This window comes from Pontibacillus marinus BH030004 = DSM 16465 (genome assembly GCF_000425225.1).
In the GTDB taxonomy this organism is placed as follows: Bacteria; Bacillota; Bacilli; order Bacillales; family BH030062; genus Pontibacillus; species Pontibacillus marinus.
Genome location: NZ_AULJ01000045.1, coordinates 1 through 43,171, shown reverse-complemented (window position 1 = coordinate 43,171; position 43,171 = coordinate 1). Strand labels below are relative to the sequence as shown.

51 protein-coding genes and 1 pseudogene are annotated in these 43,171 nt (G+C 36.2%); 38 read left to right on the top strand and 14 right to left on the bottom strand.

The genetic code is table 11. The features are described from left to right. Positions 1–248 precede the first annotated feature (248 nt). Positions 249–1,100 (top strand): DUF72 domain-containing protein, encoded by an 852-nt coding sequence (locus tag H514_RS0111045; RefSeq protein ID WP_027447029.1) that lies wholly within the window; start codon positions 249–251, stop codon positions 1,098–1,100. Positions 1,101–1,202: 102 nt separating this feature from the next. Next, positions 1,203–1,739: an HD domain-containing protein gene (locus H514_RS0111040; RefSeq protein ID WP_154657370.1), complete on the top strand. Its 537-nt coding sequence runs from the start codon at positions 1,203–1,205 to the stop codon at positions 1,737–1,739. 40 nt (positions 1,740–1,779) lie between these two features. Here the strand turns inward: H514_RS0111040 and H514_RS0111035 are convergent, their stop codons facing one another. Further along, the gene (locus H514_RS0111035; protein WP_027447027.1) at positions 1,780–2,805 is read right to left on the bottom strand and encodes a C40 family peptidase; all 1,026 of its coding nucleotides are present in this window, start codon (positions 2,803–2,805) and stop codon (positions 1,780–1,782) included. A 173-nt stretch (positions 2,806–2,978) separates the two neighbouring features. On the opposite strand from H514_RS0111035, the gene H514_RS22910 reads away from it, so the two are divergent. From H514_RS22910 to H514_RS0110995, 8 genes are all read left to right on the top strand, one after another. Next, entirely contained in the window at positions 2,979–3,695 is a 717-nt protein-coding gene (locus H514_RS22910) for an anthrax toxin lethal factor-related metalloendopeptidase (RefSeq protein WP_051255117.1), read from the top strand. A gap of 100 nt (positions 3,696–3,795) precedes the next feature. Beyond that, positions 3,796–4,761, top strand: a complete 966-nt coding sequence (locus H514_RS0111025; protein WP_027447026.1) for a thymidylate synthase — start codon at positions 3,796–3,798, stop codon at positions 4,759–4,761. A 55-nt stretch (positions 4,762–4,816) separates the two neighbouring features. Next, the gene (locus H514_RS0111020; RefSeq protein ID WP_027447025.1) at positions 4,817–5,314 is read left to right on the top strand and encodes a dihydrofolate reductase; all 498 of its coding nucleotides are present in this window, start codon (positions 4,817–4,819) and stop codon (positions 5,312–5,314) included. 60 nt (positions 5,315–5,374) lie between these two features. Beyond that, positions 5,375–5,950 carry a molybdenum cofactor guanylyltransferase gene (gene mobA, locus H514_RS0111015; RefSeq protein ID WP_036843749.1) on the top strand — a complete coding sequence of 192 codons (576 nt, stop codon included), beginning with the start codon at positions 5,375–5,377 and terminating at the stop codon, positions 5,948–5,950. A 199-nt stretch (positions 5,951–6,149) separates the two neighbouring features. After that, positions 6,150–6,350, top strand: coding sequence for a twin-arginine translocase TatA/TatE family subunit (gene tatA, locus H514_RS0111010; protein ID WP_027447023.1), 201 nt, complete (start codon positions 6,150–6,152; stop codon positions 6,348–6,350). Between the two features lie 42 nt (positions 6,351–6,392). After that, positions 6,393–6,590 carry a twin-arginine translocase TatA/TatE family subunit gene (gene tatA / locus H514_RS0111005; RefSeq protein ID WP_027447022.1) on the top strand — a complete coding sequence of 66 codons (198 nt, stop codon included), beginning with the start codon at positions 6,393–6,395 and terminating at the stop codon, positions 6,588–6,590. A 124-nt stretch (positions 6,591–6,714) separates the two neighbouring features. Next, positions 6,715–7,515 (top strand): twin-arginine translocase subunit TatC, encoded by an 801-nt coding sequence (gene tatC / locus H514_RS22905; protein ID WP_051255116.1) that lies wholly within the window; start codon positions 6,715–6,717, stop codon positions 7,513–7,515. 84 nt (positions 7,516–7,599) lie between these two features. Further along, positions 7,600–7,818: a YozE family protein gene (locus tag H514_RS0110995; RefSeq protein WP_027447021.1), complete on the top strand. Its 219-nt coding sequence runs from the start codon at positions 7,600–7,602 to the stop codon at positions 7,816–7,818. Positions 7,819–8,674: 856 nt separating this feature from the next. On the opposite strand, the pseudogene H514_RS24340 reads toward H514_RS0110995, so the two are convergent. After that, positions 8,675–8,764, bottom strand: a pseudogene (locus H514_RS24340) (YjcZ family sporulation protein); the annotation flags it as partial. 118 nt (positions 8,765–8,882) lie between these two features. After that, positions 8,883–9,212: a YolD-like family protein gene (locus tag H514_RS22900; protein ID WP_051255115.1), complete on the bottom strand. Its 330-nt coding sequence runs from the start codon at positions 9,210–9,212 to the stop codon at positions 8,883–8,885. A 99-nt stretch (positions 9,213–9,311) separates the two neighbouring features. Between H514_RS22900 and H514_RS0110980 the strand changes: the two genes are divergently transcribed. From H514_RS0110980 to H514_RS0110905, 15 genes are all read left to right on the top strand, one after another. Then, positions 9,312–9,515, top strand: a complete 204-nt coding sequence (locus H514_RS0110980) for a hypothetical protein (RefSeq protein WP_027447020.1) — start codon at positions 9,312–9,314, stop codon at positions 9,513–9,515. A 109-nt stretch (positions 9,516–9,624) separates the two neighbouring features. Beyond that, positions 9,625–10,008 (top strand): PilZ domain-containing protein, encoded by a 384-nt coding sequence (locus H514_RS0110975; protein WP_027447019.1) that lies wholly within the window; start codon positions 9,625–9,627, stop codon positions 10,006–10,008. 135 nt (positions 10,009–10,143) lie between these two features. Continuing rightward, positions 10,144–11,295, top strand: coding sequence for an exonuclease SbcCD subunit D (locus H514_RS0110970; RefSeq protein WP_027447018.1), 1,152 nt, complete (start codon positions 10,144–10,146; stop codon positions 11,293–11,295). 2 nt (positions 11,296–11,297) lie between these two features. Then, positions 11,298–14,414, top strand: coding sequence for an SbcC/MukB-like Walker B domain-containing protein (locus H514_RS0110965; RefSeq protein ID WP_027447017.1), 3,117 nt, complete (start codon positions 11,298–11,300; stop codon positions 14,412–14,414). Positions 14,415–14,619: 205 nt separating this feature from the next. Next, the gene (locus tag H514_RS0110960) at positions 14,620–15,009 is read left to right on the top strand and encodes a DUF5365 family protein (RefSeq protein ID WP_027447016.1); all 390 of its coding nucleotides are present in this window, start codon (positions 14,620–14,622) and stop codon (positions 15,007–15,009) included. Between the two features lie 69 nt (positions 15,010–15,078). Then, positions 15,079–15,327, top strand: a complete 249-nt coding sequence (locus H514_RS0110955; protein WP_027447015.1) for a DUF2584 family protein — start codon at positions 15,079–15,081, stop codon at positions 15,325–15,327. Positions 15,328–15,715: 388 nt separating this feature from the next. Continuing rightward, positions 15,716–16,405: a uracil-DNA glycosylase gene (locus H514_RS0110945; RefSeq protein ID WP_027447014.1), complete on the top strand. Its 690-nt coding sequence runs from the start codon at positions 15,716–15,718 to the stop codon at positions 16,403–16,405. 86 nt (positions 16,406–16,491) lie between these two features. Then, a complete protein-coding gene (gene vrrA, locus H514_RS23985; protein WP_051255114.1) occupies positions 16,492–17,118 on the top strand; it encodes a VrrA/YqfQ family protein in 627 nt (208 codons plus the stop codon). Positions 17,119–17,203: 85 nt separating this feature from the next. Continuing rightward, entirely contained in the window at positions 17,204–18,166 is a 963-nt protein-coding gene (gene msrB, locus H514_RS0110935; protein ID WP_036842684.1) for a peptide-methionine (R)-S-oxide reductase MsrB, read from the top strand. A 103-nt stretch (positions 18,167–18,269) separates the two neighbouring features. Continuing rightward, positions 18,270–19,076: a TerC family protein gene (locus H514_RS0110930; RefSeq protein ID WP_027447012.1), complete on the top strand. Its 807-nt coding sequence runs from the start codon at positions 18,270–18,272 to the stop codon at positions 19,074–19,076. Between the two features lie 53 nt (positions 19,077–19,129). Beyond that, complete coding sequence (locus tag H514_RS0110925) at positions 19,130–20,188, top strand: AbrB family transcriptional regulator (protein ID WP_027447011.1); 1,059 nt, start codon at positions 19,130–19,132, stop codon at positions 20,186–20,188. A 106-nt stretch (positions 20,189–20,294) separates the two neighbouring features. Continuing rightward, complete coding sequence (locus H514_RS0110920) at positions 20,295–20,900, top strand: alpha/beta hydrolase (protein WP_027447010.1); 606 nt, start codon at positions 20,295–20,297, stop codon at positions 20,898–20,900. A gap of 83 nt (positions 20,901–20,983) precedes the next feature. After that, a complete protein-coding gene (locus tag H514_RS0110915; protein WP_027447009.1) occupies positions 20,984–21,358 on the top strand; it encodes a VOC family protein in 375 nt (124 codons plus the stop codon). A 132-nt stretch (positions 21,359–21,490) separates the two neighbouring features. Then, on the top strand, positions 21,491–22,441 hold the full coding sequence (gene manA / locus H514_RS0110910; RefSeq protein WP_027447008.1) for a mannose-6-phosphate isomerase, class I: 951 nt from the start codon (positions 21,491–21,493) through the stop codon (positions 22,439–22,441). 17 nt (positions 22,442–22,458) lie between these two features. Continuing rightward, positions 22,459–22,665, top strand: a complete 207-nt coding sequence (locus tag H514_RS0110905) for a DUF6501 family protein (RefSeq protein ID WP_027447007.1) — start codon at positions 22,459–22,461, stop codon at positions 22,663–22,665. A 35-nt stretch (positions 22,666–22,700) separates the two neighbouring features. Here H514_RS0110905 and H514_RS0110900 read toward each other — a convergent pair whose 3' ends face one another. From H514_RS0110900 to H514_RS22890, 6 genes are all read right to left on the bottom strand, one after another. Then, positions 22,701–23,807 carry a GerAB/ArcD/ProY family transporter gene (locus H514_RS0110900; RefSeq protein WP_027447006.1) on the bottom strand — a complete coding sequence of 369 codons (1,107 nt, stop codon included), beginning with the start codon at positions 23,805–23,807 and terminating at the stop codon, positions 22,701–22,703. Positions 23,808–23,812: 5 nt separating this feature from the next. Further along, complete coding sequence (locus tag H514_RS0110895; RefSeq protein ID WP_027447005.1) at positions 23,813–24,922, bottom strand: GerAB/ArcD/ProY family transporter; 1,110 nt, start codon at positions 24,920–24,922, stop codon at positions 23,813–23,815. Positions 24,923–24,935: 13 nt separating this feature from the next. Continuing rightward, a complete protein-coding gene (locus tag H514_RS0110890) occupies positions 24,936–25,166 on the bottom strand; it encodes a hypothetical protein (protein WP_027447004.1) in 231 nt (76 codons plus the stop codon). 16 nt (positions 25,167–25,182) lie between these two features. Continuing rightward, complete coding sequence (locus tag H514_RS0110885) at positions 25,183–26,373, bottom strand: Ger(x)C family spore germination protein (RefSeq protein ID WP_027447003.1); 1,191 nt, start codon at positions 26,371–26,373, stop codon at positions 25,183–25,185. Between the two features lie 5 nt (positions 26,374–26,378). After that, positions 26,379–27,971, bottom strand: a complete 1,593-nt coding sequence (locus tag H514_RS0110880) for a spore germination protein (protein ID WP_027447002.1) — start codon at positions 27,969–27,971, stop codon at positions 26,379–26,381. A 62-nt stretch (positions 27,972–28,033) separates the two neighbouring features. Further along, on the bottom strand, positions 28,034–28,597 hold the full coding sequence (locus tag H514_RS22890) for a CBO0543 family protein (RefSeq protein WP_051255113.1): 564 nt from the start codon (positions 28,595–28,597) through the stop codon (positions 28,034–28,036). 162 nt (positions 28,598–28,759) lie between these two features. On the opposite strand from H514_RS22890, the gene H514_RS0110870 reads away from it, so the two are divergent. Further along, positions 28,760–30,382, top strand: coding sequence for an amidohydrolase (locus tag H514_RS0110870; RefSeq protein ID WP_231566616.1), 1,623 nt, complete (start codon positions 28,760–28,762; stop codon positions 30,380–30,382). A gap of 87 nt (positions 30,383–30,469) precedes the next feature. Continuing rightward, the gene (locus H514_RS0110865) at positions 30,470–31,021 is read left to right on the top strand and encodes a histidine phosphatase family protein (RefSeq protein ID WP_027447000.1); all 552 of its coding nucleotides are present in this window, start codon (positions 30,470–30,472) and stop codon (positions 31,019–31,021) included. A 41-nt stretch (positions 31,022–31,062) separates the two neighbouring features. On the opposite strand, the gene H514_RS0110860 is transcribed toward H514_RS0110865, so the two are convergent. After that, complete coding sequence (locus H514_RS0110860; protein ID WP_027446999.1) at positions 31,063–32,253, bottom strand: M14 family metallopeptidase; 1,191 nt, start codon at positions 32,251–32,253, stop codon at positions 31,063–31,065. 93 nt (positions 32,254–32,346) lie between these two features. Here H514_RS0110860 and H514_RS0110855 point away from each other — a divergent pair, with 93 nt between their 5' ends. Next, positions 32,347–33,303, top strand: coding sequence for a TIGR03571 family LLM class oxidoreductase (locus H514_RS0110855; RefSeq protein ID WP_027446998.1), 957 nt, complete (start codon positions 32,347–32,349; stop codon positions 33,301–33,303). Positions 33,304–33,342: 39 nt separating this feature from the next. On the opposite strand, the gene yfkAB is transcribed toward H514_RS0110855, so the two are convergent. Then, entirely contained in the window at positions 33,343–34,449 is a 1,107-nt protein-coding gene (yfkAB, locus tag H514_RS0110850; RefSeq protein ID WP_036842693.1) for a radical SAM/CxCxxxxC motif protein YfkAB, read from the bottom strand. Positions 34,450–34,633: 184 nt separating this feature from the next. Between yfkAB and H514_RS0110845 the strand changes: the two genes are divergently transcribed. Then, positions 34,634–35,386 (top strand): SDR family oxidoreductase, encoded by a 753-nt coding sequence (locus H514_RS0110845; RefSeq protein WP_027446996.1) that lies wholly within the window; start codon positions 34,634–34,636, stop codon positions 35,384–35,386. Positions 35,387–35,439: 53 nt separating this feature from the next. Here the strand turns inward: H514_RS0110845 and H514_RS0110840 are convergent, their stop codons facing one another. Together H514_RS0110840 and H514_RS0110835 are read right to left on the bottom strand one after the other, a co-directional pair. Then, positions 35,440–35,712: an acylphosphatase gene (locus H514_RS0110840; RefSeq protein ID WP_027446995.1), complete on the bottom strand. Its 273-nt coding sequence runs from the start codon at positions 35,710–35,712 to the stop codon at positions 35,440–35,442. 86 nt (positions 35,713–35,798) lie between these two features. Continuing rightward, positions 35,799–36,056, bottom strand: coding sequence for a transcriptional regulator SplA domain-containing protein (locus H514_RS0110835; RefSeq protein WP_081672995.1), 258 nt, complete (start codon positions 36,054–36,056; stop codon positions 35,799–35,801). 120 nt (positions 36,057–36,176) lie between these two features. On the opposite strand from H514_RS0110835, the gene H514_RS0110830 reads away from it, so the two are divergent. Then, complete coding sequence (locus H514_RS0110830) at positions 36,177–37,997, top strand: dihydroorotate dehydrogenase (protein ID WP_027446993.1); 1,821 nt, start codon at positions 36,177–36,179, stop codon at positions 37,995–37,997. 331 nt (positions 37,998–38,328) lie between these two features. Here H514_RS0110830 and H514_RS0110825 read toward each other — a convergent pair whose 3' ends face one another. Further along, positions 38,329–38,727, bottom strand: a complete 399-nt coding sequence (locus H514_RS0110825) for a hypothetical protein (protein WP_027446992.1) — start codon at positions 38,725–38,727, stop codon at positions 38,329–38,331. 149 nt (positions 38,728–38,876) lie between these two features. On the opposite strand from H514_RS0110825, the gene H514_RS0110820 reads away from it, so the two are divergent. The 8 genes from H514_RS0110820 (at position 38,877) to H514_RS0110785 (ending at position 43,109) form a co-directional block, all read left to right on the top strand. Next, positions 38,877–39,365: an NUDIX hydrolase gene (locus H514_RS0110820; protein ID WP_027446991.1), complete on the top strand. Its 489-nt coding sequence runs from the start codon at positions 38,877–38,879 to the stop codon at positions 39,363–39,365. Positions 39,366–39,388: 23 nt separating this feature from the next. Next, positions 39,389–39,661, top strand: coding sequence for a hypothetical protein (locus tag H514_RS0110815; protein ID WP_027446990.1), 273 nt, complete (start codon positions 39,389–39,391; stop codon positions 39,659–39,661). A gap of 333 nt (positions 39,662–39,994) precedes the next feature. After that, positions 39,995–40,390 carry a hypothetical protein gene (locus H514_RS0110810; RefSeq protein ID WP_154657368.1) on the top strand — a complete coding sequence of 132 codons (396 nt, stop codon included), beginning with the start codon at positions 39,995–39,997 and terminating at the stop codon, positions 40,388–40,390. Between the two features lie 66 nt (positions 40,391–40,456). Further along, positions 40,457–40,615: a hypothetical protein gene (locus H514_RS24675; RefSeq protein ID WP_154657367.1), complete on the top strand. Its 159-nt coding sequence runs from the start codon at positions 40,457–40,459 to the stop codon at positions 40,613–40,615. A 233-nt stretch (positions 40,616–40,848) separates the two neighbouring features. Then, positions 40,849–41,331 (top strand): hypothetical protein, encoded by a 483-nt coding sequence (locus H514_RS0110800; protein ID WP_027446988.1) that lies wholly within the window; start codon positions 40,849–40,851, stop codon positions 41,329–41,331. Between the two features lie 141 nt (positions 41,332–41,472). After that, positions 41,473–41,952: a DinB family protein gene (locus H514_RS0110795; RefSeq protein WP_027446987.1), complete on the top strand. Its 480-nt coding sequence runs from the start codon at positions 41,473–41,475 to the stop codon at positions 41,950–41,952. Between the two features lie 183 nt (positions 41,953–42,135). Next, positions 42,136–42,402 carry a hypothetical protein gene (locus H514_RS0110790; protein ID WP_027446217.1) on the top strand — a complete coding sequence of 89 codons (267 nt, stop codon included), beginning with the start codon at positions 42,136–42,138 and terminating at the stop codon, positions 42,400–42,402. A gap of 20 nt (positions 42,403–42,422) precedes the next feature. Beyond that, a complete protein-coding gene (locus tag H514_RS0110785; protein ID WP_027446218.1) occupies positions 42,423–43,109 on the top strand; it encodes a hypothetical protein in 687 nt (228 codons plus the stop codon). Positions 43,110–43,171 lie beyond the last annotated feature (62 nt).

Genomic DNA, 43,171 nt, shown 5'->3' with positions numbered 1-43,171 from the left:
ACAAAGGGAAGACGAGACCCCGCAGGCACGAGGAGGCTCGGCTTTTCTTCCACAACAGGCTTGCCGTTTCACTGACCGCAACAAATTACTCAACAGCAACGGACTCCTCACATTATTATCTCGAAACCAAGTCTTCCACATAAGGGGGCTTATCTTAAATAACTTATTGTTTAGTTCCTTATTCTTTACAAGCTTTTTAATACTTCTATAAGATAGAAAGGAATACATATCAAGGAGTCATCTGTACTATGAGTATTTCCATTGGATTAACAGGATGGGGGGATCATGCAAAGCTTTATGATGCTTCTGTATCCCCGCAGGATAAATTGTCTGTCTATGCTTCCCATTTCCCTGTAGTAGAAGTTGATAGTGCATTTTATGCCATACAACCTCAGAGAAATTATGAAAAGTGGGTTCGTGAAACGCCAGATTCTTTCTCTTTCGTAATTAAAGCCTATAATAAAATGACCGGACATCATCGAGAAAAATTGACATCTGATGAAGTAAAAGAAATGTTTCAGGCCTATAAGGATTCTATACAACCAGTTATAGAAGCTGGGAAGTTAAAGTGCGTCCTATTTCAGTTTCCTCCATGGTTTAATGTATCAAAAGAAAACGTACAAAAACTACGTGTGATCCGAAAGTTAATGGGAGACTTACCTTTAGCCTTAGAATTTCGAAATCGCACATGGTTCTTACCAGAATACAAAGAACAAACACTTAAATTTATGAGAGAAGAAAATTGGATTCATTCTATATGTGATGAGCCTCAAGCAGGAGAAGGTTCAGTACCTCGAATATTGGAGCCGACACACCCAGAAAAGACACTTGTTCGATTTCATGGAAGAAATACACACGGGTGGAATAAAAACGGGCGAGAAGATTGGAGAGAAGTTCGTTTCTTATACAACTATAATGAGGAAGAGTTACGTGAATGGAAAGAACGCGTTCTTGAACTACAACAAATCACGCCTGATATTACGATTTTATTTAATAACAATTCCGGTGGAGATGCTGCACCAAATGCAAAGACCTTTATCGATATGTTAGGCATATCTTATTGTGATTTAAACCCGAGACAAATGGATCTATTCGATTAAAGGGAGGTTGATCATATTACTCAAGAAAATGTTTTAAAAGAAATTCAATCATTTATTTATGATCGATTTCGAGGTGAGCCGACAGGGCATGATTATTGGCATATGGAAAGAGTCGCAAATATAGCAAAAGGTCTTGCTATAAAAGAAGGCGGAGATCCGTTTGTCGCTGAAGTTGCAGGATGGTTACATGATGTAGCGGATGCAAAACTGGTTGATGACCAAGCAAAGGCAATGGAAGAGCAGAAAAGGTTATTGGAATCTTTACTAGAGTCTAAAGGTTTGATTTTTTCTATTGAAACAGCCATGAAAGATATTTCCTTTCGAGGGAAGCATAAAACTCCAGAAACGCTAGAAGGTAAGATTGTTCAAGATGCCGATCGGCTTGATGCCATTGGGGCAATAGGAATCGCAAGGACATTTGCATATGGGGGGAAAGCAGGACAACTCATTTACACAACACCAACTGAGGATAATGCTATAAGTGAAAACAATACCACCATTCAACATTTTTATGATAAGTTACTGCTTTTAAAAGATTTAATGAATACAGAAACTGCACAGAAAATGGCTCAGGAGCGTCATGAATTTATGGAAAGGTTTCTCGAGGAGTTTTACTCTGATTGGGGATTATCTAACTAAACAGACCGTTATGTACCAAAACATAACGGTCTGTTCTTTTTTATTGCTTTGTAATTCGTTTAGCTCCAAGGTAACGTTGTTTCCAATAAGTATTATTCATTTTACTAATGGTTACCCCGTCATCCCCAGCATGGATAAATTGACCATTCCCTAGATAAATCCCCATATGAGATGGTCCAGGTTGATACGTTTCATAAAAGACAAAATCCCCAACACTAAGCTTTTTAACTGAAGTTGTCACATTCCAGATCTCATGAACAGTACGAGGCAATATGATATCTTGTTTTTGGTAAACGTATTGAATATAACCACTACAATCAAATCCTCTAGGGGATTCTCCACCCCAAACATAAGGCACGCCAAGATAATTTTTGGCTTCTTTAATAATGGACGCCACATTTCCTACTGCTTTTACTTCAACCTTTTTCGGATCTTTTTTTATAGTTTGGGTTTTATGTGTGATTTTAGGCTTTTCGTTTTTCATTTTCTTTGACAAGGATTGAATGAACGACTTTTCAATATTTTCATCAATCTCTAATTTATGATCTAACTGATATTGTTCTATTGCATTTGAAGTTAGTGGCCCATAAATCCCATCAACATTTCCGGTATAGTAACCATAAAACGATAAGGCCTTTTGCAGTTTTTTTACATCCTGACTTGTTTCACCGGGAGAAATGGTATGTGCGATTTTTTCAATTGGTTCAATCATTCGTTTCTTCTCTTCCAAATCAATAGATATTAAGGTTAGCTTATCAGCCCTACCGGTAGGAAGGAGCTCATGAGAAAGTTGAAATGATTTTACTGCATGTTCAGTTAAGACACCATAGTGGCTATCGTGTTCTCCAAAGTAGAACGATAAGGAGTGAAGCTTTTCTTGTAAGGTGCGTACAGATGTAGAGTGGTGACCATACATGAGTGTTCTAGCGCTTGTTAGTGATTTTTTTTCCTGAGTTTGCATGTTTGAAAAAGACTCAGAGTAGTAGGCAAAGGGTTGACTTATCATAAAACTATACGTCATGGAATGAAGCACAGTCATTTGAGCAGTCCTTGATGATAAGTTCACATAGAGGACCCCTTTCCATGAAAATTTTGGATCAATGTACGTATATGATGGTAAACATTCACTTATGTCAAAGTAATGTAAAATCCATAAAGTGGACAGTTTATTCTCTTAATATATGTTATGATAAGGTTAGAATATTCAGATTTTTTAACTAACATCAAAGGATGACAGGTATGCTTCGGTTTTTTGTTATTGTACTTATCATTACATTGTGTATGGTTGTGCCGTCAATTGAAATCACGAAACCTTTTACAGGAATCACTTTAAATAAAGCAATTAGTAGTGAAGAACCTTCAGAGCTTTCTTCACTTCAAAATAAAGATATTCTTAAGTCTATGATCTACGTTCCTTATAAAGTGGAAGAAGAACAAGCATTGGAAAATATGCTGAAAACGATTGATGGGATTGATCGGCCTTTACTTCAATTCTTACAAGCTAACGGAGTAATGATACGTTTGTTTAATGGAAACCTAACTGATGAACCTTTATTATTTCCACTAAAATGGAAGCGACCACGAGGTTGGGAACAGGATGTTACTTGGAGTGAAGTACCAGGTTCAGGTGGTGGTTGGTTAATTTCTGCGAAAATCGGTTCCTCATCTCCTGGTAATGGCCATAGTTCTATAAACTTAGAACTTCATGAAATCGGGCACACCGTTTTTAATCATTTATCTGATTCGCAAAAAGCCCAATTTAAAGAAGCGTGGCAGGAAGAAGTAAATATGATGTTTCCTAAAAGAGAATATTTTTCTTCCTACATATCAGAGTATTTTTCTGAATCATTTGCCTTCTATTACTATAATGCTAATACATCAAATCACCTGAAATGGAATGCACCGTTAACGTATAAATTTATGGAAGTCTTCAAGAAAAAGAATGCAGGATTTTAACACGTTTATCTGTAATTTTCTATCCTTAATCTTTTGTTTTGCTGTGATATAATTGCTCACAGTGAACATTTTGGATTAGCTTTAGAATGGAGTGGAATAAATGAAATATGGTGAATCTGCTTACTTAGATTTATGTCGTCATGTTTTAAATAATGGTGCATCAAAAGGTGATCGTACAGGTACTGGGACGTTATCTACCTTTGGTTATCAAATGCGTTTTGATTTAGGACAAGGGTTTCCCTTACTGACTACGAAGCGTGTCCCTTTTCGCTTAATTACAAGTGAACTACTTTGGTTTTTAAAAGGAGATACCAATATTCAATATCTTCTTCAACATAACAATAATATTTGGAATGAATGGGCCTTTAAAAATTGGGTTGAGAGTGAAGAATATAATGGCCCAGATATGACTGATTTTGGATTGAGAAGTCAAGAAGACCCTGAATTTAAAAAGCTTTATGATCACGAAATGGAAACATTTAAGACCCGTATTTTGGAAGATAATGAATTTGCAAAAATGTACGGAGATTTAGGGAATGTCTATGGTAAACAATGGAGGGCATGGGAATCATCACGTGGAGAAGTAATTGATCAGGTGAAAGATGTCATTCATATGATCAAAAACAATCCAGAATCACGCCGATTAATTGTATCAGCTTGGAATCCTGAGGATATTAATCCAGAACGTGCTGCTTTACCACCATGCCACGTTTTATTTCAGTTTTATGTAGCTGATGGAAAACTAAGCTGTCAACTTTACCAAAGAAGTGGTGACATTTTCTTAGGAGTACCTTTTAATATTGCGAGTTATGCTTTACTAACACATCTAATTGCACATGAATGTGGCTTACAGGTTGGCGAATTCATTCATACATTAGGTGACGCCCACATTTATTCAAACCATGTTGAACAGGTTAAAACACAATTGGATCGTGATCTTAAGGATATGCCATCACTTAAGATCCAATCAAATGAGAAAGAAAGTATTTTCGATCTTGATGTAGAAGATATTATTCTTGAAGGATATGATCCACATCCTTCAATCAAAGCTCCGATAGCAGTTTAAATCATAAACCATTTCGGGAAATAAAACTCTGACTCATACTTAAGGAGTGAAATGAATGATATCTTTACTTGTCGCTATGGACAAAAATCGCTTGATTGGTAAGGATAATGACCTTCCATGGCGTTTACCAAATGATTTGAAGTTTTTTAAGTCAGTTTCAACTGGTCACACCATCATTATGGGGCGTAAAACGTATGAATCCATGAATGCTCCACTGCCGAATCGTCAAAATGTAGTGGTGACTCGTAATTCCGATTTTGAAGCAGAAGGATGCGAGGTCATTCATAGCCTTGACCCTGTAATAGAGTGGGATAAGGAAAATCCTGACACAGAATATATTGTCATCGGTGGGAGCTATATTTTTGAGAGCATCTTAGATCAAGCTGATCGGATGTATATTACATGGATCGATGAAGCATTTGATGGGGATACGTATTTCCCTGAATTTAATGAAGATAATTGGATATTGACGAAAAAAGAAAAAGGGACAAAAGATGAAAAAAACCCTTATGATTATTATTTCTGTCAGTATGATCGGAAATCGGAACAGTAATGTGAATGACCTGTAAGAAGGGAAGCCTTCTTACAGGTTTTTGATTAGGGAGGCATCGTGATGCAATGTGTTGTATTGGCAGGAGGACAATCTAGAAGAATGGGGAGCAATAAAGCTTTACTTCCAGTAAAAGGTGAACCTATGATTCAACGTGTGATCCATACTTGCCAAAGGTTATCTAACAAAATTGTTGTAGTTTCGAATGATCCAAATACATATCCTTTCATAAAACAAAAAATCATACCTGACCGATACCCTAATAAAGGTCCATTAGCTGGCCTTGAGTCAGCTATGTACCATTCTGACGATGATTGGTTTATCCTAGCTCCATGTGATTCACCATCTTTATCACATAAGGTTTTTAAGCAACTAATATCTAAAAACTCTGGGAGTGATATAGTGATCCCGGTATTTAATGGAAAGGAACAGCCTCTGCATGGGCTTTACCACAGAAATTGCTATGAAACCATCAAGAGTCAACTCGAAAATGATTTATTACGGATGCGGGATCTTTTTGATAAGCATAATACTACGTTTATTAATCAATTTGATCCATCTATACCAAATCAAGTATTAGAGAATCACTTTACAAACCTCAATCATCCTGAAGAATATGAGAATTGGGTGAATCGGTAGAGATTTCGATGTTCTCATGGACAAATCAACGTAAAAGGCTTACAATCGAGACAATAAGATCTATAGATCCTGTAAATGTGAAAAGTTTATGTCAATTTTGATTAAAATCTAACGAAACGTGTCAAACTCGTTATATAATAGTAATAAATGGGACAGACATGAACATTTCTCTATAGAAATGTTTGAGGAAGGTGATGAAATGTTAAGTACCATTGGCATACCAGGTTTAATACTTATTCTCGTCATTACATTAATTATTTTTGGTCCGAAAAAGCTTCCGGAAATCGGAAAGGCTACGGGACAGACTTTAAAAGAATTTAAACATTCAGCTCGTGAATTAACCAATGAAGAAGCTGATGATGTGAAAAAAGTTGAATCGAATGATCAAAGCGTAAAATAATAAAGATATTCGGTTATAAAATGATCATTTGGAGTGATAAATATGTTATCCAGTATCGGAATTCCGGGGTTAATCCTAATTCTTGTTATTGCTTTAATTGTTTTTGGGCCTTCGAAGTTGCCAGAAATCGGTAAAGCTGTAGGAAGTTCTTTAAGAGAGTTTAAAAAAGCAACAAACGATATTGTAAACGATTCAGACGATTCTAAGAAGCTGGATCAAGAGCAAAACAAAAACTCATAATGAAATTATAGAGAGGAAGATGTAAGAGTATGAAACCTTACATCTTCCTCTCTTCATGAAAAAGCCTACTCTAAAGGGGATTGCATGTGAAGTTGTAGCGGGTGTTGGGCAGGAGGTAAGAAGAATGCAAGATGATCAGTTTCAAAACGATCAAGAAATGAATGTTACAGAACATTTAGGTGAATTACGTAAACGACTTATTTGGACGTTTGTCATATTTGTAGCTTTTTTTATTGGCGGTTTTGTCTTTATTGATGAAATTTATGCTTTTTTTGAAAGAGGCTTGGATGAAGAGTTAACGATATTAGGCCCTTTTGATATTTTATGGGTTTATGTCATGCTTGCTAGTCTTATTGCAATTGCTGGTACTCTACCATTTTTCTGTTTGCAAGTTTGGTTTTTTGTAAGACCAGCGTTAACACCGAAAGAACAAAAGGTATCATTATCTTATATTCCAGCTGTTTTCCTTCTCTTTATTGGAGGACTAGCTTTTGGGTATTTTCTCATACAACCACTAATATTCGATTTTCTTCTATCCTTAGGTGAGGGGAAATTTAATGTTAGTTTTACAGTAGATAAGTATTTTAAATTTTTAATGAGAATTACACTTCCATTTGCTGTGTTTTTTGAAATTCCGATTATCGTCATGTTCTTAACGAGCATGGGAATTGTAAGCCCAGCTTTTCTACGTAGAGTTAGGAAATATGCTTACTTTATTTTAATTATTGTAGGCACAATGATTTCTCCACCAGACTTTATATTGCAACTCGTAGTAGCATTCCCACTTATAGTGCTTTATGAAGTTTCGATTTTCCTTTCTAGTGTTGTAGAACGCCGTAGAAGAAGAAAAATAGATGAGTATGATGAAAATGACGATGACGACGATGATCAAGATGATGAAGAGGATAGTCTTTATTCGGAGTAATGAATAAAAACTTATACTGCAGATTGCTTTTTTGAGGAGATCGTGTTAAAAATAAAAAACATGATCTTGCAGGAGGGGAGTACGTTGCGTACGTTTTATCATTTTATGATGACTTATAGAGGGAAAGTAAAACCGGATGATGAGAGTAAATTAGCAGATTGGATGTATAAAGACCATAGCTTTCCTAAACAATCACGTTCCTATGAAGAAATTAGTCGGTATTTAGAATGGAATACACCATTTTCATCAGCACTTCAAGTGTTCGATCGACTGTGGGAAAAATATGAGGCTGAATACGAGTAAGTTTGACGCGATATAATTACAAATAATTATAGAAAGTAGTTCATTTTTGGAGAATGATAATTTAAATTCCACTCCAGAATTGGACTACTTTTTATTTTGAATTTTAAACTTTAACTAAAACCAATGTTCTGAAGAGTGGGTGTTATTCAACAATCTGGCAGTAATGTTGAATAATCTGGTGTAGGGTGGTTCCGTTGCTTTTGTGTAGTGCGGCGGGCTGTGGAACGGGTTGCTTTCCTGCGGACGAAGCGCCGAGCCTCCTCATTCGCAAGCTCTCTGCGGGGTCTCGTCACTCCGTTCTTCCGCTGGAGTCAACCCGTTCCACAGCCCACCTTGGCCGAATGGGGAATAACGAAACCGCAGCTATCGTACGGTTTTCTGACTTTGAATTTGTGGTTATATCATTTTGCATTCAAGTGATCTAAAGCTTTATATGTAGAGGGTTTTAGGATCTGAAATACAGTTTCCTTAAGATTGAAATCAAACGATCTCAGCTATGGGTCCGTTAATCTACATACCAGCAAAGGGGTGAGGGAAACGGCAAACTCCCGCGGTAGAAAGGGCAGATGAGACCCCGCAAGGAGCGTAGCGTATGAGGAGGCTCAGCTGGTCTTCCGCAGGAGTATTGCCGTTTCACCGATCCCCTTACTCTCGCAAAAGCAACGGACCTCCACCACAATATATCTCGAGTTCAAGTCTTCAAGATGAGGGGGCTTTTGTGGAATAAAAAGAGCGTTGAATTGTGTATTATTTCAACGCTCAATTTACTTATACATATTAAATATCTATACCTCGAACTTACCTCGTCAGCTTAGAATACCCACCATTTTTGTATATTATGGTAGCTAAACTTAAATTAGCAAGCAAAAGCTGCTCCTACAATGATAAGTAGGATAAATAAAACCACAATCAATACAAAGTTGTTATATCCAGATCCGCAATGGTACATAACCAATCCCCCTTTGTCTTAACAAGTGATAGTAGTCTATGTGAAGAGTTAAGAAAGTGTATGGGCGAATGCGAATGCGGATATTTAAATATTAAAATGGATGTTAAATCTGAAGCTATAAGGTATCTACCTGTACAATGTTATGAATGGGAATAGATATTGAAGTACCATTAATACGCGTGAATTTCAGTGATTGTTCTTGAGGAAGTAACTTAGTGATTGTTCCTTTTTCATCATGGAAAGTACCATTCTTAAATTGTGTAACTCTCACGAGTGCTTCTTCCTCATAAGCTTGATTACAACGTTCATTTAATTCTTCCAAAGCTTGTTCATCTAGCTGAGGAGCAGTTGCTTTTTGATCATCTTTCCACATATCTTTTAGTATTTGTACGTGCTCAGGAAGCATTAAAGAGTTCCATTTGATTGTTCCTCGATCGCGTAGCATATCATCACCTCTATTTACAGTATAACCGAACAAATGTTTGTGAAACAATAGAAAAAGAACAAATGTTCGTGTATAATGATCATAAAAGGAGGAGATCTTGTGGAACAGCCCATTCTAAATCATGCTAATGAAAAACTTGAGATTGTTTATATGTCCAATAGTGGTACTTTTACTCAGCGAACAGTGAAAGTTGTATCATCTGATGATGATCAAGTATTAGCATATTGTTACTTAAGGAATGAAATTAGACGTTTTTCCAAAGAGAATATCTTAGCTGCTTTCCCAAAAACTCTTCAACATTAATTGATAACATTCAGCAAAAAATGACAAAAAAGGTCCTTTTTCCTCATGCGATTTGACCTAGAAACATTCATAGTAATAAGAAAATATCACGTTTCTAGGAGTCGATTATATGAACGAGCAAAGACCAGTTTATGGAACTTCATCCTCTTCTACAACCGATCGGCGTGCACATAATCGTTATAACATTCACCAAGAGCTTTTTAGTTCGATCGAGTCTTTTTCTTTAATGAAGGGACGTCATCTTTATGATCTTCATGGACATATCGATAATATCAGCCAAGGGGGATTAAAGTTTACTACCAAACAAGACATACCTTTTGTTACAGAAGACATTGTAAACATAAACCTTTCTTGGCGGCACCAGGAATATGTCTTTACTGGGAAAGTGGTTTGGAAAGCATTAGATTCAGGGTTTTATAATATCGGTATCGCTTTTGGTCGTGAAACAAAAAAATCTGAAGCTCTACTCACCATTTTAGAAGATCTAAAATAGGCACTAATCACATATATACGTATATTCAAAACAGCAGCGATATTTTCTGCTGTTTTTCTTTTTATAATAAACAAAAACTACCTCACCAAAATCCCCCCATAATTTGATAGCATAGATATGTAGGAGGCATGACTGATGAAAATTTTACATACTGCTGATTGGCACCTTGGGAAGTTGGTGCATCAGCTTCACATGACACAAGATCAATCATATATACTAGATGAATTTATTCGCATTGTGAAAGAGGAAAAACCTGATGCTGTTATTATTGCCGGAGACCTCTATGACCGTGCAGTACCGCCCAAAGAAGCGGTTGAATTATTAAATGAAACGTTAATGAAACTAATCTATGACATTAAGGTTCCGGTACTTGCGATTACCGGGAACCACGATAGTCCTGACCGTTTGAATTTTGGAAGTACGATGTTTAGAAAACAACAATTCTACTTACAAGCTAAACTTGATGGTGCCCTAGAACCGGTAACCCTTCAGGACGAACATGGTGATGTTCATTTTTATCTGATACCTTACATTGAACCTGCTGATGCAAGAGCATATTTTGAAGATGAATCGATTCAAACGCATCATGATGCTATGAGTGCCATTGTTGAACGAATTGAAAACGACAACCAAGCTGATGAACGTCAGGTTTTAATTGCTCATGCCTTTATGGCAGGGGGAATGGAGTCTGAGTCTGAAGAGCGCTTAACAATGCTGGGGGGTACTCCATATATAGACGCTGGCTTATTTTCTGCGTTTTCTTATGTTGCATTAGGACACCTACACCAACCACAACGTGTAACGGATGACAAAATTCGTTATGCTGGCTCACTTTTAAAGTACTCCTTTTCGGAAGCCAATCATAAAAAAGGTGTTACGCTTGTTGAACTTGATGAAAATGGTGTGTCAAACATTCGTGAAGAGAAACTAACTCCAAAACATGACATGAGAATTAAGGAAGGATATCTTAATGACTTATTAGAAGAGAATGATGGCCATTCAGAAGATTACCTTCATATTAAATTGTTAGACGATGGCCAATTGATGGATCCAATGGGAAAGCTTCGAAAAGTATATCCAAATGTGTTGAGTCTGGAGAGGGTGGGCTTCTTAGGACAACATATTCAAAATCAACGTTCGACTGTAAAAGAAAGACAACAGATGTCTCATGAAGAGCTATTTGAATCCTTTTATAAAGAAGTAAAAGGGAAAGATCTAGATAACCAAAGAAAGAAATATGTAAGTGAAACGATTCAAAATGTATTAGCAGAAGAAAGGGGACAATAGCAATGAGAGCCATAACGATTACTGTAGAAGCTTTTGGTCCCTATGCAAAGAGACAAACTGTAGACTTCAGGGACCTTGGTTATGAATCTGTTTTTCTAATAACCGGGCCAACTGGAGCAGGAAAAACAAGTGTATTCGATGCCATGGTGTATGCGTTATATGGACGTGCAAGCGGAAGCGATAGGGATCAAGATACACTTCGAAGCCACTTTGCTGAATTGGAGCAACCGACAGAAGTATCGTTTGTTTTTGATTTAAAAGATAAGCGATATGAAGTGGTGCGTGCACCAAAGCAAATGAAGAAAAAATCACGTGGAGAAGGGTACACTGAACAACCTCCTCGAGCTGAGCTATATGAAATGTCAGGAGAAGAAAAATTATTACTCTCCTCTAAGATTAAAGACGTCAACGAAACAATCGAAAGTATGCTTCACCTAGATTATGAACAGTTCCGTAAAATGGTTATGATCCCCCAAGGTGAGTTTCGGAGGCTTATTTCTGAAAATAGTAAAGAACGTGAAGAGATTTTGCAAAAGATCTTTCAAACCTATGTATACGAACATATTACGACTAGATTGAAAGATGAATCTAAAGAATTAAAAGAAACCATCTCAACTATCGAACAAAAAGAACGTGATGAAATTCAGAAGCTTTACTGGTCTGATGAAGACAAAGAAGGAATCACATCAAGTACCAAGGCACTTGAACAACTAGAGGAAGACCTCAAGCAAGATGAGAAAATTATTGAAGAGTATCAAGGAGCCTTAAAAGATAAACGAAATCAATTGAAAACGGCTCAAGAAAAATATTATAAAGACAAGCAGGTTTCTGAACAATTTCATAAACGTGATCAATATGAACGAGAACTTAAAGATCTGAAACAGTATGAGAATGATATAAAAGATAAACAAGCAAAAGTTCAAAAAGCTGACAAAGCCGAATCCATTCGATCCTATGAAGAACAAGCGAAGAAATGGAAACAGGAAAAGGATAAACAACTTGTTAACATACAAGAAAAAACAAATAAATTAGAGGAAGCACAGAACAAATTTATTAAAACAGAGAAGAAATACCAGGAAGAAGATAAAAGACAATCAGAGCGTGAAAAGCTTAAAGAAGATATCCAAAAAGCAAAACAAGATCTTACAAAAGTAACGCGTTATCAGGAGTTAAAAAAGGAACTTAATCGGTTAGAGAAACAAAAGCAAGAAAAACAAAGTGTTCTCAAGTCTATACAATCCGAAAAAGATAACAATCAAAAACTAGTAAATGAATTATCCCAGTCTACATTTGAGTCACAATCTTATTCGAAGCAATATTATGAACTGGAGTCTAAAGAAAAAGAGCTTCAAGAAGGAGTTAAACAGCTTTATCGTTTAATGGATGAGGAGCAAAAGCTTTCTAAACTGCGTGATCAATATCAACGGGTAAAGCAGAAATACGAACAAGCTAAAGCTGATCTAGAGGCAAAACAACAACACGTAAACAAATTAGAAGATCAATTGAAGCAACATAGAGCTCTTTCTCTTGCCGCTGACCTAACCACAGGAGTAGCATGTCCTGTATGTGGTTCATTAGACCATCCATCTCCGGCTACACTTGAGGGTAAAGATATTTCTGAACACACCTTGCAAGAAGCAAAAAACAAGCAACAACAAGCTGAACAACACTTACAAAAGCTCCAAGATCAATTTATACAGACGAAGTCAGAGGGGCAATCACAGCGCCATATCGTAGAACAATTAATCGAAGCTTTGTCTCCGTACCTCGAACTAGCTCAAGTTAAGGAACAAAACCGGGAAGGGCAAAAAAATTATTGGGAACAACAAAAAGTTTCTATAACAGAAAACAAAAATCAGGTTGCCAAAAAAATACAAGAAATTGAACAACAGATGAAGAAACTTGAGCAAACACAAAATAAACTGAAAGAGCTCGAAAGCAAAGAGCAAGAACAACAAAACTATTATCAGCAAGTACACGATAATTGGCTAGGGATCTATACGAAGTTAGAACAACTAGAAGAAGACTTACCTGAAAAGAACAGAGATGCACAATCTCTTAATGAATGGTTGAAACATGAAGAAGAACGGTATAAATCTTGGATTCAATTCATTGAAGAGCTTACGAATAGGTACCAACAAGAAAAAGAAGAAAAACAAAAGCTTGAAACAGAATTAACGCAACAAAAAGGGTATGTTAATGATTTAGAGCAACATGAGAAAAAAGCCTATCAAGATTGGGAAGAGGCGTGTAAAGAAAAAGGTTTTGAAACCATTGAAGACTATCAGCATGCCAAGTTACCTAAAGAAGAATTAGAAATAATTCGTAAGCAAGTAGAAGAATTCATAAACAAGAAACAAACGTTAGCAGACTCTTATAAAGCATTGGAAGAAGAATTACTAGATGTTGAACCACCTAAATTAAATGAACAATTAGAAGTTATGGAAAAGCTAGAGGTTGCAATTGATCAACTTTATCAAGAGGAGCAACAAATTAGAATACGCATTCGAGATCACGAACGTATCTTTAAACAATTAAAAAGTTATATTTATGATCGAAAAACTGCAGAAGATAAATATTTCTATATGGGAGAGCTTGCTGAACTGGCAAAAGGGGATAATACGTATAAATTATCCTTTGAGCGCTATGTGTTATCAGCTTTTCTTGATGAGATTATTGTACAAGCAAATATCCGTTTAGATAAAATGACGGATCATCGCTATCAGCTTGAACGAAGTCAAGAACGTGCTAAAGGAGGAGCCCAAAGTGGCTTGGACCTAGAGGTTATAGATCACTACACAGGTCAGAAACGATCCGTTAAAACGTTATCCGGTGGTGAAGGATTTAAAGCTGCTTTAAGCTTAGCGCTTGGAATGGCAGATGTTATACAAGCCCATGCTGGTGGCGTACAACTTGATACGTTATTTATCGATGAAGGATTTGGAACATTAGACGAAGCATCTCTTGAGCAAGCGATCGATACATTGAAAGATCTTCAACAAGGTGATCGTATGCTTGGTATTATTTCTCACGTTCCACAATTAAAGAATGAAATTAGAGCAAAACTTCATATAACACCATCACCCAATGGTTCTACCTTGGCGTTTTCGTTTCAGTAAAGACCTACCAATAATTACTGCTTAATGATCCTAATAAGGCCATGTTATAGTAAATAATAGACCTTAGCCCTTCAATAACAGATGATTTTGGAGGGCTATCATACATATCCATTTTACCTATTCAAAAAAATAAAGGTTTCTGGGTTTGTCATTAAGAAATAGTACACAACAAATACGACTTTAAATGATTAAGAGGGGGACAATTATGAAAGTCGTTACAGCATCAACACCCGAACAACAATCTTATGTCCGGTCATTACTTGATCACTTCCACCGAAGTATCCTACCGTCGTTTTTTTCAAAATCATATGTAGATGATCTTAAGACATTTGGTGTATTATGTCAGGTTGAACTTGATGAGTACACGTTACAAGAAATTATGGAAGTAACTGCAGCATTACAAACGATCCAACATATTTTAGAATGTCTCTTAGAAGATGGCGCATCACCTCAGCTAGCTCAAAAATTCGATCGCAATCAGAAAATTATAGAAGGGCATCGAATTTACTTTCCATTTCGCTTTCAAGACTTCACGACAACTGATGTTGAATTCGATTTAGCAAGTGTGAAACCAGCAAATCATTGGTTAATATAAGGTTTCTCTTGATTAACATGTGTGTCTATCTTACGATTAAAGCAAAATAGAAAAAGGATGGCGAATAACATGAACATGCCTTTAAGCTTAGAATGGGCCATTATTACAAATGGACTCGAAGAAAGAATCGGAGAAAAGGACAACGTATTTCATTTACAATTACCAGGTTATCGGTTATTTCCTATGGATCAAGAAATTGATATTATGCGCCAAGAGGAATCAGAACATATTGGAACAGCTATCATTACAGAATTAAAGTGGGCTGAAGAACAGACAACAATTATCTATCAGCTTACATCTTTATATAGCGTCAATTAACGACAGATTTCTATCTTCTAAAGGTTATTTTGTAGAATGTTGCGCTTGCCCGGGAAATGTCAGGGGAATAAGAAATATTCATAAAATAGCCAAATCTTCCCCAGTTATAAAGAGTGATTGTAACTTATAATAAAAGTAGGTTAGGGATCATTCAAATAGAGGGGGATGCTCTATGTTATCTGCAATGCTTCCGGCTATGTTATTCGGTGTTATTTTAAGTGGCACCATTGGATTAATCATAGCTGGCGACTTAACTACAGATTGATAGACTTTATAGCGCATGCTACACTTCTAGGCAGATGCAGGGATACTTGCATCTGCTTTTTTGCGTTTAATTTTATTATTACTTAATTCCCCTAAATGAACAACAAATTAGGAGGCACAATCTATGAATCCTTTACATAATGACTGGGCTCCTTTGTTAGAGCCTACTTTTCAATCCCAAACGTATCTTCAATTACGCGAGTTTTTAAAACGCGAATATGCAAATCAAAGAATTTATCCAGATATGAATGACATCTTTAATGCTTTTCATTATACCCCTTATCATAAAGCCAAAGTTGTTATTCTGGGTCAAGACCCTTACCACGGGGAAGGTCAAGCTCATGGATTTAGCTTTTCTGTTCAGCCTGGAGTTAAAATCCCGCCGTCTCTAAGGAATATTTATAAAGAGTTACATGAAGATGTAGGAATGGAAATACCGAACCATGGCAACTTGCTACACTGGGCCAAGCAAGGTGTTGTATTACTTAACACAGTTCTAACCGTTAGAGAAAAGAATGCTCATTCTCATAAAGGGAAGGGCTGGGAACTGTTTACGGATGAGGTCATTCGACTTTTAAATGATCGGGAAGAGCCTCTTGTTTTTATGTTATGGGGAAAGCATGCTCAACAAAAGCGTGAAATGTTAAATGATTTAAAACATTTGATTTTAACATCACCACATCCGAGCCCGTTTTCTGCTCACAAAGGGTTCTTTGGTAGCAAACATTTCTCTAAAGCTAATGTATTTCTTGCTGAAAATGGATTTGAACCGATTCAGTGGCAATTACCAATGAAAGCTGATGAATTATATTAATTACTCTAAGTTGGGTATATGCCTACACCATTAACTTTAGCCTAACGTACAGTAATTGTAATGAAGGATGTAAAGGAGGGGTGAATATGCCTCCAGGAATAAGACCTATGGGGCAAAGTGCATTTATGCCTGGACCAGGTATGAATTCAGCAAACCCATTTGGAATGAGTACGAATATGCGGCAGCCAATGCCATTCTCTGGTTTTGGAGGTCCACAAAACTTTTTTAACCAAGGAACATCAGGTTGGAATGGTATGTCTGCGATGAATGGAATGCAAGGATTCCCGAGCATGCAAGGAATGGGAAGTCGTGCAGGGGGAAATCTATTATCTAACCTTTTTCAATCTTCTGCAGGAGGCGGAGGGCTTCCTCAATTGGGAGCGCTAGGTCAAGGATTAGGGAGTGCTGGAGGGGGCGTATCAGGTATGCTGAATAATGTACAGCAGGTGTTGAAAATGGCACAATCTGCTGCGCCTATGATTCAACAATATGGTCCAATGGTTCGAAACATCCCAACAATGGTTAAGCTTATGAAACTTATTCGTGAGCCTGATGAAGGAGATATAGATGAGAATAATTCTTCTGAACAAGATGGGGTTCAAACTCAGTCCTCATCGCAATCATCTAACGAAATATATAAGAATTCTCAACAAGGTCAGTTAACTCAACCATCTTCAACGAATGGTTCGTCTCAACCTCGATTATACATTTAATAGGCAATTTTCTTGATTTTTTCTTAATAAGGGGAAACAATAATAGGAAATGTAGAATTCAATGAACAAGTAGAGGAGGATCTCCGTGACACACAAGCAGCTAGAGAAAGCAACATTTGCAGGTGGATGTTTCTGGTGTATGGTAGAACCCTTTGATGAACGACCAGGTATCCATGAAATCATATCTGGTTATACAGGTGGCAATATAGAAAATCCAACTTATTTTGACTTAATTTCAAAGGATACAGGTCATGTTGAGGCTGTACAAATTACCTATGATCCAGAGATTTTTCCTTACGAGCGCTTGCTAGAGGTATTCTGGCAACAAATTGATCCAACAGATGCGGGAGGGCAATTTGCTGATCGTGGTGAGCATTATCAAACGATCATCTTTTATCACAATGAGGAACAAAGGCAAATGGCAGAGGAATCCAAGCGAAAACTAGAAAATAGCGGAAAATTTTCTTCACCAATCGTCACTAAGATTCTCGAAGCAAAGCCATTTTACCCAGCAGAAGAGAAACATCAAGAATATTATAAAAAGCAGCCATATCACTATAAAATGTACAAAAAAGGTTCTGGACGTAAAGACTTCATTGAAAAGCATTGGAAGCTTGATAAAGATCCAGAAAAATTAAAAGAGACATTGACGCCTATACAATATAAAGTCACACAAGAAGGTGGAACAGAAACTCCATTTCAAAATGAATTTCATGATCATGAAGAAGATGGGATCTATGTAGATATCGTTTCCGGAGAGCCATTGTTTAGCTCTCGCGATAAATATGATGCTGGATGTGGTTGGCCGAGTTTTACAAGGCCTATCGACAGTTATTATGTTAATGAAAACATGGATACGTCTCATGGTATGATTCGTACTGAAGTAAAAAGCCACCATGCTGAATCACACTTAGGTCATGTTTTTGAAGATGGGCCTAAGGATGAAGGTGGATTACGATATTGTATTAATTCAGCAGCCTTAAAGTTTATTCCTAAGGATCGACTAGAAAAAGAAGGCTACGGACATTTAATGTATATCTTTCAATAAGCATTAACCCCTCACTCAGGTTTATAACCAAAACTTGGGTGAGGGGTTTTTAGTTTAAATTCTATAGAATCCGGTAATGGAAAGGCATGAAGGAGGCTTCTATATGGATTTTGGTTTTTGGTTGGAGTATAGTTGGGTGTTTTTAGTCATTATCGGATTAGAAGGGATTCTTGCTGCTGATAATGCTTTAGTAATGGCATTAATGGTGAAACACCTACCTGATAAACAACAAAGACGTGCGTTACTTTATGGACTGGGTGGAGCATTTGTATTTAGGTTTATATCATTATTTTTAATATCGTTTCTCGTTCATATTTGGCAAGTACAAGCACTTGGTGCAGCCTACTTGCTCTATATTTCAATAAAATTCCTAGTGAAAAAACATCTATTGAATAAAGATCCAGGTGAAGATGAAGAAAAAGGTAAAGAACAAGGATCAGAACAAGTATCTTCTAAAGGGTTCTGGAAAACAGTATTAAAAGTAGAACTAACAGATATTGTATTTGCAATTGATTCGATCTTAGCAGCAGTAGCCTTGGCTTCAAGCCTTCCAGAAACCTCACTACCTAAAGTAGGAGATTTAGATGGTGCAAAATTCGGAGTTATTCTAGCTGGTGGACTTGCAGGTGTAATTCTTATTCGAGTAGCTGCTTCTTATTTTGTTAAGATTCTTCAAGAAAAGAAAGGGCTACAAAGTGCAGCATACATTATTGTAGGTTGGGTTGGTGTAAAGCTACTTGTTCATGTGCTTGCACATAAAGATGTACAAATGATACCGAAACATTTTCCAGAATCTATTACATGGCAAGTGATTTTTTGGACAGTATTACTTGCAACAGCTCTTATAGGTTGGTTTTCTTCTCCTAGAGAACAACACGAAGAACCTAACCCATATGATATGCAGAAGTAGAGTATTAGAAGAAGGTCTGTGATAGGATAAGGGTACAACGACATAAGGGTTGGATGATTATGAATTTAAGCAGGTTATTATGGGCTTATGTTATAGGAGTCATTGGGGGAGGAGTGTTTTATTTGATTAAACTTCCTCTTCCATGGGTTCTAGGTCCGCTTGTAGCTTTGTTGATCTGGAAAATCTCAACTAAAAAAAATACTGCAGTTTCCTATACCTTAAGAAATATAAGTTTTGTTATTTTGGGCATTCAGCTTGGGAATACGTTTACGACTAGCACTTTCACTTTAATAGCTCCTTATGTAATTCCTTATACATTGTTTTCTTGTACCTTAATAACTTTAGCATTGGTAAACGCCTACATCATTACAAAGTGGATTGATATAAGAGCAGATACATCTATGCTTGGGAGCATTCCAGGAGGGCTCTCAGCATCCTTGGCATTAAGTGATTCAATGGGGAGCAATACGGTATTAGTAACAGTTTTTCATACCGTTCGTTTGTTATCAGTGTTATTTATTATCCCATTTGTTTCGACTCATTTCTTTTATGAAGGAAGTGGTGGAAGTACAAGCATTTCTTTAGGGCCTAATGAGACCGGATCTGCTTGGACGTTAATGATTTACTTAGCTGTTTATTTATTGGCGAAAGTCTTTCAACATAAAGTTCCTGCTGCTTTTGTTATGATACCTATGATCATTACAGGATCTTTTCAAGCATTTGGGATAGCAATGTATTCGTTACCGACAGTATTATTTATATTTGCTCAGGTATCACTTGGGGTCTACCTAGGTTATAAAATCTCCCTTCATGATGTGTTGAAAGCAGGAAAGTACTGTTTGATATATTTTGGTTTATCTATCATTTTAATTCTCACTTCTTTTGCTTTAGGATACATATTTAGTCTAGTAACTGGGTTGCAATTAGCAACGTCTATCTTAAGTATAGCACCAGGAGGGCTCATTGAAATGGCTCTAACTGCTCAAACAGTAGGAGGCGATCCTTCTATAGTCAGCTCTCTTCAAATGATTCGATTACTGATCATTGTTATCGTAGTTCCTTTGTTTCTACAAAGGTTTCTCCCAAAGATTGTTGATATACAAAATAAATAAGAATTTATAGTTTGACGATATTTTGAATTCAAGATAAAATAATCTTGAAATTAAGATGATGAGTGCATTGACTATAATTATATTATGTAAACAGAGGTGACAGATAATGGAACACATTTTTAAACAAGGGTCAAAAAACAGTCCTGTTCTTTTATTACTACACGGTACTGGCGGAACGGAACAAGATTTAATTCCATTAGCTAAAATGATAGATCCAGATGCATCAATACTAAGTGTGCGAGGGAATGTTAGTGAGAATGGTATGCCTCGCTTCTTTAAAAGACTTCGCGAAGGAGTATTTGATGAAGAAGATTTAAAGTTTCGTACTAAAGAGCTTTATGAGTTTCTTGAACAAGCATCAGAACAGTACGGTTTCGATCGTTCTGACCTCTTGGCTGTAGGATATTCGAATGGAGCAAATATTGCAGGTAGCTTATTGTTTCATTATGAAAATGTATTACGAGGTGCTATTCTATTCCATCCAATGGTACCAATTAGAGGGTTATCCCTACCAGATATGAGTAAAACGCCTGTGTTTATTGGAGCAGGCACCAACGATCCAATCTGTGCACCGGAGGAAACGAAAGACTTAAATCAATTACTAGAAGAAGCTGGCTCTGATGTAACACTATTTTGGGAAAACAAAGGTCACCAACTGACAGAGCAAGAGGTTCAGCAAGCTACAGATTGGTACAACACACATGTGAAATGATTAACTGTTTTATTTGGTATATAATGGAGGGGAGCTGATATTTCAGCTTCTCTTTATTTTTTATTAGGAAAAGGGGAAGGGTTATGTTTAACTATATAGGAATTGACCATGTTCAAGTAGCTGCTCCACCAAATCGTGAAGATGATGCAATTACCTTTTATAGCGGTAAGCTAGGAATGGAATTAATAGAAAAACCAAAGTCACTTCAAAAGAATGGAGGAGTTTGGTTTCAATGTGGCAACCATCAATTACATATTGGAGTGAAACAAGACTTCATAGGAGAGACTAAAGCACATCCTGCCTTTGAAATTGAAAACTTTGAAGAGTTTAAGGATCATTTAAGAGAGCAAAATGTTTCATACAAAGAGGACGACAAACTTCCTGACGCAGATCGTGTTTATGTGTTTGACCCTTTTGGAAATCGTTTGGAGTTTTTGTCTTACTCCACTAAAGTATAGATTACTTATTGAATTAAGGATTGAGATCGCTGTCCTGACGGGTTATCATGGTAAATAGCAAACTTACCGAGGTTAAGCAATAATGGTAAAAAAGCTGATGAACTAGTGTATGTTGTAGTTGGAGGAGATTAAATGACAGAACCACTTTTTTTACAACCGATCTTCAAGGAACGTATATGGGGAGGGACAAAATTAAAAGAGGAGTTTCATTATGAAATTCCATCCTCTCAAACAGGTGAATGTTGGGCAATATCAGCTCATAAAAATGGCCAAAGTGTTGTGGAAAATGGCCTTTATGAAGGGATTTCATTAGACAAAGTATGGGAAGAGCATCCTGAACTATTCGGACATTATCAATCTGAGGTGTTTCCTCTTCTTACCAAAATTTTAGATGCGAATCGTGATTTATCTGTTCAAGTACACCCTGATGACACCTATGCGCAGGAACATGAAGGGGATCATGAGTTTGGAAAGACGGAATGTTGGTATATTATTGACTGTGAACCTGGTGCTGAATTAATTTTTGGTCATCATGCTCAAACGAGAGATGAACTTGAACATATGATTCAGTCAGGTAAGTGGGATGATTTGTTGCGCAAAGTACATATTAATCCAGGTGACTTCTTTTATGTGCCAAGTGGTACAATTCATGCATTATGTGAGGGCACACTTGTCTTAGAAACACAGCAAAGCTCTGATACGACATATCGTGTTTATGATTACGATCGTGTTGATGCAGAAGGAAACACACGTGATCTGCATTTAGATCAAGCTATAGAAGTGACCAATGTTCCCCACGAAGATAATGAGTTATCATTTATGGAAGAACAAAGAACGGGTGCTTTTATTACAACACTTGTTGAATCTGAGTTTTTCTCTGTTTTTAAATATGTGTTGGATGGTGCTGGGTCATTCAAGCAAGACTCTTACTTCCAGTTATTTAGCGTTATTGATGGAGAAGCTACAATGACAGTAGGTGGAGAAACATACAAGGTTCATAAAGGAGATCACTTTATTTTAACAAGTCAAATTGAAGAATTTACATTAGATGGAGATGCTACCATAATTGTATCTCACCCATAAAAGAAAGGAAGATGAATATGATTCATAAACATTGGTATGATACAGAAACCATTAAACGTGTAGAATGTGTTCATGCAAACGCTGATAAATATGTAGTAAATAATGTTTTAACACCAGGAAAAGTATATGATGTAAAAAACGAAACAGATGAATGGATCTTTATCATCGATAATACTGGCAAAATTGGTGGTTTTAAAAAAGATTATTTTAAAGAAGTAGAGTAAAGCAAAGAGCTTGGGATCTCCAAGCTCTTTTTTAATTATACCTCTTTTTTTCTACCTCTTATAAAGGAAAGAATCAGTAGTATTGTAGGTATTATGATCTGCATGGGCACATGAATGTAAGGTGGGACAATTTCTAATCCAACAAATATGTGCTCTACATAGCTTTGACTCATTATTAAAGCAACCATTATTAATAATACTCCAAGCACAGAGCTTGTTACATATCTCTTTTTGTTTTTTAACTTTGGTAATACATCATGTAAGCCTATAAATGCAGCTAAAAAGAATACGACAATTTTCATAACACCTACGATGACCATTATGATGATTACTATAGGATCCATGCGTTGGACGATCCCTTGAATATTAACCAACGATATTGTATCTAGTAGCGGCACGACAGATCGTTTAGCTAAATCAGGTCCTAATGATGCAAGGATCGTAAGGTTTGTAATGATTAGAAAAAGTGTACTGATTAAAATGGCTTGAATCCCTAATTTTCTGGCTTTCTCTTCTCTGTTTAAATAGGGAAACAGCATTGTAAAAACGACAAGCTCTCCAAAAGGGAAAGTAAGGGTTTGTGGGAATGTCTTAATAAAAATATTCACCCACCCTTTTTCTAAAGGCGGCTGTAAATTGTCAGCTTGAGGAATGCCAGTTATGAATACAAAAAAGAGAAAGATCAACCCAGACCCAAGAACATATGGAAAGAATATTTCACCTGTCCTAGCAATAGTCTCGATACCCAATGTGCAACTATAAACGATAACCAATGTAAATATAAGCATGACAGCAAGCAGTGGGGTTTCTTTTAAAATTGTAATCACGATTAACTCACTAAAGTCACGTAATACACGCGCAGATAAGTAAAAGAAATAGAAAATATAAGCCCAAGCAACGATATAACCTAAGTACTTTCCAAGAAGTTGGGAGGAGTATGTGGTTATATGGGCATTTGGAAACTTTTTATGTAAATGCGTGTAGATAAGGTAGAGAATAACTCCTCCAAGCATCCCTGAAAGTATGGTTAACCACGCATCTTGCTTAGCGTCAAACCCCATCCCAACAATAATGGTACTACCGAACTCAAACATAATAATAAGAAAAACAAATTGTGTTGAACTGATCTGTGCTTTTTCCATATCTCTCAACCTCTATGATTCCGTCTTAAGATCGATTTTATTTTTGATCCACACAATAAAACAATGGGATAAACAACACCTATTATAATAGAAAGGGGAACCCATGTTTCCTTGTTCCACTTTCCTGCAAAAATGGAATCTGGATAAATGATTAATGCTAACCCTATGACAATGATTCCCATAGGTATTGTAACAGGTCGGTAATGCTTTAGTCCGAGTAATTGCGAGATCCCAATCAGTGATATATAAAAGTATATAAATAGCTTAAAGAAAATCGATAAGATCCAAGAAATTGCAATCACTACTTCCAAACGATCCAATAACACGATGAATTCAATACGCTCAGCCATAACATAAGTAGGATATACATAATGGGAAGTTAGTTTATAACCTAAGACACTTATGGCAATTACCGTTATGGACATTATTAGAAATTCGGCAAATAAATATCCTAATAGGATGGATCTCGTACCTTTAGAATCAGGGTTTAAAACAGAAGGATATAGCACAAATAATAGGATTAAAGGAAACGTTGATATACTTAGTTCATAAATGCTTGCTTCTACAACCTTGCTTATAGGTTGCCCCCACAGTGGTTGTAATTGTTTGATGTCCATACTAGGTATGCTAAATAAGACGATAATCGTTAACAGCATAATAATCCAGGGGAAAAAGATTTCAACTGTTTTAACAATTGTTTCAATGCCTAATTTAGTCCCATATACAATAATAGTCATAAATAAAATACAGATCGCAGCCAAAGGGGTTTCCGGTATAACCTGAACAATCACAAAATCTCCAACAGTCCAGAGAACGGTGCTTGCACCGATCAAGGAAAAAAGAACGATAATCAACGTGAATAACTTTCCTAACCACTTCCCAAATGCATATTCATTGTGCTGAAATAAGTTAAGATGTGGTTGTAAATGACCAATAAATAGATAAAGAAGTAATACAAGTAGCCCTCCAAATACACTCATACTTGCAGCGATCCATGCACTTTCTTTAGCTAAAGTTGCTAGTTGGGAAGGCGTAATTAATACAGATGTACCGATAGTAAAAAGTGTTAACAAAAGTGTAAACTGTCTTACATTAATTTTTTCGTCCATCCTCATTATTCATTCCGCCTTATAATTGTAAAATCGAAAGCACACCTTTAGTAATAGGTTTAACGATTACAGTTACTCCTTTAAGGGGGGTAGGTACCTTACCGTTCATTTGAAGATAAATGCTAAAGGCGAGTGCAATAATATAAAAACCTAAACTAAAGAAGCCTTCTTTAATGTATCTTTCTCGAAATATAGATGAGAGATCGATCCAGGCCACGATCATAATCGTAATGATTAAAAGGAAAAGCATGAAGTATGACTCCTTTTTACTTTTCTTTGAATGAATCAGTTATTGTACCAGTACGTTTGATTTTTGTCTGAACATTAACTTTGATATCAGCTTCAGGAAATAGCTCATCCCATTGTCCTTTAATTTTTTGCCAATCCTTATTCTTAGTTCTATGCAATAGTTCTCCAAATCCAACAATATCAGTTTGCAAATCTTTCTGTATGGCCTCAAGGGTTAGAGAAGCTGTATCGGATATTTCTTTATTTAAATCTTTTTCTAGTTTATCTAATGTTTTCGGATTAGAAATCTTCAACTCACAGTCGCTTTGTGCAACATTAGCTCGAACTTTAATATCAATAGTAAAGGTAGGTTTGCCATCTTTTACTTTTCCTTTAATCTTTTTATCTGTACTTATTATTTCAAAGGATGTGTACTTATCATCATCTTTACAAGGTATTATTTCTGTTGAATTTTTTACTTTACCCGTTAAGTAATTAAAGCCCTTACTTTCTTTATGTTCAAGCCATCCAATTAATTGATCACCTTTCATAGCACCTATATGATCTGCGAGTATTTTTGCAGGCGAATCGACTCTTTCTACATTTTCAATTGAATTTCCTATATCCGTACTTCCTTGGATATATATACCTGTTAAAAATGGCTGTTGACCTTCTAGCAATAAGTCTGCTGTGAATTTTTGTATTTTAACTGTTCTCGTTTGAGCTAAATACCTTTCACTATTGTCAATCATTGCATACATTTTACTAGCTGGTATTTTATCAAGTGGTGTTAAGATATTTAGCATTTGTTTTGCAGAATAGCCTTTTGCAATGGCTAAGTAAAAATCAGTTCGTAATTCATGATCACGAACTAAAAAGTCAATCGTATCACTGATTCCTTCTTTCGCTAGTTCCTCACTAAAGATCACAATTCTAGTGTGTGACAGGTACACCTTTCTTGGAGTAACTTCGATCAAATTCCGTATTGCATCAAATAAGGATTTTCCTGAAGCAGTATAACTTGAAACAGCTGTTCTTGTTGTAAGTTGCTTAGCAGCTACTTCTGCAGGGTTAATGATTTGCACGCTGACTTCATATCCTTCTTCAGCTTTATCTATACCAATTCCAGTAACGATAGCCAGATTATCAAGCTCTTTTTTGCTCCAACAGCCACTAAGAGTAGCTAACAGAAGAAATAGAACAATAATTTTTGTAATTACTCTATTCAAGGGAATCAATCCTTTACTGATTGATTTTCAGCCTCTCTTCTTGAGGGCTTAGGGGCTTCAGTATCCTCACGATCTACATTCTGTTGGTTGATTAGGCGTGGACGAGAGAATAATCCCCAATGAGGGAAGCGAAGCATTACGTCTTTCTGGTCCTTAGGTATAAAAGGTGCCATCGGTGATAAGTAAGGAACACCAAAAGATCGTAAACTCGTTAAATGTAGGATCATAATAATAAGTCCAATTAAGATCCCGAATAAGCCAAAGGTGGCGGCCAAAATCATAAAGCCAAAACGTAACATGCGAACCGAAATAGCCATATTAAAGCTTGGAGATACAAAACTTGAAATAGCAGTCAAGGACACAACAATTACCATAGCTGAAGATACTAATCCTGCTTCAACAGCCGCTTGGCCCAAAACCAATGCCCCAACAATTGATATCGCGGAACCAACTGCTCTAGGCATACGAATACCTGCTTCTCTTAATATTTCAAAGGTAAGCTCCATGATTAGAGCTTCAACAAAAGCTGGAAATGGAACACCTTCCCTCTGAGAAGATAAACTTACAAGTAAATCAGTTGGAATCATCTCTTGGTGAAAGGTTGTTAAGGCTATATAAGCTGAGGGAGTAAGCAAAGAAAGAAAGAATGCCAAATAACGTACTAATCGAATAAACGTTGCAAAATCTGCTCGTTGATAGTAATCTTCACTCGCTTGAAAAAATTGAATGAACAGGGCTGGCACAAGAAGAACAAATGGTGTGCCATCAACAAGTATGGCAACTCTTCCTTCCAATAATCCCGCAGCGATAATGTCCGGTCTCTCTGTATTATAGATAGTTGGAAAGGGGGTATAGGTTTTATCTTGAATAAATTCTTCAATATAACCACTGTCTAATATGGCATCTGTATTAATCTTGTCTAACCGTCTATAGACCTCTTTAACAATCTTAGGATCAGCTATCCCATTAATATATGCAATGGAAACATCTGTTTTTGTTCGTTTACCTATAGCTTTGGTTTTGATCCATAGATTTGGATCTTTAATCTTTCTTCGAAGCAATGCTGTATTAGTCCTGATCGTTTCCGTGAACCCATCCTTTGGACCTCGTACTGAAGTTTGGGAAGAGGGCTCCTCGACGCCACGTTGTTTCCATCCCTTTGTATCCACAGCAAAGGCTTTTTCATACCCATCAATTAAGATGACTGTGTCTCCGGATAAAATATGTTCATAAAGTTTATCTACTGTGTTGAACTCACTCATTTCACCAGCCGTTAATGAGTGCTCTTTTAAAGTTTGGTAAGAGTTTTCTTTCGATGAAAGTTCTACATTTGCTTTTCTAATATCAATCATCAATGTTCTTAAAATGAAATCTTGTATGACATTTTTATCGACCAATCCATCAGTAAAAATTAAAGCCATTGATAATGAACCGTCATAACTAGCATGAAAGGGCCTATAGACGATATCATTACTATCTCCCAAGGTTTGTTTTACATCTTGGATTGTATCTTGAAGTGAGGCGTTTAAATTTTGAGATGGGATATTGTTTTGTTTGTTTACAGGCTGCTTTTTGAATAGACTTGATAATTTAAACATCTCTACACCTCAATCCATTGAAAGTACTCTTATCAGTTTGAACTATTCATAGAAAATAATACCTATGGACTAGGTTTATTCGTATTTTCATTAAGGTTAGCAAAGTATTGAGTTAACCACTTGGCAAATAAGCCGAATAGATTGTAATAAATGAATGAATAGAAGAGTTTCCACGAACCGAGTTCATAATATCCTAACCATATAAATAAAGGTTCTCCAATAAACGCGATAATCAGTGACAGGATAAAATTAGCAATAACAAACGACTTAAAAGGTTGAAACCATTGATAAATGAACATCATTAAGATTGGTATGATCGTAAAATCAGGTGTAATTAATGGTGGAAAAAAAGGAGCGAGCTTAATTGGATATCCCCACCATTGAAGATCGGTCCCTATATTATCTAAAATGAAATTTCCTAACATAATGATCAATCCATAAAACAAAATGGGAAGTGCTTCTTCCTTGTTTAGCATCTTCCACCATACAAACCAAGGAAGAAGGCATAAGGTTAGAAGTAACCACCATTCCCAAGAAAACACCACGTTTGATTCCCATCTTACCTGAATCATTTCAAATAACTTATATCTTTCTTGCTGAATATCATTGAAAGAAGGTACCTGCATCCTGGCATTCTCCTTACTTCATCATGGGGTCTGTTTAGTATGGATTAAAGCATCCTTCTTTTATGCAATATGTTCAAACATCGCCCTAAAACACTCTATAAGTATCTCTATAGCTACGTTTAGGTTTTATATAGTTCTTATAGGGAAGAGGGAAATAAGAAATTGAAAAAGGCTGGTGTAACAATGATTTTGGATAACGTAAGAATCTATCAACCTTATGAAGGATATCATCCAGAGGTTATACATCATATAGAAATTCATGATGGAAGTATTGCAGGAATACATAAAGGGAGATATTCGTCTTCAAACGACCAAGTAATTGATGGAAATGGAAAAACAATTATGGCAGGTTTTAATGATTCCCATATGCATTTATTAAGATTCGGTCTGTTAAAGAAAGAGTTAGACTTGACCCAAGTAACAAGCTGGAAAGAAATGAAGGAAGAAGTTGAGAAGCATTACCCAGAAATTGAAGAGGAAGAGTGGATATTTGGAAAAGGATTTAATGATGGGCAATTCACAGATATTGATCATCTATTAACAGCGGAAGATTTAGATGAAATCAATGTGAACAAGTATATGTATTTCATGCATCAAGACGGTCATGAGTGTGTTATTAGTAAAAAGCTACTTAATAAATTAGAAGAAGAAGAACTTTTCCATAAAGAGCCTGAAGATTTTAAAGAAAGGGATCAAGATGGGGGATTAACAGGGCGTTTTAAAGATACGGCAGTGCACTACATCAACCATCACTTATGGGAGCGTTCACTAGAAGAAGCGACTGAGGCGTTGGAGACTGCTATGCCTTATTTACTTCAGTATGGCGTAACGTCGATTCATACAGATGACCGAAGCTTCATCGGGTCTTATAAAAGTTTATGGAAAGCTTATACGGAAGCTGAGAAAAAGGGGAATCTACCTATTCAAGCTCATCTTCATCATTACATTTTTGACAGACAGGATCTTCAATCGTTTATTGACTCTTTCGATAAACGAACAGGAGATGGAACGGATCGAGTCAAAGTAGGAGCCATCAAAATCTTCTTAGATGGTACACAAAGACTTCATACAGCAGCCATGAGGCAACCGTATCCAGGTCAACCAGATTCAATTGGAAATCTTATTTATACACAAGAGCAATTGAATGACATGGTTGCCTTAGCATCTCAAAATGGTATGCAAGTTGCGATGCATGCTTTAGGCGACCGTGCTGTACAATCAGCTTTAACTGCGCTCGATCAAGAAGAAGCAAACACGAAAGTCTTACGTCATAGAATTATTCATGCGCAAACAATGGGAGAAGATTTGTTAAAACGCACTTCAAATGTAGGTGCTTATATTGAAACACAACCATCTTTCTTAATGGGGGAATGGAGTGAGAAGGATCAATGGGTGCCAGAATCATTGCTCCCTTATTGTGATGCATTTAAGAAAATGCAGGATTATAACATCCCTATTACGTTAAGTTCAGATGCACCGATTGGCTCTCTTGATCCAATTACTTCCGTTTTTGCCGCTGTTAACCGAACAAATACAGACCATGAACCAGAAGGTGGGTGGATGCCACAAGAGCGCCTTTCAATAGATCAATCCTTCTATGGTTTTGGTGTGACACCTGCTGAATTAGAATTTCAGGAAAAGAGAAAAGGAAAAATACAAGAAGGTTATGTTGCTGATTTTGTATTCCTTAACACCCATCCTGAAACGATAAAAAATCATGAGCTATTAAATCTAATGGTCGAAGAAACGTGGATTCAGGGGAAGCGTGTGTTTTCCAGAGAATAAAGAAAATGACTTTCCAAAAGGAGTTTACTTTTGTATGTAGAAAAGGTTTAGATGAGAATAACGCTAAACTTAAGGAGTCTTTTTCATATGAAATTCATTTTTGCACGTCATTGTAAAGCAACAGGTCAAGAGCGAGAAGCGGAGTTAACTAGGGAAGGTTTACAACAAGCAGAAGAATTATCGCGTTATTTAAAGAAATATCCGATTCATTTTACAAGAATTCTTTCTAGTCCATTTACGAGAGCTAAACAAAGTATAAAACCCTTTGCAGATTCGACTGGGCATGAAATAGTGATTGATGACCGCCTAAGTGAAAGAAAACTAAGCAGTAAACCATTAGATGATTGGTTAGAGATTCTAGAAAAGTCATTTACAGAGTTAGACCAAAAAGTCCATGACGGTGAATCATCAAAAGAAGCGATGGACAGAGCGATTTCACTCCTTTACGAACTTATGGATAGTGATGAAGATGATGACACGGTTTTATTCATGACGCACGGTAATCTTTTAGCGCTTATACTTAAATACTTTGATGATCGTTATGGGTTTGAAGAGTGGAAACGTTTAACGAATCCAGATTTATACTTAGTTGAGAGGGTAGATAAGAGTTGGATTGTGAAGCGGATTTATGAAAAATAATAAAATCCTACTGCTTATTATGAAAGGCAGTAGGATTTTTTCTATAAATACATATTTGCCAAGAAAATGCCTAGACTCTCTTGATAAATTTCATCAAATTGAGTGAGAGGGAGAGGGCTTACTCCTTCTCCTAATTCTACAGTGTAACCAGGACGACGCCATTCTTGTATAAACCAATCCTTATAACCTGCGTAACTATCTACATACTGTATAGGTGTATAACCACTAACACGTGCAAATTCTTGTACGATCGTTTCTGCTTCAGGTGGTTCTAAGCCTTCAAAGCCCCAATAAATGACTTCACCTTGGGTATGAAAAGCAAGAGCTCTAGAAAAATTACTGTTTCTTGTTAGCTGGGCCATAGCTTTAGATTCTGGTTCAGATAAAGGTGAGGGACCTGGATAATTAGCAGGTGCAGGAGCTTGCTCTTTCCGCTCTTTTTCGATTTCCCACTTAGCCGGGAATTGATTGTTTAAGTCAACACCACTTATGTTGGCTTTCCAACCATTAAAGTTTGTGCTGCCATTGTTGATCTCAAGAACATTACTTTGAAAAGGTTCCTCATTAGGAGGTCCATTTATAACGAGGTTTACTCCATCAGGATTAACCATCGGTACAACTGACAACGTTTTAGAATTATAATAAGGTAGCATGTCTAGGCCTCTGATAGGTGTTTGATTCGTTAGAGAGAGTAGATAATCATTTAAAAATGTCATGATTATGGGTGTTGTAATCCATTCATTTGCGTGGAAAGAACCATCTACATGTACGGTCTCATTCCCTCTTCCAACTTTGATTTCAGGAAGTGGTTTTCCCATTACGGACTGACCGATTGATCGTTGGAAAAGAAATGGATATATCATAACCATTCTATTGATATCCGTAATCATAGACTCATACGTATAACGGCTCTTCCCATTTACAATTCTCCAAGTAATACGTAAGGGAACACGAATCACCTGTCCTACCTGCAGAAAGTTAGGATTGACCATTGGGTTTAAGAGAAATAATGAGTCCAAAGGAACGTTTCTAGAAGAAGCGATTGACCAAAGTGAGTCACCAGACTGTATGGTATAATTTACAGCTACATAACCTGGAATATTAATCGTTTGGCCAATAAAGAGATAACGATTTGCTGCGTTTGGGTTTGAGTCCAATATAAGAGGGAGCCTTATGTTAAACAACTGACTGTAATACCAAAGTGAATCACCATTTCGAACAGATACTTGCAAGAGATTCATCTCCCTTCTCATTCTTCATTTATATATATGAAGTATGTGAATTCATCATGCTGAAAGCTATAAGATACAAAGGAGGTCAAACATATGAAATGGGACCAGCATTATGGATATAAACGGATGCTACAAAAAGATAAGCTTACAATTAGATTAAATATGCCCATTGAAAATCATGGAAAACAGAAACCGACTATGAATCACCAAGTAAAACGTGCTCAGTTAGCAGAAGAATTAGGATTCACAGCACTATGGTTTCAGGACGTACTCCTTGAAGACCCCACGTTTGATGACCCAGCAACAGGTCAGGTTTTTGATAGTCATATTTATTTAACCTATATAGGGAGTCATACTTCAAAAATTAATTTAGGCACAGCTGCATCCGTCCTTTCATTACGGCACCCTTTACGTTTAGCTAAGGAAGCGGCTAGCATAGATAACTTATTTCCGGAGCGTTTTATGCTTGGATTATCATCCGGCGATCGAAGGCGTGACTTTTCAGCTTTGAATATACCGATCTTGGAACGTGGGGAAATTTTTCGAGAGTCTTTAGAATACTTCAAGAAAGTGATGAATAGTGAGTATGAGGATTATACATCTAGTTTGGGGTCACTTGAAAATGTAACTCTGGTACCCAAACCAACTTCAGATATTCCTATATTTATTACAGGCTATGCTCAGCAAACGTTAGATTATGTAGCAGCGCATGGAGATGGTTTTATGTTTTATCCTCAGAGTCTAGATAAACAAGCGTCTTTAATTCGTGAGTATCAAACTAAGGCAAGAACGTATCATCCTGAACAATATAAACCTTTCTTTCAGCCAATTGTAATGGATCTTCATGATAATCCCGATCATGAACCAGAAAAAATTAAACTGGGATACAGACTTGGGAGGAAAGCTCTGATTGAATGGTTAAAGCAACATGAAGAAATAGGTGTGAATCATGTGATGATCTCTTTAGCGCATAGTACGAGAGATGCTGAAGAAGTTATGAAAGAAATAGGAGAAGAGGTTATTCCTCATTTTCCTCCACATCATTCTTAAATCAAAAATGGACCTCTCAGATAGAGAGGTCTAAGTGAATCAACGAGTAATATTAGCTTCGCGTTTTTGAAAGTCAACGTTTTTGTAATAGGTGTTCTTCACAAGAAGGTTGGGACCAAGACATTTTACTGCAGGACAATGACAATTCAGACTATCAGCAAGAGAGCTTTTTTTCCAACGCTCATAAGCTTCAGGTAAGGTGGTATCTTGTATATTACCTAAAGAAGGTTCATCCCCAAAGTCTGTAACAATGATTTCTCCATCAAAAATATTTACATTTAACCTTGAGCGTCCATCTGGATCATTTCGTACGGTTACATTCTTCTCTTGGTAAAGGCGCTTTTGCAACTCAAGATCTTTTTCATTTGTGCTACAAGGATAAAATGGTAACGTACCGAAAAGCATCCACATATTTGGGTCTCTATGGTCTAATAAACGAGTGATCGCCTCATTCATTTCCTCTAGAGATAACGTTTCTAATTGACTTGCGAAATCGGCTGGATACATTGGGTGGATTTCATGACGCGCGCATCCCATTTCTTTCACATGGTCATGTATTGTCTCCAAATAAGGAAATGTGCGTTTATTTAACATGGTTTCAGCAGAGACCATAACCCCTTCATCTGCAAGGCGCTGTGAATTTTCTACCATTCTATGAAAATAACTTTCTCGTATGTTTTCAGATGGTTTACGCTCCATTCTCGCAAAACCTGTAGAGGTGAACTCTTCTATTGTTCCCCAGTTATGTGAAATATGTAGTACATCTAAGTAAGGGACGATTGGTTGATAACGGTTATAGGGTAACGTTAAATTTGAATTAATTTGTGTTCGTGCTCCACGTTCGTGAGCGTACTTAAGAAGCGGGACAACATAATTGTCAACAGACTTCTTTGAAAGAACAGGCTCACCACCCGTAATACTAAGCGCTCTTAAGTTTGGTATTTCATCCAGTCTTTGAATAATAAGGTCCATTGGTAGAGCCTCTGGATCTTTATGTTGGAGCATATACCCAACTGCACAATGAGCGCACCGCATATTACATAAAGTAGTTGTGGTAAATTCAACATTAGATAGCGTCATCTCACCGTGTTCCTCTACATCCATATAAGCTTCCCAAGGATCATGCTGAGGTGTTATGGGTTTCATTTTGATACTTTTACTCAAGTAAATCACTCTTTCTATTCATAAAACATTGGTCAACAACTTCTAATTTTAACATATAAGTCACCAAATAATTGGGCCATACAAAACATTAAGATGAATATTGTCTCTAAATAGCGGGTATCGTGATAGGTGGAATCGATAAGCATTCACACTAGGAGGAATAAAAATGGCAAACTTAAAAGGTAAAACAGCTATTATTACTGGAGCAAGCAGTGGTATAGGACAATCCATTGCAGAACATCTAGCTCAAGAAGGCGCGAATGTAGTCCTAGCTGCCCGAAGAAAAGAACGTTTAGAGGAATTGGCAAAATCGATTCAAAACGAAACATCTGTTCAAACGAAAGTTATAGAAACGGATGTTACCAACCAAAAAGATATGGAAAATTTAGTGAAAGAAACAAAAGAAACCTTTTCTTCTGTAGATATTCTAGTCAATAACGCGGGTGTAATGCTACTTTCATTCCTAAAGAATGACAAAGTAGAGGAATGGGAGAAAATGGTGGATGTAAACGTGAAAGGAGTGCTTTTTGGGATCCATTCTGTTCTACCAACTATGCTTGAGCAGGATACAGGTCACGTCATTAACGTATCTTCAGTAGCTGGGCATGAAGTGTTTCCAACAAGTTCCGTATATAGTGCTACAAAATATGCAGTACGTGCTCTCTCTATGGGGATGGAAAAAGAGCTTTCTAAGACAGGTGTGCGTGTAACAAATATTTCGCCTGGTGCTGTTTCAACTGAACTACCAGAGCATATTACAGATGAAGAAGTAATCAGTATGTTTGAGGATCGTAAAGGAAGAGTTACATTAGAAGCAGATGACATCGCTCGTTCTGTCGTTTATGCGGTTACGCAACCTGAGTATGTAAATGTGAACGAGGTTATGGTAAGGCCATTGCAAAAGAAAAGCGAATCTTAATTTTGAATAGAGAAAGGGATGTCCAATTGGGCATCCCTTTTATAGTAGCTTACTTATCTTATTTCAAATCTGTCAAAACCCTTAATTTGATCGATTTTTGTTATATCTATATTCGAAACTTTGGCATATGGACTTGGCCCATGCTTTAAAGCTTCTACAAACGCATCGATTTGTTTATCTTCACCTTCTGCTTCGACTTCTACGGTGCCAGTTTGGTTGTTTTGAACCCAACCATTTACATTAAACTCTTTTGCCTTTTGTTTAGCAGAAAACCGAAAGCCTACACCTTGTACACGGCCATGTATAGTTAAATGAACATGTTTCATGTTTTCACCTCATCTTTGAGTTTGTACTCGAACCCTATATAACAGTAACCGTAGATGAATGAGGTTAAACAAAGAAAATTTTACATTTAATCTTCAAAAGGTTGATCTGTAAAAATTTCATTATACGCATCTTGTGCGGCTTCTTCTGAAGAAAACAAAGCATCTTCATCTTCTATGAGGTGGTACGTTTCATGTAAAAACAAAGCAACTCCATCTGGATTGTGAGGGTGCTGCACGATTTCGGCCTGCTTAATATTCGCTACAGTAGGTGTATGAGGATTCCTATAAATAACGAAAACTTCATCACCCGCTCTTACCTCTTTAGGATCAATCATGTTATCCATGTAAAGCATCCTTTCCATTCAATTTGCCATTAGCTTATGTGAAATTGTGTAAAGTAACCGTACAAGAATGTGTTAAAATATGCTAAGTAAGTAGTGAGAAAATAATAAAAGGGTGTTTCTATGCCAGATTGGTCTTATCATCCGCTATTTAAACCATGGTTGTTTTCATTAAATGCGCATCATTCACGGGAATTTATATATAAAAGCATGCGGACAATCTCCAATATTCCTGGTGGTAGTTCGCTAATTGAATTTCTGGGACACTTTTCAACACCAAATGACTTACATCAAAACACCAATGGGGTTTCTTATAAGAGTCCAATTGGTGTTAGTGGAATGCTTGATCCAAATCTGACAGGACTAGAAGTCTTTGGAAGTTTAGGTCATAGTTTTATCGAAATTGGGCCTGTTACGTTGAGGGAGGAAGAAGGAAATGTTCCTCAGTTGAACGACAAAGATAGATTGTGGTTTCACAAACAATACGAAATGCCTCATTTAACTTATGTTGAAAAAAAGTTAAGAAAAATAGCATTACATAAACCGGTTATGCTGCATATTGACCCAAAAGCAACCCAATCACAAGTGGTTCAAATCGTAGAGAGTCTTAAACCATATGTCAGCTCTTTTATTGTTAAACAAGAGCAGTTAGAGTGGATTGAGTCATGTAATCAAGATACACCTATTTATGTAAGTATTGAAAGCACGGAAAAAGATACAATAATGAATTTCAATCATCCATATGTTTCTGGAGTAGTCATCAATCCTCCTATTAATTGGGATGGCGAAGAAAATTACTTTAAAGAAGACCAAAAAGTTTCGAATGATTTTATGTGTAAAAGGATTACCTCAGTAAAAGATATTGACCAGGACTTAACCATAATAACTAGAGGAGGAATTCGTGAACCTCATGATGCTTTACATTTAAAAAATGCAGGGGCGGACCTCATGATTCTGGAATCAGGCTATGTTTTTACAGGACCAGGATTACCAAAGCGAATAAATGAATTGATGACTCAAATGCCTGAAGAAGATGAAGGAACTGGTTGGAAGTGGGGCTTATTATTTGGTGCAATTATACTTATAGCAGGCATTATAGCTCTGATTTTTTCTATGACGCGTGTGATCCTTCCCTATGATGAACAGTTTATCGGCTTAACTCGTGAAGAAATTATTGCGATTAATCCTCGTATCTTGGCTTTTATGGCTCATGATCGTATGACTTTAGCGGGAACGATGATCAGTGGAGGAATAATCTATATTCAACTTGCGCGATATGGATTACGTTATCGAATACATTGGGCTACAAAAGCATTCCATACAGCAGCTATCTTAGGGTTTTTAGGGATATTTTTGTTCATAGGATATGGCTACTTTGATTGGTTACATGGTCTATATTATTTATTTTTACTACCGTTTTATTTGATGTGCTTCTGGAAAACAAGAGGTCATCTTCATACTGTGTCATCTTCTAATAAAAAGAACTCTTCTTCTTGGAAGAAAAGCTTAATAGGTCAATTGTTATTTGTGATCCTCGGAACCTCCATCGTGGTTGGTGGTATTGTTATATCCACAATAGGCACTACAGGGGTTTTTGTTTCGACGGATCTTGTGTATTTATGTACGACACCCGAAATGCTTCAATCCATTAATGATCGGTTGATTCCTGTGATTGCTCATGATCGAGCTGGGTTCGGTACTGCGTTAATCAGTGTAGGATTATTGGTATTAATGACAACCCTATGGGGATTTCGAGAAGGGGAGAAGTGGATCTGGAACACATTAGCTATAGGTGCACCACCGGCATTTATAGCGGGACTTGGGACACATTTTGTTATTGGGTATACAAGTTTTATTCATTTATTACCAGCTTACTTTCTTGTTGTGTTATATATCATTGGGTTAGTTTATGCTAAGCCTTTCTTAAATGATGGTGCTAACTAGAAATGGGGAAACACAGGGGAAGAGGATTTAACGGCATGGGTTTATACGATTCATCCCTCAAATGAACAAATGAAAAGAGAGCCGATTATTAATGGGGATTGGATCAAGTACATTGACCAACCCTAAAAAGCAGTCTTTTACAGGCTGCTTTTTTTATTGATCATTATACAAATTAAACAAGATGGGACATTCAGATTACGTAATAAAATTATGGTAAACTAAGTAATCAATATTATATATTACTCATACTTAGTAGTAACTCCGAACAGTGATTAAAAAGAAAGTAAAGAACATAAGGATATTTCACTTCCTTAATATAAGCAATACTAATTTAAAATTCATCGAATCGATTTTCAATTTTCATTGCTAAATTAGAAGCTGTTTCATTATGCTGCTCACGCACTATATCCTTTGCCCGTGATTTATTAACTACTCTTATTTTACCGTTATCTTGTAGTTTTTGAATTTCAATATAAAAAGGGTTGGCGTTTGGTCGATCTATTGTTCCAGTTAAAATTCTTAAGTAATCCCGAGTCCCACGTGTTAGTTTTGAATCACTCCAGGAAATATTGCCATCATACATATCTTCGTTGTAAACCTCAGCAAAATGTATAGCTTCGATAACAGCTTCTACAGCAGAACTATAAGCATTTGGTGAACTTACAAACGTATTTAACATTCCATCTACAACCATTGGCCGGTATACGATATCATTCATAGCATAGTCCATATTTTTACACCTCGCAGAAATACACATTTCTAGTTGTAGTTTGTCCGTATCCTAAAACTTTATTCGATAACAATTGTGGTAGAGATAAGATTAGCTTAAATGGACTTTAAAAAGAAGTTAATCAATGGTAAAGGGAGAGGGTTATTTGGTTGGAAAGATATAAAAACTATCATCGTGCTTTTGGTGTTTATGGTATATGTGTACAACAAGGAAAGCTCCTCGTCATCGATAAAAACGGTGGGCCATACATAAACCGATTTGATCTTCCTGGTGGCAGTTTAGAGGAAGGAGAAAGTTTAGTGTCTGCTCTCCATAGAGAGTTTGAAGAAGAAACAGGTGCTTCCATTCATGTGAAAAACCTCATAGGAACTAGTGATTTTTTTGTCAAGTGGGATTGGGAGCCATACACACATGTTCATCACATTGCTGTGTTTTATCATATTGATGTAATTGGGGAGCTCGACCAAAACCCAACCCAATTTGAGGGACAAGACTCCACTGGGGTTAGGTGGATTTCACAAAACCAAATGTCAGAAGAAACCTCTTCACCTTTAGTTTTAAAAGCAATGAAATGGATGTTCTCTAATGAATTTAATTTCAATGCAGAGGTGTATAATAATTGGATTGTTAAGAAATAAAATAAATAGAATGGAGCTGGCCAATGAATTACATCGTATTTGCTATATACATACTTATACCTATCGTAGCATTAATTGTTATAAGAAAGCGTAATGCTGTCTCTGAACAAAACTTCTTATTCAAATGGATTGGCTATTATGTGCTGGGGGCATTTTCTTTTGCTTTTAATGAGATAGTTATCCCGCTTGGCTTCCTCATATACTTATTATACCTCCGTCCTAAATCCAAGGAAAACGGGGCATTAAAGGGAACTGCTGCTATGTTGGGGTTAACATTCTTTTTTGTTCCACGTTAAGAAAGTATAAAATTTTAGCAATGGAGCAATTCGACGTAGTGAAAATTTTGAAAGCATGAAGTATAAGCGCAACTAAGCCTCTGTCTGCGCCTTAAAAGGCTTGCCAATCGGCAAGTTTTCTTTAAATTAGCTAGCCCCACAATTGAAGCAAATATATTTCAAAGACCACATGAAATTCAAGGTGAACAGGAGAATATCTATGAATTTTCCTTCCAAGAGCCTTGGGAGCTGGTATCAAAAGAATTTGGCATTTCTACATCAGATTTAAAGTTAAATCGTTATAAGATTACATATCAAAAAGATGGTTCAATATCTGAGATGAGTTTTGAGATTGTGAGGAAAGATCAAGATAAATTTATCCATTACGATATAGACTATTCATCTAGTAATCAGACTTATATCGTCAGTAGACATCGAACTGATTCATGGTTGCAATATAATCGATTAGTAGACGTATCTTATTACTTTAGCAAAATACATGATTTTCCTTTCAAGAGAATCACAAATAAGTATAATTATGCTCAGTATAAGATTAATGGGAAAGGAGAAAAAGGATCCTATTCGTTAAAGGATCATCCTAATTATATCATCGATCAGAATAATCTAGAGAAAGTCAGTATTAGTGAACTACCAATAGAGGGATATTTAATACATGTACTCGGAAAGGAAAAGGGTGGATTAAAAAGCGAATCTCTTGCTTATTGTTTCTTTGACGAATCATTTAAATGATTTCATCGTGAAATAATATGGATGTTGTTACACTGATGTTTTTCGATTACTAAGGAGTGTTTGAGGATGAGTGATTATACTTCATTAACTATAATTGCATTACTATTTATTATTTTAATTTCTATATTAAATATAGGAATTATACTATCTAAAAGCCTAAAAGCTCAAATAGATCTTGAAAAAGCTTTATACCGTTTAATTGAGGTTACAAAAGAAAGACATTAGGGCACCAGGAACTACTGTATAAGGAAGGAAAGGAAATTTGTGATATGTTATCAGTAATCTTGGAATCAAGATTTCAGTAATAGGGCCATTATGTTGAAGACTTGATTTCGAGATAAATGTTATAAATGTACCATATATAAAGGATTATCACTCTATATATTGAATTAGAAAATGAGGCAAGAACTATTACATGGTAGACTTTGAAAGTAGTGCGAATGACAGGAGTGTACTTTATGGATAAGTTAATAATTGACCCTGGTATAGGTATAGGGAATTTTAAACTTGGAATGAACAAAGATGATATTAATCAATGTTTACAAGAATATGAAGCAAATTATTATTCAGATTATAGAAAGCATTTGTTTAGAGATGTGTTTATGGTTAAATATAATTCTGAACAAGTAGTCAATTTCATTGAAATTCCAAATTTAAAGGATGTTTTTCAAGGTGTCTATAATGACATCGATCTTTTTAACACTAAAGCTGATGACCTTGTAAAAATGATCGATAAAATCTCCCCCTACAATAGAGATAATGAGGAATCTGAACGAGGTTTCTTATATGAGTTTCCTCTATTAGGACTTAGTCTTTGGAGAGGAAATGTTCTTAGTGAGGAAGATTTGAATGCAGATTGGTCTAAAGAAATTAAGCCAGATATACAAGAAGATATGATAAGAGAAGGAATGTATTTTGAATCGGTAAGTGTTTGGAGTTAAATAAGAAAACCAATCATAAGGCGCAAATATTTAATAGAATTTGAGCCTTCTTTTGTAATTTGGGAAACGATAAATAACTTCTCTGATCCGATTAGGTATAGGAAGAAGGAGAATTAAAGTATTGAGGAAGGGGAAGATCTATTGAATAAATTTAAAGAAGAAATTATTAATCATCATTTAGAAACAATGAAATTTGTAAATTCACTACAGCGTTTAACTGATAAGGAATGGCGAACTCAGATTGAAGATAATAAATGGACTATTGGCGAAATTATTGGCCATTTTAAGCCTTGGGATGAGTTTGTAATTCATAAACGCTTACCTTACTTATTTTCTAATAGTGAGCTTCCAAAAGGACCAAATGCTGAAAAAATGAATTCAGAATCAGCCTCTATTAGTAGAGGGCAAAGCAAAGAAGTTACTATAAATGAGTTTATCTCTATAAGAGAAAAGCTTTATGAGGCAATAAAAATAATTCCTGATCAGCAATGGGAGAAAAAGTTTTTAATAGGAGAAACTGAGCTTTCTTTGTATGAATACTTAAATGGTTTGGCAAAACATGATAGTCATCATTTTGAACAAGTCAAAAAAGTTTTAAATAGAAAAGAGCAACAAACCTAGTTTAAGCGCAAGAAATTCATACATAAATTATCTCGAATTCAATTCTTCCATGTTTGGGCGCAATCATGTAGTAATGATTGTGCTTATTTTTTTGAGAAGAGAAGGATATGTCTTGGTATTAATCGAAATAATTGGTGTTGATAATTTGGAAATATTCATCAGGTTGATGAGGGGGGAGAAGTAATGTCTCTTGAAAAAATTAATACGGCAATTAATTATTTAAAAAAGAATGAATATATAAAGGAAGCTGAGGATTTGGAGATAATTCTTAACCAGCTAAAGAAAGACTTAAATAATAAAGAAATTTTAGAAAAACTTATTCAAAGGTGTCATATTCGTTGGTTAGGTGATCTCTATATTAGAGATTTTCAAGGAGGTTCCGAATGGTGGCAACTACTTGGTGAGATTGATGATTATGCAAATAACAAGTTCAAATCAGTGAATGATTAGAGTGTAAGGAAGTGAATTTATTGCCTATTCTTAGTGAATTTGATTTAGACATACCATACTTAAATAGGGAGGGTAGTAAAGAAGATTACGAAAAGAATTGGAAAGAACGCAGGATGAGGTTTAGGGATGAAGTCCGTTGTGTAGCGTCACTGCTTGAAAGGAATTTTGAAAAATATAAAACAGAGGACTGCTGGAAGGTTTTGGTGGAGTGTGTAGAGGATATGAAAGACAATAACAACGAACACAAACTCGTAGGTGGTGTTAGTCATGTTAAAGTTGGCTTAAATATTGATTATTACTTTAACTTACATAATTATGAGAAGAAATTATTAATTTACAAACTTTTAGAAAAAGGTATTAATATAGTTATTAAGGAAAAAGAATGGGATAAAAAACCGTTTCAAAGAATGTATCAGAAGGTTAGTGATTGTAACTACAATAACCAATGGATTTGGAATAAGCCTAAGAAAAGCCCGAATAGAAAATATATTGCAGAAGTATCCTGTGAGCATAATATTGATAATTTTAAGGTCAGCATAATAATTAAAAATAAAGCGAAAGAGATTGTTAAAGAAGAAAAGATAATAGAAGAACGGCCAAACGAATGGGCATTTGCTCAGCATTTTGGAAGCTTGAAGTGGTTCTCATCAAATGAAGTAGCATTAATAGACAAGAAAGGTATTAATACATACAGTATTCAAATATAGATGGAAAAATCAAATGATATGTGAAAATATATCTCGAGATCAAGTATTCCAGAAACGGGCGC

What these genes read in the sequence shown, in the direction of transcription:
- H514_RS0110925 (WP_027447011.1), top strand. Translation starts at nt 19,130, where the DNA reads ATGATTATGAATTTAAGCAGGTTATTATGGGCTTATGTTATAGGAGTC.
- H514_RS0110960 (WP_027447016.1), top strand. Translation starts at nt 14,620, where the DNA reads ATGAAAGTCGTTACAGCATCAACACCCGAACAACAATCTTATGTCCGG.
- H514_RS22910 (WP_051255117.1), top strand. Translation starts at nt 2,979, where the DNA reads ATGCTTCGGTTTTTTGTTATTGTACTTATCATTACATTGTGTATGGTT.
- tatA (WP_027447022.1), top strand. Translation starts at nt 6,393, where the DNA reads ATGTTATCCAGTATCGGAATTCCGGGGTTAATCCTAATTCTTGTTATT.
- H514_RS0110920 (WP_027447010.1), top strand. Translation starts at nt 20,295, where the DNA reads ATGGAACACATTTTTAAACAAGGGTCAAAAAACAGTCCTGTTCTTTTA.
- H514_RS0110865 (WP_027447000.1), top strand. Translation starts at nt 30,470, where the DNA reads ATGAAATTCATTTTTGCACGTCATTGTAAAGCAACAGGTCAAGAGCGA.
- mobA (WP_036843749.1), top strand. Translation starts at nt 5,375, where the DNA reads ATGCAATGTGTTGTATTGGCAGGAGGACAATCTAGAAGAATGGGGAGC.
- tatA (WP_027447023.1), top strand. Translation starts at nt 6,150, where the DNA reads ATGTTAAGTACCATTGGCATACCAGGTTTAATACTTATTCTCGTCATT.
- H514_RS0110975 (WP_027447019.1), top strand. Translation starts at nt 9,625, where the DNA reads ATGAACGAGCAAAGACCAGTTTATGGAACTTCATCCTCTTCTACAACC.
- H514_RS0111045 (WP_027447029.1), top strand. Translation starts at nt 249, where the DNA reads ATGAGTATTTCCATTGGATTAACAGGATGGGGGGATCATGCAAAGCTT.
- H514_RS0110905 (WP_027447007.1), top strand. Translation starts at nt 22,459, where the DNA reads ATGATTCATAAACATTGGTATGATACAGAAACCATTAAACGTGTAGAA.
- H514_RS0110930 (WP_027447012.1), top strand. Translation starts at nt 18,270, where the DNA reads ATGGATTTTGGTTTTTGGTTGGAGTATAGTTGGGTGTTTTTAGTCATT.
- H514_RS24675 (WP_154657367.1), top strand. Translation starts at nt 40,457, where the DNA reads ATGAGTGATTATACTTCATTAACTATAATTGCATTACTATTTATTATT.
- H514_RS0110825 (WP_027446992.1), bottom strand. Translation starts at nt 38,727, where the DNA reads ATGGACTATGCTATGAATGATATCGTATACCGGCCAATGGTTGTAGAT.
- H514_RS0110915 (WP_027447009.1), top strand. Translation starts at nt 20,984, where the DNA reads ATGTTTAACTATATAGGAATTGACCATGTTCAAGTAGCTGCTCCACCA.
- H514_RS0110970 (WP_027447018.1), top strand. Translation starts at nt 10,144, where the DNA reads ATGAAAATTTTACATACTGCTGATTGGCACCTTGGGAAGTTGGTGCAT.
- H514_RS22900 (WP_051255115.1), bottom strand. Translation starts at nt 9,212, where the DNA reads ATGCTACGCGATCGAGGAACAATCAAATGGAACTCTTTAATGCTTCCT.
- H514_RS0110900 (WP_027447006.1), bottom strand. Translation starts at nt 23,807, where the DNA reads ATGGAAAAAGCACAGATCAGTTCAACACAATTTGTTTTTCTTATTATT.
- H514_RS0110790 (WP_027446217.1), top strand. Translation starts at nt 42,136, where the DNA reads ATGTCTCTTGAAAAAATTAATACGGCAATTAATTATTTAAAAAAGAAT.
- H514_RS0110845 (WP_027446996.1), top strand. Translation starts at nt 34,634, where the DNA reads ATGGCAAACTTAAAAGGTAAAACAGCTATTATTACTGGAGCAAGCAGT.
- H514_RS0110855 (WP_027446998.1), top strand. Translation starts at nt 32,347, where the DNA reads ATGAAATGGGACCAGCATTATGGATATAAACGGATGCTACAAAAAGAT.
- H514_RS22890 (WP_051255113.1), bottom strand. Translation starts at nt 28,597, where the DNA reads ATGCAGGTACCTTCTTTCAATGATATTCAGCAAGAAAGATATAAGTTA.
- H514_RS0111020 (WP_027447025.1), top strand. Translation starts at nt 4,817, where the DNA reads ATGATATCTTTACTTGTCGCTATGGACAAAAATCGCTTGATTGGTAAG.
- H514_RS0111040 (WP_154657370.1), top strand. Translation starts at nt 1,203, where the DNA reads ATGGAAAGAGTCGCAAATATAGCAAAAGGTCTTGCTATAAAAGAAGGC.
- H514_RS0110830 (WP_027446993.1), top strand. Translation starts at nt 36,177, where the DNA reads ATGCCAGATTGGTCTTATCATCCGCTATTTAAACCATGGTTGTTTTCA.
- H514_RS0110880 (WP_027447002.1), bottom strand. Translation starts at nt 27,971, where the DNA reads ATGTTTAAATTATCAAGTCTATTCAAAAAGCAGCCTGTAAACAAACAA.
- H514_RS0111025 (WP_027447026.1), top strand. Translation starts at nt 3,796, where the DNA reads ATGAAATATGGTGAATCTGCTTACTTAGATTTATGTCGTCATGTTTTA.
- H514_RS0110890 (WP_027447004.1), bottom strand. Translation starts at nt 25,166, where the DNA reads ATGCTTTTCCTTTTAATCATTACGATTATGATCGTGGCCTGGATCGAT.
- H514_RS0110955 (WP_027447015.1), top strand. Translation starts at nt 15,079, where the DNA reads ATGAACATGCCTTTAAGCTTAGAATGGGCCATTATTACAAATGGACTC.
- vrrA (WP_051255114.1), top strand. Translation starts at nt 16,492, where the DNA reads ATGCCTCCAGGAATAAGACCTATGGGGCAAAGTGCATTTATGCCTGGA.
- H514_RS0110965 (WP_027447017.1), top strand. Translation starts at nt 11,298, where the DNA reads ATGAGAGCCATAACGATTACTGTAGAAGCTTTTGGTCCCTATGCAAAG.
- yfkAB (WP_036842693.1), bottom strand. Translation starts at nt 34,449, where the DNA reads ATGAAACCCATAACACCTCAGCATGATCCTTGGGAAGCTTATATGGAT.
- H514_RS0110840 (WP_027446995.1), bottom strand. Translation starts at nt 35,712, where the DNA reads ATGAAACATGTTCATTTAACTATACATGGCCGTGTACAAGGTGTAGGC.
- H514_RS0110815 (WP_027446990.1), top strand. Translation starts at nt 39,389, where the DNA reads ATGAATTACATCGTATTTGCTATATACATACTTATACCTATCGTAGCA.
- H514_RS0110945 (WP_027447014.1), top strand. Translation starts at nt 15,716, where the DNA reads ATGAATCCTTTACATAATGACTGGGCTCCTTTGTTAGAGCCTACTTTT.
- manA (WP_027447008.1), top strand. Translation starts at nt 21,491, where the DNA reads ATGACAGAACCACTTTTTTTACAACCGATCTTCAAGGAACGTATATGG.
- H514_RS0110835 (WP_081672995.1), bottom strand. Translation starts at nt 36,056, where the DNA reads ATGGATAACATGATTGATCCTAAAGAGGTAAGAGCGGGTGATGAAGTT.
- H514_RS0110800 (WP_027446988.1), top strand. Translation starts at nt 40,849, where the DNA reads ATGGATAAGTTAATAATTGACCCTGGTATAGGTATAGGGAATTTTAAA.
- tatC (WP_051255116.1), top strand. Translation starts at nt 6,715, where the DNA reads ATGCAAGATGATCAGTTTCAAAACGATCAAGAAATGAATGTTACAGAA.
- H514_RS0110895 (WP_027447005.1), bottom strand. Translation starts at nt 24,922, where the DNA reads ATGAGGATGGACGAAAAAATTAATGTAAGACAGTTTACACTTTTGTTA.